Here is a 57,671-nt window from a genome sequence, read left to right as displayed (position 1 = left end):
CTATCTATGACAGAATTTCGGCAGATCGAAGAGGAGATCTTATATGCAATCAAAGGAAACATGGTTGATTCGGGTGCCAGCAAAGAGCTGAAGCGGATTAGAAATCACATAGCGAAAACAGAAGAAAAAATCGAAGAGCGTTTGAATAAGTTTCTGAGGAGTGGAGCAAATAAGGAGTATATTCAGGAATTCTATATCAGCAAAAAGGATGACCGTTTTACCATTCCCATAAAGGCTTCCTATAAAAACCAGGTAGCCGGAACCGTAGTCGAAACATCCTCCAAGGGGGCGACTGTTTTTATGGAGCCTGATTCCGTTTCAAAGCTAAATGTGGAATTGGCGATGCTGAAATCGGAGGAGTCGGTAGAGGAATATCAAATATTAGCCACCCTTTCCGGTGCCATTCTTGAATCCATTCACGAGATCCGCATTAATATTGAATGCATCAGCCAGTACGACATGATTTTTGCGAAAGCCAAGTACAGCAAAAGTACCGACGCCATTGAACCGGAGATTAATAATCATGGGTATATCAAATTAGCCGGAAGCAGGCATCCTTTGTTGGAAGGGAACGTTGTCCCGCTTGATTTTGAAATCGGCAAGAGCTATAGAAGTCTGGTCATAACAGGCCCAAATGCCGGCGGAAAAACCATTGTTTTAAAGACAATCGGCATCCTTACACTGGCTGTCATGTCCGGGTTTCATATTATGGCGAAAACGGGGAGTGAAATCGCCGTCTTTGATCAAGTTTTTGTTGATATTGGCGATAATCAGAGCATTGAAAATGCTTTGAGTACGTTCTCCTCCCATATGAAGAACATTTCCGAGATTATGAGTGCGTCAACTAATAATTCACTGCTTCTATTTGATGAGATTGGAAGCGGGACTGAGCCGAATGAAGGGGCTTCATTGGCAATTGCGATACTTGAGGAGTTTTATCATATGGGATGCATTACGATAGCCACTACCCACTACGGAGAGATTAAACGTTATTCTGAAATGCATGATGATTTTATGAACGCCGCCATGTTATTTGACAGTGCGGAATTAAAGCCTATGTATAAGCTGTTAATAGGTGAATCTGGAGAGAGCAATGCACTTTGGATTTCCAGAAAGGTGAATATCCGCGAACATGTCCTGAAGCGTGCGCAAAGGTATATTGAAAACAAGGAATATAATCTGGAAGCAGTAAGAGAGAATAAAATAAAGAAACCAGTGATTGAAGTGAATCCGAACACAGTCGAATACCACTATGAAATTGGTGACAGAGTTAAATGGATCAGCCAGAATGATTACGCTATTGTATTTGAGCCAATCGATAAATTTAATAATATCAAGCTGTTCTATAAAGATGAAATAGTGGAAGTGAACAGTAAGCGGATTGAATTGGACATTAAAGCAAGCGAGCTGTATCCGGAAGGGTATGATATGAATACCTTATTTACCAGCTACCATGAGCGGAAGCTGCAGCATGATCTGGAGAGAGGATCGAAAAAGGCGCTGCGAAAGGTTCAAAAGGAGATAAGGAATAGGAAGGAGAAATAGTGGCAAAAGGTATGAAGGCGATCTTCCATTTTTGGACAGATCGCTTTTTTACTTACTTAATTTTCATCATATTATGGAATTGAAACTTACTTTGACAAATCATTAGCCTCATATGCAACTCGTATTCCGGATTCGATCGCCCCTTGAATCCATGTCCGTGTTTTGCTCGTATGCTCTCCTGCAAAATGAACGCGCCCCTCCGGTGAAATCGTACCGGGGAACAATTCGGTTTCCTGTCCAGGTTCAAAGAAAGAAAATCCGCCAGAGGCATAAGGGTCCAGTGCCCAGCTGTATGAAGCTCCTGCGACAAATTCCGAATAAACAATATCACCGTAAATGTCCGTCAGGTTTCTAAGCGCATAGTGAATACGCAATTCCTCCGGCTGACTATCCCATATATGAGCCTCATCCGCCCAGGTATAGCTGGCAATAAGGATGGCAGGGCCGCTTGTGCCAATTCCATGACTTGGAAGATAGGTGAATCGTATCGGCTGGTCTGTGATTGTTTTGCCGCCCATCTGGCCTGCTCTCTCCCAAAAACGGGACTTAAACTCAATCGCAATTTTGGTTGCTGCCATATAATTTAGTTCGCGGATGGCCCTCCGCTTGAAATAGGAAAATGAATGAAAAGGCTCGACCTTCACAAATCGCATAACTGAATAGGGGATGGTAACAATTGCTAGATCTCCTGTGATACTGGACTGTTCATTGGTCTGCTGATGAGTTAATTGGATGGTAACGCTATTTGTGCCCTGAATGATTCCGGTCATTTTTTGATGGAGATGAATATCATTTTTCAATTGAGGAAGGAAAGCCTTCGGTAAGCGGTCCATGCCACCTGATATTTCATAGTAAGTTCCTCCCGATGTCAAAATAATTAACTCACGTAAAACTTCAGTAAAAGACATTCCCATAAAGGCTTCCAAATCCAGCAGTACGCCGATCATATCAATTGCTCCAACTGAAAAGTAAGAGTTTAGCACAAAGCCAAAAGAATATTTTCTATAATGCCTTTCCAGAACGGCCCAATTTCTTACAGGGTCTTTGTTGATAAAGTCTATAAAAGGCTGTAACGCACCCAGCAGAAGTTCTTCAGCCGATTTTCCTCTCTCGTTGGGCTGGACAGGGAAGTTTAAAATGCCGGGATTCTGCTCATACATCTCGAGCCGGGCTTTGATGCCATTTGCGTAAAGTAGATCCATAGGATTACGGTTTATAAAGACATTTAGAGGGAGATTGAATTTTTTTATATAGGACAAGGTCAGCGCATGGATATGAGGGATCCTCATTGGGCCAGCGTTAAAAAATAATCCTTTGCTGAAGGGGGAGCGCATGGTATAGACACGGCCGCCAATTCTGTCATTTGCTTCCAAAATGGTTATATTATGCCCAGATTCCTTTAATAAAGAACCTGCCACCAGACCAGCCATACCGGCACCAACAATGACGATATGCTTTGGCCACTGAGTTTTCCGAAGGCCGTGAAGAATCACATTCAGCATTTGATCATCCGTTAATTCCGGTTTTTCGTTCCAGTTCATCATTCCGCCCCTTTGCAATAGGATTCATTGCAGTATATTCATCCGCATGAATCACTATGTGCAAAAGGGGATGCTGTAGCAGCCTGCGCGGGAAAAGATGACTAATGTCTTATGAAATGAATATCCCGCTTGCAATGAAAAGTCCTGCAGCAATCACACCGCCAATCGCTGAAACCTTCAATTTATACCGCGCATAATCCACTAGATCCATATCCAGAATCGAAGCAGTAGTTATGGTCGTATCACCAAGAGGTGAGGTTAAAGCCCCAAATGCCCCGCTTGCAAAAACGGCTCCAACTGTAAGCGGAATGGAGGCATCAGTCGAAACCGCCAGGGTAATTCCAAGCGGCATGAATAATCCCCAGGTCCCCCATGAGCTTCCAATAAAGTAGCCTACTGCAGAACCGAGGACAAAGATGGCCGCAGGGGTCAGAAAAGCTGGCAAAAAGCTGCCAAGTGAGCCCCCGATGAATTCGGAAAATCCAAGATCCTCTGCAGCCAGTGTGAGCGCCCAAATCAGAATGAGAAGGCTGATAGCCTCCATCATCTGATTGCCTCCGTCATAAAAATGATAAAGAATTTCGTTCATCTTCTCCCGCCTGATAATGTAAAAAATAAAGGTTAAAACGAGAGTGATAAAAACAGCCAGCAGCATGACAAATGTGGCATCTGCCATCGAAAAGGCCTCGAAGATTGTATTGGCGCCCTGCGACATTCCATCCTGCCATAATAGGAACAAAGAAAAGGCAAGCAATAAAACTACAGGAACAATCAAATGCCAAGGCTGGGCTTTTACAAGAGATAATTCTTTCTTGATTCCCAACCGGTGAAATTCATGCTCTTCTTCTTCTAAATCGGTGTGGGATTCCCTGTTCTGGTCTCCTGTCTTTTTTCGCCGCCAAAATGTCTGCACAATCCCGATTAGCAGCATTATGATCGCGTAAAAATTAAACAGAATGCTTAATAAAAATATCTCATATGCCGACATTTCGAGGTCCAATCCGCTGATGCCGCCTTCAACCAATGACACCATGAAGCCTACAAATGCAGTCGCAACCGGAAGCAGCACAATCACTGATTCGGTTGAGATATCAAGAGTCATGCCGACTTTTTGCTTAGAAAGGTTCATTTTTTTTATCAGGGATTTGATAATTGGTCCGATCATCATAATTCGAAACATTGGCATCATGAAGGTGAATGGGAGAGTGATCCAGATGAACACAAGTAAACCGCGTTCAGAGCGGATCCGTCTGCCGGCCCATTCGGAAAACCCCTTAATGCCGCCCGCAATATTCATCATTCCCACTAGCCCGCCGAACAGATATAAAAATCCGACTATCTTGATATTCGTTTTGTCGGAAAGTGTGGTCACAATATATGCGACCGACTGTTCCGTCCCCGCCAGCAGGTCCGCCGACACTATAATGGAGCCAACAAGGATGCCCGCCACCAATCCTGGAAGGATGTTCTTCAGCCAGATGGACATTCCGATTACGATTAAAAATGGTATGAGCGAAAGCCAGGTATTGTTCAAGTTTGTGCCCTCCAATAAAATGCCGTTACTCATTTAGTATTGCCAGGCAGAAGAGGTAAATTCCTGAAAATTGGCCCGTAAACAATGGGTTGTTCACTTTTTGGGTGAAGGGTGCTGTAGGCTATAAGCAGATAACAGCCTTTGTTGCTTTAAAACATCAACCAATTGAATATGGGTATTTGATTCAGTAACAATCCCCCATCCCGACACATATTTTGAGAAGAGAGTATCCGAAAAACTGACAGTTTCGTTATGGAATTTGGATGTTTTTCTTAATGTCCCTTAATGCTGCTGGCTCAATAAATAAATTCGGAGGTATGAACATGAATGATTTCCAAAACGAACTACAAATGCTGAATGTTGGTGATTTCCATGCGAACGAGGCGGTTCCTTGGGATCAAAACCAGGTCTATAGTGATCAGTCCCGATTATGCGTGGGGATTGGTTTCGGCTTTAGCTGCTTTTTCTTTAACTGTTTCAATTGTTTCCGATGCTTTAACTGTTTCAATTGTTTCCGATGCTCTAACTGTTTTAGATGCGGAGGCCGCTGTGGCGGGCGATGCGGTGGACGTTGCGGAGGCCGTTGAGTCGGATATTAGCCTTATCGATATGGGAAAATGGAAGCCCCTCAGTATGGAGGGGCTTTTCATCTGAGGGTCAGACATATGAGACAAATCCCAATACATAGAATGAGAGAGAAAGTATGTTTCATAAATAGGCATAGTTTACGGATAAGGAGGAACGAAATGGAAAATTTGACCCCTTCTGTGCGGTTGAAGGTGAAAAGGGACACGTTATTTATCCCTGATCCGGCTAAAGGTGTGTATTTTCGGAATAATGAAAGCTCCTTCCGCATGGAAGGAAGTATGATCGATCAATGGGTCCAAAAGCTGATGCCGATGTTTAATGGTGAGTATTCGCTGGGGGAATTGACTGCTGGCTTGCCGGGCCCGCATAGGGATCGGGTGTTTGAAATTGCGGAAGTGCTGTACCGTAACGGCTTTGTGCGGGATGTAAGTCAGGACCATCCTCATCAATTGGAAGAGCATGTTCTTAAAAAATATTCCTCCCAGATCGAATTTTTGGAAAGCTTCGGTGATTCGGGTGCATTTCGTTTCCAGACATACCGGGAGGCAAAAGTGCTGGCAGCAGGTTCAGGCCCTTTTTTTGTTTCGCTGGTTTCTTCGCTGATTGAGTCTGGATTGCCTAAGGTTCATATGGTCAATACGGACCCTGTTTCGACTAACTCAAAGCGGCTGAAGGAGATTATTGCACATGCCCGGCAAACAGACCCCGAAGTTTCAGTGGAGGAGGTAATACGTGAGAGTGAGGAAGATTGTTCCTGGGAGGAACTGATCCAGCCGTATGATTCGATTCTATATATATCGGAAGAAGGGAATGTAGAGGAACTGAAGACAATACATGCTGCCTGCCGGAAAGAGAAGAAGATATTTCTTCCTGCAATGATTTACAAACAGGCTGGTATGGCAGGTCCTCTCGTACATCCTGAATCAGAAATCTGCTGGGAGAATGCCTGGCACCGTGTACATCGGACCGCATTTTACAAAGACAAGCAATTGCACACCACTTCCTCCATAGCTGGAGCCATGCTGGCAAATTTGATTGTGTTTGAACTCTTTAAAGAGATTACTGGATTGACCAGTGCGGAACAGAGAAATCATTTTTTCCTTCTTAATCTGGCAACGCTTGAAGGGAATTGGCATTCCTTTCTTCCTCTGACTGGAGAAAAAGCTTTGGAATGGATTCAAGATGTCGATCAGAGGATCGGACAGAGTTCAGGAACAAGTAAGCCAGACAGTTTGTTTCTTTTTTTCAGTCAGCTGACTTCAGAAGAATCTGGAATATTTCATAAATGGGAGGAAGGGGATTTATGGCAGCTGCCTCTGTCACAATGTGAAGTGCAGGCAGCGGACCCGCTCTCAAAGGGACCGGCCGAGCTCCTGCCGGCTGTAATCTGTACTGATTTGCGGCATGACGAGGCACGCCGGGAAGCTGGCTTGACCGGGATTGAAGCGTATGTGTCGAAGCTGGCTGGCCGGCTTGATCTGCATCCGGATTTGGATTTATATGGAGTTGGCGCCGGTGAAACATTCGCAGAGGGCCTTTTGCGCGGACTGGATCGGTGTCTGGAAGAGAAGCTGGCGAATCAAGCAGTTCAGAGAACAGCTGCACCTTTACATTTAAGTGAAGTAGAAGATGAACGGTGCAGGTTTTATTTAGACGCATTGACAACCATGAAAGGAGCACCAATAATTTGCGAGGGTGAAGGAGTCTCCGGCTTCCCTGTGGTCTGGGTCGGCACGGACGATCGCTGGTTTGGCAGCGTCGGCTTTAATAGAACATTAGCTCTGAGAAAAGCGCTGCAGCATGTGATTGCACAGGTGCAAAACCAAAATGGAAGACATAAAGCAACCGCAGTGGAGGCGTCAGCTCTCCTGCTTGAAGAGAAGGAACCGCAAAGTCTGGTCATTCCTTATTGTAATGAGAAGGAACATTCCCGGCTATTGCAATCTGCCCGACAGGTTCTGGAAAAGAACAGCCAACGGCTTTTAGTGTGTGATTTTTCCTTCGAGCCCTTTATGAAAAAGAGTCTGGCAGGGGTATTTGGGGTGTTTGTACGAGAGGAGGAATCACAGTGAGTGCTATCGTGGTAGTTGTCGGAGAGGGCCTGCTGGCGGACAGCGTATGCAAAGAACTGCCTGCCGGATATAAGGTAGTCCGTCATACGAATTTTGAGCCTGAACTGCCGGATGGCACAAATTTGATTCTGGCTCTGCAAGATACCTGGATGCCTGCAGTTCATAAAAAGGCGGAAGAAGTGTCCCGATCTACCGGTATTCCCTGGCTGCGGGGCTTTGTAGCGTTTGGTGAGGGTGTGATCGGCCCATTCGTCCACCCGTCTTCACCGGGATGCTCACAATGTGCTGACAGCCGAAAGCTCATGGCAGGGCGTGAGCGGGAAGAGATGTGGAAATTGCAGCAGAGATTCGAAGATAACAGCGAATTAGAAAGTGACGCCTGGGCATCGCGCACGGGGCTTTTACAGCTGTCTCACCTGCTTGTGTCTGAGGTGCAAAGGGCACTTGAAGGGAGCCTGGCGGATCTGGAAGGCCGAATGTATCTGGTCAGCCTCAGAACATTGAAAACCTCCCGCCACCTTATTCTGCCAAATTCATTGTGTCCGTTCTGCAGTTCCCTCCCTGAAGATTCACAGGAAGCTGCAAGAATTACTATGAAGCCAAGTCCGAAAATAAGCGCAGACAGTTACCGCTGCCGCTCATTGGAGGATTTAGATCAAACACTCGTCAGAAATTATCTGGATCCGCGGACTGGTTTATTAAATGGCAAAATGTATGATTTCACGCCGCCTTTTGCGGATGTAATCGTTAACCTGCCGTTGCTCGGAGGGGACGAAGGCGTAGCAGGCCGCACTCATTCCTATAGGGTGAGCGCGCTCACGGCGATATTGGAGGGGCTTGAACGTTCCTGCGGCATATCGCCCCGCGGAAAAAGGACTGCAGTCTATGACAGTTACCGCAATCTGGAAGACCTGGCTCTTAATCCTCTAAAAGCAGGTGTGCATGCAGATGAACAGTATGAGCGGCCGCACTTTCCATTTAAAAAATTTAATCCTGATATCCCGATGAATTGGGTATGGGGTTATTCGTTTTTGCAGGAGCGCCCGATTTTGGTTCCAGAGCTGCTTGCCTATTACAGCCTGGGCTGCGGGAATGGATTTGTCTATGAAACATCTAACGGATGCGCACTGGGCGGCAGCCTGGAGGAAGCGATTTTCTACGGTATTTTAGAAGTGGTGGAGCGTGATTCATTCCTGATGGCCTGGTACGGTCAGCTCGCCCTTACGCGTCTTGATCCTTCTTCCTCCAATGATTCGGAACTGCAGCTGATGATTGACCGGATAAGGACTGTGGCAGGATATGATCTGCTTCTGTATAACGCGACAATGGAGCATGGCATACCAAGTGTTTGGGCGATGGCAAAAAACAGGAAGAAAAAGGGTTTGAATATCATTTGTGCAGCCGGAGCCAATCCTGATCCGGTCCGGGCTGTAAAAAGTGCAGTTCATGAGTTAGCTGGAATGATGGGGACAATGGACGATGATTTTGAAGCGAACAAAACAAAATTAAGGCAAATGCTGCTGGATTCTTCCCTCGTTGGCAAAATGGATGACCATGGGATGCTATACGGATTGCCGGAAGCAGAGGAGAGGCTATCTTTTTTGCTGAATGAAAACCGTCCGCTCCGAACGTTTTCCGAGGAATTCAAGAGGGGAAGAAAACATGCAGACCTGGCAGAGGATCTAAAGGACCTTCTTCGGGCCTTGCACAGGCAAAACCTTGATGTCATAGTGGTGGATCAGACGACATCGGAAATAAAGAGGAGCGGATTGCATTGTGTCAAAGTGCTGATTCCGGGGATGCTGCCCATGACATTTGGACACCACCTGACACGTGTAAAAGGACTCGAGAGGGTGCTGGAGGTTCCAATGAAACTCGGTTATGCAAAAGAACCCCTTACAGTTGAACAGCTGAATCAGCATCCCCACCCATTTCCATAAGCCCTCACTGGGAGGTGAAAAAGGATGAATCCAGATACATTTCTGCACAATTTGCATTTTGATATTGACGGAATAACCCCGCCAGATTGGGAAGTGGATTGGGAAGATGCGCCACTGGCCTATAAGCTTTACCGGGGCTTGCCGGCTGTCCCGCTGTCATTAGAGGTTCCCCTTTCTCTAAAAGAATGGGAAGCACCGGCAAAGCCTGATCGCAGGAGAATCGGAAATTTTCTCTGGTACACATTTGGTCTCAATCAATTTTCCCAGTCTGTCTCCCCATTCAGTTCGGAGGAGCATTGGGATATTATGCAGTCGTTACGGCGCTCTGTGCCTTCTGGCGGAGCGCTGTATCCTAATGAACTATATTTGTTTCTGAAACTGGAGGATTTACCAGAGGGGATCTATCACTATGATGTGCTGCACCACCGCCTGGTGCTGCTGAGAAAGGGTAATTTCGATTCCTATATGGCCCGTGTCCTTGGCGGACGGTGTGATGTGTCTTCCTGTTTTGGGACTGTTTTCGTGACGACCATGTTCTGGAAAAATTACTTTAAATACAATAACTTTGCTTACCGTCTGCAGGGCCTGGATGCCGGGGGAGTGATTGGACAGTTAATAGAGGTTTCAAAGAGGTTCGGTTTTGCAGCGGGAGTTTACTTCCAATTTCTTGATCGCGCCCTTAACCATCTCCTTGGACTGTCTGAAGACGAGGAGAGCGTATATGCTGCAATTCCGCTGTCTGTTGAACCGACCGGCTGGGCAAGCGCGAGAAGCAGGAGTGAAATAACAACTGCCTCTGAATTATGCGAGGAAATAACCCCGATTCGGACTAAAAACTTAGTCAGATCTAAAAAGATAAAAGATTACCAGATGTTAACCAGCATCAATAAAGCGTCCATGCAGGAATCCACTAATTCGTTTAGTCAAATCATGCCTCCAGAGTCACACAGTGAGGGACGGCCTGTGACTCTTCCTCCTGTAAACAGGATATCGTATGATTTGGCGTCGGTCTGCCGGGAGCGATTTTCACCGGATATGGATTTCGCTTCAGGGAGGGTTAGCCGGGAGCAGCTTGCTGCCCTGCTTCAGGAGGCGGCCGAATCGTACCTATATCGAAACGACTTAGATATGGCAATTGAAAAGCGCGCGTCACGCGTAACTATATATATGTGTTTGAATCATGTTGAGGGAATTCCGGATGGAGCCTATTATTATGACAGCGATGCCCATTCGCTTAGGGAGATTAGTCCCGGAGACCATCGGCTTGCGCTGCAAACCGGAATGCCTGCAGGCAATGTGAATCTGTTTCAAGTCCCGCTATGCTTTCATATAGCAGGGGATAAAGCTTACCATAAAGCAGAATTGGGCTGTAGAGGCTATCGCATTCAGCAAATGGAAGCTGGAATGCTTATGCAGCGATTACTTATTGCAGCGACAGCGCTAGGGATGGGCGGACATCCGCTCCTCGGGTTTGATGCGAAGATAAGTGATGTAATTTACAATTTGGAAACACAGGGAAAAACGAGCCTTATCCAAATCCCGATTGGCTTCTACCGGGCCCGTCCGTGGCTGAGGGGGAATTTAATTAGCTAGATTAGAAGATGATGGTGACTGAAGATTGGCGGCCATAATGAGGAGTGAAGAAGTAATATTGTTGTTAATAGAGTAAAAATGGACGTTAAAGTTTTTGATTAACGACCAATTTTTTTAGTACAGAAGGAAAATCGTCGTTAATGAAGATGATTAACGCCCGAAAATCACGGAGCATAGTAAAAAGGGTCGTAAAAGTCTCTGATTAACGACCATTTTGTGTAGAGGAGAAGGGAAATCTTCGTTAATGGAGATGAATAACTCCAAAAATCATAGAGCATTGTTAAAATGGTCGTTAAATCCCCTGATTAACGACCATTTTGTGTAGAGGAGAAGAAAAATCGTCGCTATTGTAGTTGATTAACTTCTAAAAAGCACAAAGCGAAGAAAATGGTCGTTAAAGAGAATTGGCATAGAGAAACGTCACACTATATCAAATGGTATAAAAAAGGAACAATATTTCCGCCAAGTCAAAACTGTATGAAAAAATCCCCCTCTTTATTAGCACTTTGGACAATTGAATTTTCTGAAATATCGAACTACTATTAGAACCAAGCAATTCTTTTATGGAGGGGAACAAAATGATCTCAAGTTCAGTAAAGGGAAGAACAGATATTTCCATTCGTGATATTTGGGAAGCAAAGAAACGGATTTCTTCGCTGGTCTATAAGACTCCACTGATTCAATCGGCTATCCTGTCTGAGAAATTGGGCCGCAGGGTATTTTTGAAGCTGGAGAATGTGCATGAAATTGGCGCCTTTAAGGTCAGAGGGGCGGCGAATAAAATTTTGAGTTTGAGTCCTGAAGCGAGAGAACGGGGAGTTGCTACCTATTCGACAGGGAACCATGGTATGGCTGTTGCATATGTAGCGAAAAAACTTGGTATTGAGGCCGTTGTATGTATATCTAACCGTGTTCCAAAAGCGAAGGTTGATTCTTTAAAAAGGCTGGGAGCCAAAATCGAAATCTACGGTGACAGCCAGGATGCCGCCGGGGAACGATGCTTTGAATTGGAGAGGACGGAAGGGCTGACGGTGATTCAGCCGTTCGATGATCCCCATGTGATTGCCGGACAGGGAACGATTGGGCTGGAAATACTGGAGGAGCTTCCGAATGTAACGGATGTGATTGTTCCCCTTTCAGGCGGCGGGCTTCTTTCAGGGGTTGGACTCGCAGTAAAATCAAATGATAGTGAGATAAGGGTTTCCGGCGTTTGCATGGAAAAATCGGCTGTCATGTATGAGAGTTTAAAAGCAGGAAAACCGGTAGTGCTTGAGGAGAGTGAGACTCTTGCTGACAGCTTGCTGGGCGGAATCGGTCTTGATAACAGCTACACCTTCCGAATGGTGCAAGAATACATGGATAATGTTTATCTGATTCCTGAAGAAGAGATTGCCTACAGCATGGCTTTTATGATGGATAAGCACAGAATGATTATGGAGGGAGCGGCAGCAACCGGAGTAGCAGCGGTTTTAGGCGGGAAAATTCCCCGGCAGGAGGGGGATGTTGCTGTCATCATTAGCGGGCATAATGTGGATCTTTCTGTCATTCAGCAGATCATTCAAGATTATTCATCGTGAGTGAATCATCTTGAAGGTCAGATTTTCCTTTAACTGTCAATATGGAAATATACTTAAAATATTATAGTAATAAAGTAATAATTAGAAAAGTGTGAAATTTTTAGTGGACGTCTCTTTCTGAATATGGTTACCTATAATTAAAGTCTTCTATCATTTTAATCTTAAGGTGTTCAGAGGGGAGCCAACATGAGATTAACAGTTAGTGATGTACTTCAAAACCAGATACTTAATGGTGCTAAGATTATTACCGGTAAAGAATATGCTGAAAAACGGCATATCCAATGGGTTTCAGCGATCGAAATGCCCGTGGAAAACTTTGTCCGGAAAAATGAAGCGGTATTGACGACAGGGATCGGCTGCGGTACCGATATTGAAACGTTCAAAAGGTTTGTACAGGATGTTATTGATTCTGATGCTTCGGCCCTGATGGTTGCGCTGGGAAGATACATTTTCGATATTCCCAGTGAAGTGGTTGAGCTCGCTGAAAAGAATAATTTTATTATTATTGAACTTCCGTGGGAAATCCGTTTTTCCAGTATTATCGAATTGGTCATGAAAGAGATCAATGACATCGAATATAAAGAGCGAAAAAAATCAGAAAAGGTACAGCAGGAGCTTCTCCAGCTTATCTTAAAAGATACCAATCTGAAAGAAATCTCAAAATTCGTGGAAAAACATATCGGGTATCCTATCGTCATTACAGACCGATCCGGAACCCTTCATGAAAAAAGCATCCACACACAATCCTTTATAAAGGAGTGGAAAAAGTATGTCCTGCAAGGAATCTTGCCAACAAGGGCAGAAAACACTTTCCTAAAAGGGGACCCTATGTTTCAGAAGTTCCAAATGATTCAGGTGGAAAACCGCATTGTATATCAAATTCCGGTTCTCCAGGTAGCCGGCAATCCACAAGGTTATATTTTTGTGTTAGTTCCGAGTTCCGAATCAATCGAATCCTTTCTCACTCTCTTTCGGGTTAACGTGTTAGAGCATACGGCCACGACGATTGCTCTTTGGCTTTCAAGGAGAAATGCCATTGAAGAGACAAAAATGCGCCTGCGCAGCGATTTTGTCCATGAGCTGTCTAAAGGCGAATTCCTATCACTTGAACAAGCTGATACAAGGGCAAAGTTGCTGGGGTATAATCTTAAACTCCCATATGTGTGTATTGTCGGGTATCCGGAAAATATGGAACTATTATTTCAAAAACGCAAGCAGGACTATGATTCCTATGAACATTGGCTTGTAAGCATGATTCAATATATCGAAGAAGAAATCTACTATGCTGCACAGTCTCTTAAAAAGGACATATTGATGACCTATCAGGGGGACCAGCTTGTCATATTTCTGGAAATACCTGGGGTGAAGGAAAATGAAAACGCTACAAATTTCCTTGATCTGGTGGAACGGCGCCTCGGAAATCTGCTTCCTGAAGTAGTCATATCCTGGGGCATCGGCAATGCGTTTGAAGGCATTTCAGGATTTGGGGAAAGCTTTCGCCATGCCGGCACTGCTTTAAGCATCGGGCGGAGGAAAAAGGGCGCCGGCCATCGGATGCTGTATGAGCAGACAAGAGTGGACAGGGTTCTATTAAATTTGGCCGGCAATAAAGAAATGGAAGAAATTATTATGTCAACGATTGAACCTCTTGTACAATATGACGAGCAGCGGCATATGGATCTGATTGGCACGTTCATCGCCTATAATCAATTTCATGGGAATGTAAGCCAGACAGCAAGATCATTGAATCTTCACCGGCAGTCTCTGCTGTACCGGTTAAGGAAGATAGAATCTTTAACGGGCTTATCCCTTATTGATCCGGATGATTTATTTCTTTTAGATCTGAGCATAAAGATTTGGAAAATAGGAGAGCATGCCGAAATGGCAGGACAATATTAATGAATATGAAAAAACTGCGGCAAATCAATAGGGGTTTTCCGCAGTTTTTTGTTTTGCGTTGTATTCGGAAAATTTATAACCTTTCAATAATTTGACTGAAATAAAAATTGAATTTTCATACAATATTGCAGATGATAGTTTTCCGGTACTGACCCTATAATGAACCTACAAACGAAATATCTGAATTTTACCCGGTTTGGTAGGAGGGAGAGCCACCATGTCATTTGGAACAGCAGAGTATAAAACAAGAATCTTGAAAACGAAAGAAAAAATGGCAGCAGAAGGGATCGAGGTATTGCTTATTACCGACCCCGCTAATATGAATTATTTATCCGGCTACGACGGATGGTCCTTCTACGTTCATCAAATGCTTGTCATCATTATTGATGAGGATCAGCCGATCTGGATTGGCAGGGGCCAGGACGCAAACGGAGCTAAGGTAACGACCTGGCTCTATCATGAGAATATCATCCCGTACCCTGACGATTATGTACAATCTGAAACGAAGCATCCAATGGATTTTGTGGCCGAAATTTTAAAGCAAATCGGACAGCAAAATCGTTCCATTGGTGTTGAGATGGATAACTATTATTTCACGGCAAAGTGCTATGAGCAGCTGAAAAACGGGCTTCCCAATGCCCGTTTCCGGGATGCATCTCTCTTGGTCAACTGGGTCCGCATTATAAAATCCGATACAGAGATCGAGTATATGAAGAAAGCAGCCAAAATTGTGGAGAGCACAATGGCAGCGGGAATTGAGCTGGTGAATGAAGGTGTAAGGGAATGTGATGTGGCAGCAAAAATCTTTCATACTCAAATAACAGGCACAGAAGAATTCGGAGGGGATTACCCGGCCATCATGCCTCTTCTTCCATCCGGAGAGAGAACTTCCACACCGCACTTAACCTGGACGGACCGGCGTTATAAATCAGGCGAGCTTGTGATCCTGGAACTGGCCGGGTGCTATAAGCGCTACCATTCCCCGCTTGCCAGAACCGTTCATATCGGCCAGCCATCAGACGAAATCAAGGCACTTTCAGAAGTGGTTGTCGAAGGATTGAATGCTTGTCTGGATATGATCAAGCCAGGGATTGCCTGCGAGGAAATTGAGGACGCATGGAAAAAAACGATTGAAAAAAGCGGCATTATCAAGGAATCGCGTCTTGGCTATTCGATGGGTCTGAATTATCCACCTGATTGGGGCGAGCATACAGCGAGCATCCGCAAAGGGGATAAAACGATCCTTCAGCCGAATATGACATTCCATTTAATCCCGGGTATCTGGCTAGATCAATACGGATTCGAAGCAAGTGAATCGTTCAGGGTAACCGAAACGGGATGCGAAACATTCGCAACGCTCCCAAGGGATTTATTTATTAAAGAAGCATCACTTTCAAAAATTTAGGGGGTGAAGCCGAGAGATGCTTATTTTTTCAGAACAGGAATTAAAACAGTATGTGCAGCTGAACAAAGAAGCAATCAGCATTGTAGAAGCAGGATTTACGAAGCTTGCAGAAGATGAAGTTGTCATGCCCCCGATTATGCGGGTGGATGTGCACGACCAAAATGGTGAAGTGGATGTCAAAACCGCTTATGTTAAAGGGGAAGACATGTTTGCGATCAAAGTATCTTCCGGATTTTTCAATAACTATAAACTGGGACTTCCAAGCGGAAATGGACTGATGCTTTTGGTCAGCACTCAAACAGGCATTCCGCAGGCAATCCTTTTGGATAATGGCTATTTGACCGAGGTGCGGACCGCTGCAGCGGGAGCGATTGCTGCAAAGTATCTAACCAGAAAGAACATTGAAACGGTTGGCGTGATAGGAGCAGGAAGTCAGGCGAGGTTTCAGGTAAGGGCGCTCAATCTGGTGCGTGATTTTAAAAAGATTCTGGTCTATTCCAGGTCAGATGATCGTTCCAGAAAGTATGCAAGTGACATGTCCGCTGAATTAGGGGTTGAGGTCCAAGTCGCCGAGAGTCCCGAATATTTAGTCCGAAATAGTGATACGGTCATTACGACGACGCCGGCAGCAGAACCGGTGATCAAAGCGGAATGGCTTCATCCCGGACTTCATATTACGGCTATGGGATCAGATGCTGAACATAAACAGGAGCTGGAAGCAGAAGTCCTAGCTCGTGCGAATAAGCTTGTCTGCGATGCAAAAAAGCAATGTGCCAGACTTGGAGAATTGCATCATGCCCTGGACAAAGGAGTATTAACGAATGAATCGCAGGTTATTGAACTGGGTCAATTAACATCCGGAAAGGTAAACGGCCGGATCAATGACGAGGAGATTACGGTTTGTGATTTAACCGGTACTGGAGTCCAGGATACTGTTATTGCCCTGTTTGCCTATAGTGAGCTGGTCAAGCGGGACATCGGCTTGAAGATTGAGAACAAAGAATTGGCATTAAAAAATAGATAAGGAGTGATCGTATGGTAAAAGAAAACGTTCAGGCAGGTACAAAAGCGGTATGGGCTGGGGAAAAGGAATATTTGGTGCATGGAGCTACCCAGGTGCCGGTCGTACTCAGTGTGGCATATGGCTATGATGACATGGATGAGTGGTATGATGTAGCGATTGGAAAGAAAAAAGGCCATATTTACGGAAGAAATACAAATCCAACGGTCCAGTCATTTGAAGATAAAGTAAAAATCCTCGAAGGTGCCGAAGCAGCAACAAGCTTCTCGACAGGCATGGCTGCCATCAGCAATACATTATCGACATTTTTGGTGCCGGGAGACCGCATTGTATCCATGAAGGACACTTATGGCGGAACGAACAAGATTTTCACAGAATTCCTGCCGCGCCAGCAAATCGATGTGGTACTTTGCGAAACGGGGAATCACGAGCAGATTGAGGAAGAAGTGGCAAAAGGCTGTAAAATTCTTTACTTGGAAACACCGACGAATCCAACGGTTAAAATCACGGATATCGAACGGATGGCAAAAGCAGGACACGAAGCCGGTGCGATCGTCATTGTCGATAATACGTTTGCAACGCCAATGAATCAGAACCCTATTAAACTTGGTGTCGATCTGGTTATCCACAGTGCTACAAAATTCCTTGGCGGGCATGCCGATGCACTTGGCGGAGTCGTTTGCGGGCCTCATGATTTAGTAGAAAAAATCTATCATTATCGCGAAATCAACGGCGCCACAATGGATCCGATGGCAGCTTATTTGATGATCCGCGGAATGAAAACGCTTCACCTCCGCGTCCGCCAGCAATGTAAAAATGCGATGGCGCTCGCCAAATACCTGCAGACAAAAGATATGGTGGAATCGGTTTATTACCCGGGACTGGAAACACATCCAAACCATCATATTGCCAAAAAGCAAATGAAGGATTTTGGCGGGATGCTCAGCTTTGCTGTTAAAGGCGGAGTCGATACTGTCCGTGACCTGCTGCCAAAATTGCAATTCGCTAACCGCGCTGCAAACTTAGGTGCTGTTGAAACAACAGTAGGGCCGGCCCGAACAACAAGCCATGTGGAATGTACCCCTGAGGAGCGTGCTGCTGTCGGCATTCCGGAAGGATTAATCCGCGTCTCCTGCGGGATTGAAGAAATTGAGGATATCATTGCAGACTTTGAGCAGGCATTCAGCCATGCAGAAAGTGTTTTGCAAGTAAAGTAGATTACTAGTTCCAATTGAGGTGAGAGAGGATGTCAGATCATCATCCTACGTTTGAGCAAGCGAATAAACTGGCTGGCCGTCTCGCAGAATGGCGCCGTCATCTTCATCAGCATCCCGAACTCAGCTTTCAGGAGTTCGGGACCTCCCGCTTTGTTGCGGATGTGCTAAAGGAAATAGGCGGAATCGAAGTAGAAACAGGAGTTGGCCTTGAAACAGGAGTGGCAGGCACTTTGACCTCGGGGGATGGTCCAGTCATTGCCTTAAGGGCAGATATGGATGCCTTGCCGATTACGGAGGAAAATAGAACAGGCTATGCATCCAAAACAGAGGGTGTGATGCATGCATGCGGACACGATGCACACACCTCCATTCTACTCGGAGCAGCTTCCATCCTTTCTGACCAATTTAAAAAGGGTGAATTGAAAGGGACGGTTAAATTCATTTTCCAGCCGGCTGAGGAAAGTACGGACGATCATGGACTTTCCGGTTCACCATATATGATCGCTGCAGGGGCTTATGACCAGGCTGATGCGGCCCTTGCCCTTCATGTCTGCCCGTGGCTTCCAGTCGGGGAAGTCCAAATCAGCGATGGCTACAGCATGGCTAATGTGGACGTTTTTGAAGTGAAAATTCATGGCACAGGAGGCCATGGAGCTTATCCGGAGCTTGGCACAGATCCTATTTGGATGCTTGGGCCGGTTATGCAGGCGCTGTATGGAATTACGGCAAGGAGAGTCTCAGCGCTGGATGCTGCCGTTATCAGCATAGGCCAAATCCATGCAGGTACAGCAAGCAATATCATCCCAACTGAGGCAGTTATTCAAGGCACCATTCGGAGCTATACACCGGAAGTCCGTGATTTATTGGCATCTGAAATAAAGAAAGCGCTTTCTATTGTGGGGCATCTGGGAGGTACCTTTTCCCTGAGCATCCAAAGAGGGGAGCCGGCTTTAAAAAATCATCCTGCCGTCAATGAATGGATAACCGACGCCATTAAACAGACGTATCCAGGCATGGGAATTACAAGGCGCCCATTTGGACTTGGCGGAGAAGATTTTGGCTATGTGACTGAAAAAATACCGGGATCGATGTTTTTCCTTGGTTGTGCATCAAGAGAGGGAGGACAGCGCGATCTTCATACTCCGATTTTTGATTTGGATGAAGCCTGTTTGCCGATTGGGACAGCCATTTTGGCACAAACAGCAGGCCTATTTTTAAAAAAGAAACCGAAAATACGAGGAGACCAGAATGTGGAGGTGGAAATGCTTGGCACATAAATTGGCGTTTATAGGATTTGGGGTTGTTGGCCAGGGCTTGGCGGAAATTCTCCGTGATAAAAAGCAGAACCTGAAACAGAACGAAGGATTTGAAGCTGAAATCGTGGCTATTTCCGATTTGATGAAAGGGTCGATCTACCATCCGGGCGGCCTGGATATCGATACCGTTTTGCAAGTAGTGCAGGAAACCGGAAGTTTGGAAAATTATCCGGAAACACCGGGGCTGATCAGGGGATGGGACAGCATCCGAACAATCCGGGAAACGAATGCAGATACGGTTGTCGAGGTTTCCTATACAGATGTCAAAACCGGACAGCCGGCCATAGACCATTGCAAGGCTGCTTTTGAAAAAGGAAAAAATGTGGTGATGACCAATAAAGGTCCTGTTGCCCTTGCGTACCAGGAGCTGTCCCAGCTGGCAGAAAAACATCATGTCCAATGGGGATTTGAGGGCACGGTCATGAGCGGCACACCAGCATTACGAATGCCGGCAGCTACTCTCGCCGGGAATGACATTACGGAAATCCGCGGCATATTGAACGGGACAACCAACTACATTCTGACCAAAATGGAACAGGAGGGCGTTTCGTATGAAGCGGCTTTAAAAGAGGCACAAGAGCTCGGCTATGCGGAGGCAGACCCTGTCAGCGATGTAGAGGGCTATGATGCCAGATATAAAATTGTCATTCTCGCAAACCATGTCATGAACGCGCCTTTATCAGTCGGGGAAGTGGAGTGCCAGGGCATTACAGGCATAACGCTGAACGATATTGAAAAGGCGAAAGCAGAAGGGAAGTCCTGGAAGCTCATTGCAAAAGCCAAAAAGGAAAACGGAAAGGTGATTGCCTCCATCGCTCCTGAGAAGCTGGATGCTGCAGATCCTTTGGCTTCCATTGGAGGAGCTGTCAATGCCATTACGTATCAATGTGATCTATTGGGCACAGTCACCTTAAGTGGTGCAGGAGCTGGGAAAATAGAGACAGGATTCTCCTTATTGATTGACTTAATTTCCATTCATCGGCAAAGGCAGCTTGTTTCAATCTAATACGGAAAGGCGGTAATAAGCATGACCACTCAATTAACCGGACAAAGAATGTTTCTCGCAGGCGAATGGACGGCAGGCAAAAGATTAATTGAAGTTCGTGATCCTCAGGATAACAGCATTATTGATACGGTACCTGCAGCTTCGAAGGAAGATATGCTGAATTGTATTGAAGAAGCGAAAAAGGGAGCGAAAATTGCGGCTTCCCTGCCGGTTCACCAGCGCATGGCGATTATTAATCGGGCTGCAGACTACATTGAAGCCAAAAAAGAAAAATACGCCCGAACGATTGCAAGGGAAGGAAGCAAAACCATTCGGGAAGCTTCAAAAGAAGTGGATAGAGCCATCCAGACCTTCCGGATCAGTGCAGAAGAAGCAAGAAGAATTCATGGAGAAACCATTCCGTTTGACCAGATGCCCGGGAGTGAAAACCGCCTGGGATACTACCGCCGTTTCCCGATTGGTATTATAGGCGCCATTACACCTTTTAACGATCCATTAAATTTGGTAGCGCATAAAGTGGGTCCTGCCATTGCTTCCGGGAATGCCATTATCGTAAAGCCCGCTACTGTGACACCACTCAGCGCCCTTTTAATCGCTGAAGCCTTTGAAAGTGCCGGATTGCCTCCTAAAGTGTTATCCGTCATCACGGGGCATGGAAGCGAAGTTGGGGATGCGCTTGTGACCCATCCTGCCGTGCGCATGATTACCTTTACGGGAGGACTGGATGCCGGGGAACAAATTACCCGGAAAGCGGGATTGAAAAAAATCAGCATGGAGCTGGGGTCCAATTCGCCTGTTATTGTCCTTGAGGATGCTGACTTGGAGGATGCTGTGGAATCAACGGTTTCGGGAGCATTTTGGGCAGCCGGGCAAAATTGCCTCGGTGTCCAGAGAGTGTACATCCAGGATTCCGTATATGAGGCTTTTCAGCAGGCATTCGTTGCCAGGACCAATCAATATCGCGTAGGGGATAAGCAATCAGAACAGACAGATATGGGGCCGCTCATTACGGAAAAAGAGGCTGTTCGTGTGGAAAAGATGGTTAATGAAGCTGTTGAAAAAGGAGCAGTCATCTTAACAGGCGGGAAGAGAAGCGGGGCATTCTACTCACCTGCCGTTCTCGCAAATGTACCGGAGAATTGCACCATTGCAAAAGAAGAAATTTTTGGTCCGGTTGTACTTTTATACAAAGTATCGTCTCTTGACGAAGCAATCAATAAATCGAATGACATAAATTATGGCTTGCAGGCCGGAATATTTACAAAGGATATTGAAAAAGCACATAAAGCCATAGCCCAAATGGATGTAGGCGGAATCATGATCAATGACAGCAGCGATTACCGAATTGATGCGATGCCATTTGGCGGTGTGAAAAATTCCGGGTTAGGCAGGGAAGGAATCAAATTTTCCATCCAGGAGATGACAGAACCGAAAGTAGTCTGCTTTAAATTAGCAAACGCTTAACAGTTTAATAATTCATAATACAAGACAGCTGTCAGGCTGCCTGAATAGGGGTGAGGAAGAACCATCCGGATGCTCCGGGGGTCTTCCTTTCTTATTAGATAGCTGAAGTCATACTTTATGTCATTCAACACCATTCCTAAGCCTCTGAGGTGCGGACAGGCTTAAAGGAAAAACTCTATCAAACTCGCAGGCACACAGGTACCAGTGTCAAATAAAGGATAGATTAATAAGGAGGATTTTATTTTGAAGAAAAACGGGGACCGAGCTTCATATAACAATCCAGTCTTTAAAATCTCAGCGATCATCGTCGGACTTTTTACGATTTGGGGAGCTTTTTCACCTGATAGCCTTGCTAAAAATGCTTCTCTCGTTTTTAACTATACAAGTAAATCATTTGGATGGCTTTATTTATTCAGTGTAGCTCTTTTTGTTTTCTTTTGTTTATACCTTGCTTTTAGTAAATTTGGAAACATAAAACTTGGGCCGGAGGGAGAAAAAGCGGAATACTCCTTATTTGCCTGGATCAGCATGCTGTTCAGCGCAGGTTTCGGGGTAGGAATTGTCTTCTGGGGTGTAGCAGAGCCGCTTTCTCACTTTTCCACGCCGCCGCTTCCAGGAGTAGAGCCGCAATCGGCAGAAGCCGCGCGGGTAGCTATGCGCTATTCCTTTTTTAACTGGGGCATCCATCAATGGTCTGTCTTTGCCGTAGTCGGACTGGCTCTTGCTTATTACCAATACCGTCATAAAAGAAAGGTGCTTGTAGGTGAAGTATTAAGCGCCAATCAGCCCCAAAAAAGAAAAAGGCTTAAGACAGCAGTGAATATACTGGCGGTTATTGCGACAGTAACAGGGATTGCGACTTCGATGGGAATGGGCGTCCTGCAGATTAATGGCGGCTTGAACTATGTCTTCTCAATCCCGAACAATCCGCTGATGCAAATCGGCATTGTAGGCATCATGCTTGTCCTTTATCTTGTTTCAGCGACAACCGGTATTGATAAAGGCATTAAGATTCTGAGTAATACTAACATGTTTTTGGTTATTGCTTTAATGGTGATCTTCCTGTTCAGCGGCCCTACTGTATTCATATTTGAAAGCTTTGTTCTGGCCATTGGCGATTACATCCAGCATTTTGTTGAAATGAGCTTCTATTTGACCCCGTACACTGGTGATGCGTGGGTTCAGGATTGGACCATTTTTTATTGGGCATGGGTGATTGCCTGGTCTCCATTCGTCGGTTCCTTTGTTGCCAGGATTTCAAAGGGAAGAACGATCAGGGAATTTGTTATAGGCGTCATGATTGTCCCTCCAGCTATCGGTTTTGTATGGATGGCCATTTTCGGAGGAACCGGATTGTACATGGATTTATTCCAGGGTACCGCCATATCAGAAGCCGTTTCAAAAGATGTGACAACTGCCATTTTCGTTCTGCTGAAAGAATTTCCATTATATTCACTAATGTCAGTGATTATGCTTGTCCTTATTGTTATTTTCCTTGTTACTTCAGCGGACTCGGCTGTTTTCGTTCTGGGGATGATGACCTCAGATGGAGATTTGAATCCATCTAACATGGTTAAAGTGATTTGGGGAGTCTTAATGGCTGGCATTACCGCCGTATTAATTGCGAGCAGCGGATTAAAAGGGCTGCAAACGGCCTCCCTGGTCACCGCTCTACCTTTTACCATCATACTGGGCATTATTAGCGTTTCACTGTATAAATCATTGTCCAGGGAGACGAAAGAGATACAAAAACAAGCTGAATCGGTTCCTCTGAAGAAAGCACAGTAATAATTTCTCAAGAGGGACTGAACAATAAAATCGCTATTCTTTTTGTCATGTTATGGAAAGGATAGCATTTTTTTTAGATTCAAAAACTTTAAATGGAAAAGAGGAAAGGGATATTCATAATATACGGTGAAATATAAATATAGATTGTGCGGAGTTGCAAAAAATAGTTTTGCTCTAAACTGTATAAAATGGGGGGCTAAAAATGAAAAGAATGTGCAATCAGTGTCAAACTGAAATGATAGCAGATTGCAGAGCAACTGTTGAATCTGACATGGCTGGAATTAAAATTAGTCAAAAGCGTAAAGGGCTTTTTAAAAATGTCTCCGCAAAGACGAAAGCTGCTGTCTGCCCGAATTGCGGCAATGTTTCTTTCTATGTTGAGGATTATCAAATATTTATTAACTAATTTTAAAACACTCAGAGTCTATAACTCTGAGTGTTTTAATTTCAGCGGGCGGTTACTGACCAAACTTCCTCTGATAATGAGCCAAAGCAATCAGCGGAAAGATATATCGGTAGCTATGATAATGAATGTAAAAACTTCCGGCCATAGCCTGCCCTTTTGGATAGTCTGTCGTCCAATCTTTTTTTTCAATATTGCTAAGCAAATACTGAATTCCCCTTTGAATCTGTTCAGTTGGCTGATTTTCAGCTGCAATGAGGGCATCCACCGCCCATGCCGTGTCGGTGAGGGTACTTTTATTCAAAGGTACGTATGACTTCTGGCTGTCGCTCAGGCACGATTCCCCCCAGCCGCCATCCTCGTTTTGTATTTTTTTCAGCCAGTCTATAGCCTTCCTGACAGAAGGATGGCTGGAGTAGCCTGTTGCTGAAAGCCCTGTTACTGAGGCCCATGTGCCATAAATATAGCAAATGCCCCATCTGCCATACCAGGAGCCATCTTGTTCCTGATGATCAAACAGCCAGTTAACTGCATTTTTCATCAGCGGGTCGTCAGCTGGGAGATTCGTATAATTCCCCAAAAATTCAAGTGTCCTCCCGGTCAAATCTGCTGAGGTTGGGTCGCCAAACATGTATTCACCCTTTTCAATTGGAAGGAAATCGAGCCATGGATTTTCGGTATTTCGCTCAAACGAAGGCCATCCGCCATCATCATTCTGCATGGATAAGAGCCACTGAATGCCGCGGTCCCAGGCACTCTGGTATTCGGAACTTTTCTCGGCACCTCCGGCGATTGCCCGTAATGAAGCAGTGGTATCATCGACATCAGGATTAAGCGTGTTGACATCGGAAAATCCCCATCCGCCAGGCTGTCCATGGGGGTTATGAATGGCCCAGTCCCCATACTTAGTATGCTGGCGCTTCAGCAAATAAGAGTTTGCCCTCTTTACTGCCGGGTCATCTGGCGTGACACCTGCTAATTGAAGAGCAGTGCTGATTAGAGATGTGTTCCAAACACTGGCGTCTGTGTACTGCATATGAGGGTGGGCGTCTATATCTGCCTGAAACGATTTCAGCCCCTCAACTGCATTCCTGATAACAGGCTCATCCTTGGAATAACCAATAGAAAGAAGCGCAAAAATCATTAAAAAGGTAGAGCTGAAATAACTATAGAAGGTCCCATCCGGCTCTATGCGCTGGAGCATATATTCCTTTGCCCGGTCCATTGCCAATGAGTGAAGATGTTCAGGAAGCCCTAAAAGCCCTTCAATGCCTTCTTTGATGAGGGATAAAAACGATCGGTATTCCGGCAGAATGTCCCACTGGGCTCTTGTTAACAGCAGGTCTGAAAGGTCAGGGCTGTTTTTTGCTCTGATGCTGAATTTCTTTTCAGAAAGAATCAGAATGGGGGCCAGATTCACACGCCCATACACCGAAAATTGATAAAAGTTGAAAGGGAAGGACAGGGGCAAAAGCATAATTTCAACGGGAAGCGGAAAGTCATCAGGCCATGGGTACTGCCCCGTAATGGATAGCATGATTTTGGTAAAAATATTGGCTTTCTCCATTCCGCCATGCTCCCGTATAAACTTCCTGGCTGCCTGCATTCTTTTATCTTCCTTCCCGATATAACCTGAAGACAGCAGTCCATAATAAGCCTCCAGCGTAGCATTTGCATTTCCAGCCGGCTCATCATGGAAAAGCTTCCAGGAGCCATTATCTTCCTGCATGCTCAGAATTCTTGAAGCCAGCCCCCGAATTAATTTTTCATCATGTATCTCCAATGTCCTTAATAAAATGATCATATAAGCGTCTGTCACAATGCCGGTCTCAAAGGGATATTTCCATGAACCATCGGGGGACTGCTTTTTTCTTAATGCGGCGATAAGTCGTTTCATGCCAGCAGCGGTATTGGTCATTTCATGCACATTCCTCTCCGGTTAATCTATTCCTATAAATACATATTCATATCACGGTGAGAGAATTCATGGAGGAGGGATGCCTATCTTTTTTAAAAAGAAACACACAATGGGCTGGTTAAAGGAAGAATTAAAGAAAAAGGCAGCAGTAAAAAAACATATCAACCTTTCAGATGAAGAAAAGGAGATCCTGGACCAGGTAAAAAGGGAGACCATAAAATGGAACGTGAATAACGTCACCCGGACAAAAGCCTATCTTGATTTTTACCGGCAGCATCCTGAAATCCATTGGGCCTTTTTGGGCCATATGGTTTCACGCAATGGCGGCTGGAATATGACTGATTTAAAAGGGGAGCTCTTATCCCGTTTATTATCACATCGTGAAAAGGAAACCTTTTTTGCTTTTTTGGAAAGAGGGAACTGGCTCATTTTTCAAGATGCCTATCCGCAATTTTTGATATACAGGGAAAGCCTGAAGCGAAACAAGCCCTTGTTTCACCTGTTTTCATCCATTAATATCTCCGTTTTTATGGAAACAGTCTGGAGCTGTTTTTGGAGGAATCCTGATCCCTATGTACTCACCATTGCCCTTATCATCAATGAACAGAGCTATTTAGAAAAAAGGGTCATTCAAAACCCTCAATATAAACTTCAGGTATTTCAAAAACTTGAATTTAAGCTGCAGGAGCTCCTGTCCTTCAATCACATCCTTTTTCCTTATGAAAAAAAGGGGGTCATCCAGTTGAAAGGACAGACCTTAAATCATTTTGAATCGCTGCACGAACGAATTACATTAGGAAAAAGACTGTACGATGTTCTGTTTAAGGACAAAGAGGGGCTTGCATTAACGGAACAGTGGGCAAATGCCCATCCGCATACCGGCTCAAGGAAGGATTATTGGCCGCATATTTTCAATGATGTCCATGAAGGGCTGCCAGGCGAGCAATATCAGTTTCAGCTGAAGTCGTGCCAGCTCCGGCCAGGGGGAAGAAGGATTTTCAGCCCAAGCCTTGAAATTGCCTGGAAAAACGTCAGCCAGCCTGAAGCAGAGCCAGGCGACTGGTATGTAAGTGATCATGTATTGGATTATTTTGTGGAATTAGATGATTTAATAAATGGGGAGATCCGCAATGCATACTGTAAAACACTTGAAAGGCTTGAGCTCGCAGCCCTTGCCAAAAAGGCGGTCTGGAATTAAAAGCTATATGCCGGCCATGCTGCTGGCATCACTGTTAGGAACATATTTAGATTTATATTTTACCGGGAAAGGGATGTACGCTTTCCCAACGCGGCCATTCTCAGACATATTTACGATCAATATTGTATTTACCCTGGCCGTCCTGCCAATCTTTATGATTCCTTTATTAAAGATAATGGAAATCGTGAAGGGCTGGTTTCGGGGAATGTTTGTTTTGATCATAAGTCTAGCGATGGCAGCCGGAGAAAAAATGGCAGAGAGTTTCGGAATGTTCGTTCATGCTGAAAACTGGGATCATCTTTATACCTTTATAGGCTATTGCCTGTTTATTGGATTGGTCGCTTCCTTTCATGGATGGATGAATAGGAAGGGATAAAGGGTTCCGGTTATTGGTGATAGATTAATGCTTGGACACGAAGGGGTAAACATAGGGGGCTGCTCTAGCAGCTCCCTTTCTTATTGTGCGAGAGCTGCTTCACCGTATAATGTGAGTAAATTGTGGGAAGCTATCTTAAATTAATCATCATACAGGATGCTGGGCAATGGATAATTTTGAAAATGATAACACCGCAAGGTATTACAAAGCTCATGTGAGCGTTTGGGGCACCTCTCAAATTCATTTGAGAAATCCTTATATCATCGGCTGGTGGTCAGCTGCGTTCCCTGGATTTGGACATTTGCTTTTGTCAAAATTTCTTAGGGGTTATGTCTTATTTATTTGGGAAGTCCTCATTAATATTAAAGCGAATGTCAACTTAGCTATGGTTTACTCATTTCAAGGCCATATTGATATGGCGAAGGAAATTTTGGATACCAGATGGCTGCTTATGTATATTCCTGTCTACTTTTTTGCTATATGGGACAGCTATCGAACCACTGTAGATATGAACAAAGTATATATATTAGCCAAAAATGAAGGACATAGAATCAATACATTTAGTTTAGGACCAGTGGAAATTAATTATCTTGATAAAAGAAGCCCACTTATGCCCATTATGTGGTCATTATTTGTACCAGGACTTGGACAGCTCTATATACATAGAATTTTGAGAGCATTTTTTCTTATATTCTGGGTTGTGGTCTTCTTTTATCTTTCGCATGCACAGCAGGCAGTGTCTCTCTTGTTTCTTGGGAAAATCCAGGAGGCGACCTCTGTTTTAAATCCGGAATGGCTCCTATTTCTTCCATCCCACTATGGCTTTGCAACGTATGACTCCTACATAAATACAGTCGAAAATAATAAACTTTACGAAGAGGAACTAAGAAGGTATTTAACAGAACATTATCAGTCAAAGGGTCTCCAAATATTGAAAAGACAAAAAGGTGGCGTGAATAAAATGCAGTTATTTTCAACTTTTGAAAGTAACTCCTTTTTAGAATTGGCGATTTCTACACTTGAGAAAAACGGGATACGAAAGGAAGATATTTATGCTCTTCCTCTTTGTAATCGTATAGAGGCACGCAGGGTTTTTGACTCACTTCATCGCTCAGATGGCACGTCTCTCATTGATATAGGCATAGCGCTTGCAACAGCCTTTGGTGTCATTGGGGCCAGCATTGGATTCAAATTAGCATGGGGACCAATATATTGGGGACTTATCGCTGCGTTCATCGGTTTTGCAGTAGGTTTTACTATTAGAATATATACTGAAGTCATTTTGAAGAAAAAGAAGAGGCTATTAAAAGGGAAGCATTCAGAAATAATTCTTATCGTTAATTGCGAAGAACAACAATCTGAGTTAGTAAAGGACATACTGTTCAAACATTATGCAATAGGTATTGCGGCAGTCCAATGAGTTTGTGGATTGAAGTAAAAAGATTTCTTTCATTGTTTTCTGTTAAGTCTCAGACTGCAGGAATACCAAAGATATTATTATCGAAAAAAGGTGAGTGTTTTGAGACATAGGAAAGAAAAATTTATTGAAACGGCTTCCTGGGTTATTATGGTGCTGGTACTGATTAAATACGTACCAAGGAATCGCCTTAGGGAAGCAAATATAGCCTTTTTATTTAAACAAGTTATTACTTGGCTATTTGGATTAATGGTTACAGAATATAGACTTATTAGGTATCCTTACAGAATGTTCTTTAGAAGATCCACCAAATCAAGCTTTACCTTTGAGTATTTTGTCTATCCTGCTTTATGCGTTTTATTCAATCTGTATTATCCTGATAAAAAAAATTATTTGTATAAAGCTTTTCATTACTTTTGGCACACAGGCATTATTACTCTTTTAGAGCTTTACGCTTTAAAGTATACACGGTTGATTGTGTATAAAAGATGGACTTGGTATTGGACTTTTGCTACTGTATGGATTACTTATTATATTTCAAGAGTATATTACAGGTGGTTCACAAGAGAAAGCTAGGTTACGATTAGGGTAAATTTGTACTTTACCGCATTTAAATTAAGAAGGAATGTTACCTTTACCTCTGCTGACTCACAGTCCCATTCGTGTGGATAGTATCCTAATGGGGTGCAGATGATTTCCATTCCTTTTTCCTGTTCATGATCTCGTGTATGAATATGGCCAAATATATATTTTTTCACACCAAATTTCATTGCTAATTCACCGAAGTATGAACTGCTCATCGTAGCATTGAAAAAATCCCGGCTATGGTCGTCCTTTCATTTAACAAATCTAGGAAAAGGAACGAAATGTGTAACCATAATAATATTTTTCCCGTTATACGCACTTAACCATGCCTCTGACTTTTCACAATACCGCTCCGTTTCTTCATGATCCAGCCCAGGCCAATTTGCATATAGTTTGTCTGGCCAAGTGATATTGAACCATTTCTTCAGGACTTAGTAATATCCCTCCCAGGTTTTGATTTAGTTATTACCTTTCGGCAGCAAATCCTCTTCTTTAGTGGAAGACTAGCTTTTTCCCAGTAGATATAATAGAGGAAGAGGTATTTATAAAAGTTTACTATTTTTCCTGCAGTAAACATATAAAAAAGAAAGGAATGTGTGATGATGACAAAATTATCTTTTAGTGGTTTAAAATATGGAAAAAATGATGTGGAGGTAAAATTAGTGGCTGATATACAAAATGATTGGCTTGAGATCACACATACCAAAGAAGTGTCCCAAGTAATGAATAAAACTACAGGAGAATATATTCAGGTGAAACGGCATACCTTAAAATCTGAAGCTGCCTCGTAACATGAAATATCCTGCATTTTTTTACTACAAGATAACCTTACTGCCAAGGGGAAGGTGCACCACTATGTTAAATATACAGAAAATTCATAATTAAAATACAGTCTATCATATTGTGGTTTAATCTGTTTGAGATTAATACTTCAATCTTATTTTTAACAGATTCGTCTGCAGCAGTGGCTGGGCTGTATATCATTAGATGTTCTAAAATCAACTTCCTTAGATCCTCATTGATTGATTTAAAGCGTACATGAACTCAGGCTAATTCATTTTAATTGTTCCTTATATTCTCTAATTGATCCGGTCTTTTCCAAGAAAAAGCAAGTTCTTTATAATTTATATGTTTGGTGATTTTGCACCCCGAAGGCTGCATTTATAATAAATGCAGCCTATTAACTATGAAGAAATCATCCAGGGACCCCAATTTATAACAAATCCTCAGTTAAAATCAAAAAGCTATTTTTCGTAAAGTCTACAATTTAAAGTTCAATATTCCCAGGAATTCTTCTATATTTCCTTCAAATGTAAAAAAATACGGTCTGTTTTCATCATCAAAAACCATTAAATATGGATTTTCTTGACCAGAAAGTATAATAGTAACTTCATCTACAAGGCCATCAAACCATTTGTTTCTTACCTTTCTATTAGGCTCTAAAGGAATTCTTATCATAAATCCTTTATTAGGAATAGGATTGTATTTAACATAGACACCTGTTATGCCCTCAAGAAATTTCTCTGTTTCTTGTTGTACTTCAGGGTTCATTTGTAAAACTTTTATTACCTTCCCTTTATTTATATTGAATATTTGTATTTGCTGCTCTGTTTGGGCAATACCAGTTGTTGAAATTAGTTGAAAAACGAAAATACATATTAAAACCTTTTTAATCACATCAGCCACCTCAAAAGTATTGTCCCAAAAAAATAAGGTAATATCAGTAACGTATTTAGTTAAAAACAACCATCAGAAAACGCCAAAAACGGACCCCGGGCTTTATTGAATGGGGATTGGCATTTTCCTGATGAGAAATTCATTCATCATTTTGCATTTATAAAACAAAAAAGTCCCTTTATTAAAGAAAGATAACACTCTATTTACAAATTGATAAAGCTCTGATTGTTCGACATTTTTTTAATTATGGCTTGTTATAATGACATTATTTTAGAAGGAGGGGAGATGAAAACTGGTCAATTCTTAGCAGCGAGAATAAAATCCACCTATAAGAAATAAGTCCAATCATTGGGGGAGGAACCATGACAGAGATATTGCTGTATGTCGGTACATATATTTCTCTAACGATAGCCCTTGGATGGCTGATCACGGTTGCTTTTAATTTGTTTTTAAAATAAAAACCTTTATTAAAAAGCTATTAAACTCCTTTTTCTCTGCATGCACTCAGGACGATGCGGCTCATGCACATCTTTAACGAATCATATCTCCAGGGAGGAATTCGATATGTGGATATTAACACTATTTTTACAGGACCGGATCCAAATGTTTGAGTATGACAACAGGGAAGAAGCAAGAGCTGAGCTTAAGAAAGCAAGCGGATGCAAAATTCTATCTGAGATCATACATTATAGGGACTTTGAAAATAAATAACATACAACTAAATATTGGGAATTCTAAAATATGAAAAGATCTTCTCCGTTGAAGGTCTTTTTATTTGACCTTTTTTAATAAACAGATGCCTAGTTTGTTTAAGATTAATAAAACAAAATAATAATTTGTTTATAGTTCATTGACTATAATCAAACGATAGTATATTATGTTTAACATGAAGCAAACAAATATTAAATTTGTTTATATAGATTAGGTTGTGGTTTAATTAATGGAATTATCAAATCAATTTTGGGAGGCTTCCTTGGAGGAGCTAAAGCAGGGCTTCACCGAAGAAAAAGAGGCATACACTTGCCTGTTATGCGGGGAAAAGACGGAAAAAGGAATCGTCTACCCATACAAGGATCGATTTTACGAAGCGGAACGCTATATGCGCATTCATATTGAAACGGAGCATATTTCAGTATTTGACTATCTGCTTTCTATGGATAAGAAGCTTACAGGGCTTACGGATCATCAAAAGAGTCTTTTGCAGCTTTTTTACCAGGGGAAAAGCGATAAGGATATCCAAAAGGAACTGGACATGGGGAGCACTTCGACCATTCGCCATCACCGTTTTGCCTTAAAGGAAAAGGAGCGTCAGGCGAAGTCTTTTCTCGCGATCATGGAATTGCTGAAAGAAAAGGATGAGCACGCACCAGCTTTCCTGCCTGTCCATAAAAGTGCCACGATGGTGGATGACCGCTATAACATTACAGAGGAAGAACAGTTGAAGGTTCTCAAGAAATACTTCGCTGAGGGTCCTGGTATGCCTCTTGCAAAGTTTCCGCCAAGAGAGAAGCAAAGGCTGATAGTATTGCGGGAAATTGCCGGCAGGCTGAAGCCTGATCAAACTTATGGCGAGAAAGAGTTAAATCAGGCACTAATGGCCATTTATGAGGATTATGCTTTGATCAGAAGGTATTTAATTGATTATGGATTCTTAGACAGAAAGCCCGATGGCAGCGAGTATTGGCTTAAAAAATAGAAAAACGGGGGATTACCATGGAACGCAAAAGAGAATTAAAGCAGCAGTTTAAAGAAACGCCCATTGAAGCTGGGGTTTATCAAATAAAGAATACAGTGAACAACAAGATCTTCATCGGCAGCACAAACAATTTAAAAAGCTTGAACGGTGTTAGATTTTCCCTTGAATCAAACGTCTATATGCCGAATCGGGAGCTGCAGGAGGATTGGAATCAGTATGGGAAAGGTGCTTTTGAAATCAGCATTCTTGAGAAGCTGAAAAAGAAAGACGATCCGTATTTTAACGAGAAGGAAGCCCTGGGGAAATTGGAGGAAAAGTGGCTGGCGGAGCTCCAGCCATATGGAGATAAGGGATATAACAAAAAATAAAGTTAAATTAGGTAAAAAATGACGTGTGCTTAACTACACGTCATTTTTTTGTGCGCAAGGGAGAATATGGACTGAACAATTTCATTTAACTTTTTTGTAAATTAGGTAAACCCATTTTTAATAATAATGGCTGATACTGAGGAAAAGCCCCACAACAAAATATGTATTCTAACTATAATATATTAAGTTTCTTGAAGGGAGTGAATCACATGCGTGATAAAAGGCTTAATAGAAAAAAGGACAAGGTACAGGAGCTGCTTGAAGATTTAAACACAATTGAGGCCACAGAAGAAAATGAAAAAATCAGAGGCAAACTGCAGTCAAAAGTAGAAAAGCTACAAGCTCAAATTGCAGAAATTGAGTCTGAGCCTTCGACTGAAGAAGAATAGATCATTACAAACTGTTATGAAACTATTTGAGAAATCGAAGTTAAGTAGAAAAAAGCAAGAAATTAATCAGACGAGTGTAAAATGCCGACAAGTCAAAGGTAAGAAAACCAACAAAAAAAGACTGATTATTTATCGCGTTCCTGCGCATGAGTCATAGATTATTTTCCTAGAAATTAACGGTTCAGGAGCATTTTATATAATCAGAAAGGAGGAAAAGATGGGTTGGCAGAAGAAAAAAAGCAAATTGAAAAAAATCCAAAGATTGCTTGAGAAACTACAGGCACTTGAGAACAATAGTGGAATTTCAGAATCGGATTATCAAAGCATAAGAGATGAATATCTTGAGAGATTATCTGACCTAGGCTTTGACATTGGAGATATAGATGTAAATACCGGATTGGCATCAGATTCTGATTCTAATGCAATAGCCGACGCTGATGCCAATGCGATAGCTGCTGCAGAAGCAAATGCTGAGGCAGAAGCAGAAGCAGAAGCTGATTCAGAGGCTGAAGCGGAGGCGGAAGCAGATTCGGATTCGGATTCAGATTCTGAGGCAGAAGCAGAAGTTGATGTAGAAGCAGAGGCAGAAGCGGAAGCAGAGGCGGAAGCGGAAGCGGAAGCAGAAGCAGATGCAGGAGCAGAAGCTGATTCTGAGGCAGAAGCAGAGGTTGAAACAGAAACGGAAGCAGATGCAGACTCAGATGCAGAAGCAAGCGCTGGGGTTGGAGTAGGAGTTGGAGTATCAGTCTCAGAAGCAGAAGCAGAAGCAGAGGCAGAGGCAGAGGCGGAAGCAGAGGCGGAAGCTGATTCAGATTCAGAGGCAGAAGCAGAGGCAGAGGCAGAAGCAGAAGCAGAGGCAGAAGCTGATTCAGATTCAGAGGCGGAAGCAGAAGCAGAAGCAGAGGCAGAGGCGGAAGCTGATTCAGATTCAGATTCAGAGGCAGAAGCAGAGGCAGAGGCAGAAGCAGAGGCGGAAGCTGATTCAGATTCAGAGGCAGAGGCAGAAGCAGAAGCAGAGGCGGAAGCTGATTCAGATTCAGATTCTGAGGCAGAAGCGGAAGCAGAAGCAGAGGCAGAAGCGGAAGCAGAAGCAGAGGCAGAAGCGGAAGCGGAAGCAGAGGCAGAAGCGGAAGCAGAGGCAGAAGCGGAAGCGGAAGCAGAGGCGGAAGCGGAAGCAGAGGCAGAAGCAGAAGCAGAAGCGGAAGCAGAGGCAGAAGCGGAAGCGGAAGCAGAGGCAGAAGCGGAAGCGGAAGCAGAGGCAGAAGCGGAAGCAGAGGCGGAAGCAGAAGCAGAGGCAGAGGCAGAAGCGGAAGCGGAAGCAGAGGCGGAAGCAGAAGCGGAGGCAGAGGCGGAAGCAGAGGCGGAAGCAGAGGCGGAAGCAGAAGCAGAGGCAGAGGCAGAGGCAGAAGCAGAAGCAGAGGCAGAGGCAGAAGCGGAAGCAGAGGCAGAAGCGGAAGCAGAGGCGGAAGCGGAAGCAGAGGCAGAAGCGGAGGCGGAAGCGGAGGCAGAGGCAGAGGCAGAAGCAGAAGCAGAGGCAGAAGCAGAAGCAGAGGCGGAAGCAGAAGCAGAAGCGGAGGCAGAGGCAGAGGCAGAAGCGGAAGCAGAGGCAGAAGCAGAGGCGGAAGCAGAAGCAGAGGCGGAAGCAGAAGCAGAGGCAGAAGCAGAAGCAGAAGCAGAGGCAGAGGCAGAAGCGGAGGCAGAAGCGGAGGCAGAAGCAGAGGCAGAAGCGGAAGCAGAAGCAGAAGCGGAGGCAGAAGCGGAGGCAGAAGCGGAAGCAGAGGCAGAGGCAGAAGCAGAGGCGGAAGCAGAGGCAGAAGCGGAAGCGGAAGCAGAAGCGGAGGCAGAAGCAGAGGCAGAAGCGGAAGCGGAAGCAGAAGCAGAGGCAGAGGCGGAAGCAGAGGCGGAAGCAGAAGCAGAGGCAGAGGCGGAAGCAGAAGCAGAGGCGGAAGCAGAAGCAGAGGCGGAAGCAGAAGCAGAGGCGGAAGCAGAAGCAGAGGCGGAAGCAGAAGCAGAGGCGGAAGCAGAAGCAGAGGCGGAAGCAGAAGCAGAGGCAGAAGCAGAGGCGGAAGCAGAAGCAGAGGCGGAAGCAGAGGCAGAGGCGGAAGCAGAGGCAGAGGCGGAAGCGGAAGCAGAGGCAGAAGCGGAAGCGGAGGCAGAAGCAGAGGCAGAAGCAGAAGCAGAGGCAGAGGCAGAAGCGGAGGCAGAGGCGGAAGCAGAGGCGGAAGCGGAAGCAGAGGCAGAAGCAGAAGCAGAGGCAGAGGCGGAAGCGGAAGCAGAGGCAGAGGCGGAAGCAGAGGCAGAAGCAGAGGCGGAAGCGGAAGCAGAGGCAGAAGCAGAAGCGGAAGCGGAGGCAGAAGCGGAGGCAGAGGCAGAGGCAGAGGCAGAAGCAGAGGCGGAAGCAGAAGCAGAAGCAGAGGCGGAAGCAGAAGCAGAGGCAGAAGCAGAAGCAGAGGCAGAGGCGGAAGCAGAGGCGGAAGCAGAAGCAGAAGCGGAGGCAGAGGCGGAAGCAGAAGCGGAGGCAGAAGCGGAAGCGGAAGCAGAAGCAGAAGCAGAGGCGGAAGCAGAAGCAGAGGCAGAAGCAGAAGCAGAAGCATGGGCAGAAGCAGAAGCAGAAGCAGAAGCAGAGGCAGAAGCAGAAGCAGAAGCAGAGGCAGAAGCAGAAGCAGAGGCAGAGGCAGAGGCAGAGGCAGAGGCAGAAGCAGAAGCAGAAGCAGAAGCAGAAGCAGAAGCAAATAATAGCTTTGATAATAACAGAATTATCGCAAATACAGGGCATAACGTAATGATCGGCTATTGTGATAATAATGCTTCGTTCATGGCTATCGCACTATCACAAATCGCATTACTTGAAGCTTTAAGAGGAAATCAAGGCTCTTCTAATGATGATGCATTAATTGCAAGCTTGAAAAATACAATAATGCAAATGGGCCAAGATGGAAACAACAATCGTCAGGCAATCCTGGATGCTCTTAAAAACCTCAAAAAAGAAGATTAATACTAGAAAAGGAGGAGATTAGATGGCAAAAAGGAATGTATCTCGCTGCAGTATTCCAGCAAAAGGAAAAGAAAAGCTACTGGTAAAAATAAAGAATAGCAGCGAAGAAAACAGCCGGACATTTAAACTAAATGCGTATGATAAAGACTCTGAAACAAAAGAATCGCTTTCAATTAATGATAAGCCTGCTTGCCAAGATACCCTTGGACCTGGATCCGAAAAAGTATATACAATTGATGCAGCAAAGGTTAAATCAAAGGTAGTTATGGAAATTATTCAGGAAAAGGGCGGTTCTGGAATTTCTGTTTCCAGCAAAAATAGAGGGTTATATAATGCGCTAATTACTTTGAAATAATAAAAGGGGCCGGATTAAAGGATGCTTTTTTTCCTGATAATCCGGCTCTTCTATTTAACTTTCCTTTACTTTTTTGGGGTGAGCATCATATTAAATTAGTCTCTGACTATTACCTTTACTGTTCTAATTTTTTACATAATAAACAGCTGTTTCATAGAGAAACGGCTGAATTTGCTATCCCACAGGAATTGTGATTATCACATTATATTAGACTTGAAAGATCATCGCCATTAAGGCTGTGCCATCTCAATAATTTCACCAGAACGAGGATGCACTAAAAAGGATCTTCCGCCTCCTTCAAAGTGGTAATTCCGATCGTGAATAAAGTACCGCGAATCTTCCGGGTATAGTGGAACGGTATCTCCGTGTGAGACACGTCATAAGCACTTTCGTAAATCAATTGTTTAGCCTGTTCGAAAGTGTAGGCCGGCTTGAGAAAAATAAAGATTAATAGAGGAATAAAAAAGAATATCATAGTGGCTGGCTTTGCCCATTTAGTAGACATTCCCCGTTTGTAATAATAGTAAGAAAGAGAGACGGCAAATATCATAAACGGCAGTAACAAACCTAAATCGAAAACACCTCTATAAAGGATTGTATATATATAATAAGGTGCAGAATTCAATACCTGTTGCACTTAAATTGAATAGAAAAAAATTTCTTTGCTTCATTATTACCTCCTCATAAAGGATCATGCATTTATATTACCATAAAAAGTAAAGTATGCCCTTGTGTTTCCGGATTAGGAACGAATAGAGCTTTCGAGAACCAAAATAAATTTTGTGAAAATAAAGAAAAAATTGAATATTCTTGTGTAACACCATAAAATATAAACATGAACACCTACTAATAACTTTGGGGGCTCTCTGTTATGATTAAAATAAAATTTTAGTATTATGCAGATTGAAATGAAGTTAAATTTTACAAGGGAGGATTTTACATGTATGTACTAGGAATTGACGGCGGTGGGACAAAGACTAAAGGTGTTATCTGTGACGAAAAAGGAAGGGTTTATGCAGAAGCAGCTGTCGGACCCACTAATCCGAATAGCCTTGGGTATGAATTTGTAGAAAAAGAGCTTAGCAGATTACTAGGGGATCTGCAGCAGCGTGCACCTGAGAAGTATGCTGAAATAAAGAGTTCTTTTGCAGGGATGTCTGGAGTTGACCGTGAAGAGGTTAAGAGCAAAATGGGGCAGTTATACAAAAAATACCTTCCGGGTGATTGCCTTTTAAAAGTCGATAATGATGCTGTTAATGCCCTGTATTCGGGAACACTGGGACAGCCGGGTGTTGTCAATATTAGCGGTACAGGTTCGATTACATTCGGAATCAACGATGAAGGTGAGCGGACAAGAGTCGGTGGATGGGGGTTTTTGCTTGACGATTCGGGAAGCGGCTTCTCAATTGGAAAACATGCGCTAAAAGCCATTTTTGACGAGTATGATGGCTTTGGAGAAAAAACGGTTTTAACATCTGCTATTATCAATACCTTAAAAGTGAAGAGAGTGCCAGAGCTGATTCCAGTTATCTATGACTTCACAAAAGCGAGAGAGACGATAGCGTCGTTAAGCCGATTGGTTGTTGAAGCTGCAGAAGGCGGGGATCTCATTTCGCAAGAGATTCTAAAGCAGGCTGGCATAGAGATGGGGAAAAACATTCGCAGACTTATCCTCAAATTGTTTAAGGATAAAGCTGTAAATAAAGAGCTCCCCATCGTATTAGCAGGGGGAAACTATAACAGTGCAGAATGGTTTATTCCTAATATAAAAGAAAGCCTTCAATTTCAAAACATAAAGCCGGCCATTATTTTGCCTGATTTACCACCTGTCGCTGGTTCAGCTATTGCAAGTTTGATAAATGCTGGTGCAGAACTTGATAAAAGTTTTATAGATAACTTTAAAAATAGTTAGGGGGCAAATCTGTGCAAATCATTCCGTTCAGTAAAGAGAATGCAAATGGAATTTTGCTGCTTTGGAATAGGGAACTGGGAAAGGACTTCCCGATGAGAGGGGAATTACTGCGCCAAAACAGTTTTGAAGATAAAAGTGTTTTACACAGTGCTTCCTCCGTAGCTCTGGACGAAAACGGCAATGTAATAGGCTTTATTGTGGCTAAAGCTTGGCTAGAGAATATGAATGTAATGATGAATAAAGAGACAGGCTGGATTCACGTCCTTTTGGTAGATTCAGATTTTCGTGGCCAAGGTATTGGAACAGCCTTATTAAAAAACGCAGAGGGCGTATTTAAAGGACAGAATATAAGAACGATAAAGCTTGGCTCTGATCCTTGGCACTATTTTCCGGGAATACCCGATCAATACATAGACGCAATCCAATGGTTTGAAAAGCATGGGTATCACCATGATGGTAATGAGTATGACTTGATCTGCAGATATGACCATCAAAGGTTTGACCCTCCTAAAAAAGATAATGTGGATTTCTCCTTGTTAAAACCCGGTGAGAAGGATGAGCTGTTATCGTTTTTAAACCGGTGTTTTCCTGGCAGGTGGGAATATGAGGCACTCCACTATTTTAAAAAAGGCGGAATGGGCCGTGAGTTTGTGGTGTTAAAAAAAGATAATAGAATTATTGGATTCTGCCGGATTAATGATGATCAATCACCGCTTATTGCCCAAAATGTTTATTGGTCACCGTTGTTTAAGGAGCGCCTCGGAGGGGTGGGGCCATTAGGTGTGGACCCAGCGGAGCGGAATAAAGGATATGGATTAGCGGTTGTTGAAGCTGGCATCACTTTTTTAAGAGAGCGTAACATCGATACCATCGTCATTGATTGGACTGGGCTGGTCGATTTTTATGGGAAGCTGGGTTACAAGGTGTGGAAATCATATTCAAAATTTTCAAAGGAAATTTGAGGTGCTGTCAGGATGAAAGGTAAGGTGCTTAATTTTTTACAAAAGGAGATTGAAAGTGAACATATTCCGGGTGCTGTGATCCATGTGTCTTATCAAAATGATGTGATTATGCAGGAAGCTATCGGAAACAGAGCCGTATTCCCAAATAAAGCCCCAATGGAGATTAATACAGTTTTTGATCTTGCTTCGCTAACAAAGGTGGTAGCTGCACTGCCCGTTACATTAAAACTATTAGAAAGCGGACGTTTCCATTTAGATGATGCTGTCTCTCATTTTGTTCCTGAGTTCGCCAAGCATGGGAAGGAGTCTATTAAAATCAGGCATTTGCTGACACATACTTCGGGCCTTCCGTCTCACAGGAGATATTATCTGGATAAGCTGAACATGGAAGAAATCTTTACTAGAATTTGTGACCAGGAGCTGGAGGCGGAAATAGGCAGTAAGGTCATATACAGTGATCTGGGCATCATCACCCTCTTTATACTGATTGAGATTGTGTTAAATGAAAAATTTGAGGATTTTGTACAAAGGGAACTTTTTGACCCGCTTGAAATGAAAGAAACGGTCTTTAATCCGGCTTATGATACAGCCAGATATGCTGCAACGGAATATAGTGAGAGTTTAAAGGGGTATAAAAAAGGTGTGGTTCATGACGAAAACGCAACGACCATGGGCGGAATCAGCGGGCATGCCGGACTTTTTTCCACAGTTCATGATCTCGCAAACTATGCTTCTATGATTGAAAATAATGGGCTGTTTCGAGGGAAAAGAATCCTTTCAGAGCCGGCACTTACTTTAGCAAGGCAAAACTTCACATCCTTTGATGCAGAATATCGAGGGTTAGGGTGGATTTTGAAGAGCGAAGAAATGTCGTCCTGTGGTGATTTCTTTTCATCATCATCTTATGGACATACAGGATTTACAGGAACAAGCATATGGTTTGATCCCGAGCTCAAACTTCATGTCATTTTATTAACGAATCGGGTTCATTTTGGGCGCAGTGACCATATTCTTCGTATTCGTCCGCGCTTACATAATATTATTAGAACTAGTTTGTGAAAAATAGAAGGCTGCCCAAGATGGTACTCAGGCAGCCTTTTTTTGCTTAATAGTTATTTATCATTTTTTCCAGGAAAATCTTTAGGTCCTGTCTGGATGTAGAATCGATTTGCTTATCAGAGATTCGCTTTACAAAAATAATGGCATTTTGCAGCTTCTGCTGCCGGCTGTCATCAGTTTTAGCTCTTTCAGCCTGCTGGATCTTTGCTTTAAGTGCTGTCTTTTGGCCATGGTGCATGTCTGCATATTGAATCAAGCCGTAAAGATTATTAAATGTGATGGCAGTAACATGAACCTCCAGTGATGAGATTTCCTCTGTATTGCCCTCCTTGTCAATGGAGCGATAGCTAATAGTCGTTTTTCCATCAGCCTCGATTACAACTGGTTCACTGTAGGTTTCCCACTGTCCGTCATTCAGACGATACTCGGTTTTTTCCACACCTGAATGGTGATCAGCTGCAGATAATGTGATGGTCACGCTCCCTAAGAAGGAGTGGTCAGTCCATTTTTCTCCTGAAGCCTCCGAGACCGTCACTGGCGGCGACTTATCCTCAATCGGATCTTTTAACACATTATAAAGGGAGGCCAGCAGGTCGTTGCCAAAATCCTGGCTAATTTCCCAAATCATCGCTCCGCCAAGTTCATTATCCCGGATGTATTCAGCTTTTAGCTCCATGGATTCTTTATCATCATAGCTGATGAATATGGATTCTTCTGCGTTATAAAGATAAGGCACCTTCGATCCTTCATCCCAGAAACGATTATAGCCGTTTTCCAGCACCATCCTTCATGACCCGGTCGTAGGTAATGGAGCCGCTGCCTTCAAAGGGCTGGCGCAGACCATTATTTTCACCAGAAGTAACATTGTATTTATAACCGTAGAATGGGACGCCCATTACAAGCTTTTCCGGCGGGACACCGGCATCCAGATAGGCTTGTACCCCTTTATCAACACTGTAGGTTTTTCCATTGTCGTCCAATAAAGGTGCATTAAAATCCGCTTTTTGTTCCCATGTTCCATGAATGTCATAGGTCATGATTTGAACGTAGTCTAAATATTGCTGGGATAATCCAAGCTGTGTATTGTTGGCAAAGCCTGCAGTTGCTCCACCTGCGATGGATAGGATATAATGCTTGTCATCCTTTTCACCCTGTTCATCAAGCTTTTCACGTAATTCTTTTAATAACAGCGGATAATTTTCCCGATCATCGGGGTTTGGATATGTACCGGGACCGCCGCCTGTTACAGGATATTCCCAATCCAGATCAACACCATCAAATCCATTTTCCAGCATAAATTCCACAGCACTGTCTGCAAAAATTTCTCTGGATTCCTCAGTCGATGCTGCCTCGATAAAGTTTGCTGAACCTCCCCATCCGCCAATGGCAATAACGGATTTTAAGTGAGGATATTTTGCCTTCAGCTTCGATAATTCCGCAAAATTCTTCGGGTCTTGCTCAGGGTCACTCATTTTGACTTTCAGGTCGGTACCGATTAGAGCAAAGGCATAATTGATATGTGTTAACCGGCTGGCATCTAAATCATTCATAATCTCAAAACCATTGTAAGTTGACCAGCCGGCTAAATAACCGATTATCCGGTTTGCCGGCGGTGTTTCTGCAGGTTCCCAGGCAGGCTCTTCTGGACCGCCATCATCTTCATTGTCAACTAGAAGAACTTTTGTAATGGTTCTTGCTTGTCCGGCTGAATCATAAGCTGCGGCTTTTATGATGACATTTCCATCAGGCGCAGAAGTTGTTTGCCAGTTTACAGAATAATTGTCCCCGTTCTTTTGCACGGCAGGAAATTTCCAATAAGCCGATTCATCCGCGCTGTATGTTTTTACGAAGAATTCTACTTTGGCTATTTGGTCATTATCTGTGGCTGAAACTGATAAGTTGACATTACCTGAGTACCCGCTTCCTCCAGGGGTTGCACCTGCAGGTCCTTCGGCTTGTATAGAGCTTAAATCCGGAAGGGGATCTGAACTTTCTGAAGGAATTAATACATTGATCGAGTTATCGTCAATGGAAACATTATTGTAAATATCTCTTGTTTTGACCCGGAAGCTATAAGTTGATCCTGGTGATAACTGCTCGATGGTAAATGTATTCTCTGCAGTTGTTCCAATTTTAGTTCCATCCTGATAAATGACATAATCGAATTTCTTCTGTGAGGCTGAAGGTTCCCATGTGAGAGTTACACTGTTGTTTGTTCTTGCTGAGGCATTCAATGCTGAAGGGGAATCTGGAGAATTCGGCTCACGATCATTCTTCGTGAAAATATTTCTTGTGATGGTTTCTGTTTCACCAGAGGTATAGTCAATAACCATTTTTAACACGTATTCACCATCCGGTACCCATGGTGCACCGGTTGACCAGCTCCAGGTATACGGCGCTTCACTGTCGGGAGCATATGGATAATAGTTCTCATCCGGTTCGTTTACAGCCTTGGCATAAAAGGTTACTTTTTCAACAGCTTTGCCAGAGGCTGGTACAGCTGATACCATGGCATTGCCTTTCACCGTATCTCCGCCTTCTGTTGTCGTGGTCACTTCAATATAAGAATTTTCATCAGCGGAAGCTTCCAGCGGCATATTTCCAAGCACACCTCCAAGAAAAATCACCGTAAAAGCTAATAAAATAGACAGCTTTTTCAATATTATTTTCATCTCCTTTATAAAATATTGGTTTTTACCTCTTGCTTACTTCAACTTAAGGACAATGTTTTCACTTCCTTCTTTATAGATTCTGAAATTATATTTCAAATAAATTATAAAACAATTAAAATATTTTCACATGAATATTACGAAAATTCTGTAAAAAATAGTTCTCGAATCCTATCCTTATTGAATTATTTCTTCAAAAAAAGTAATAAATTTTTAAATTTTTATTTTACAAAATTCAGATTTTTTGTATAATTGGCACAGCAACAGATTAATGCTTGATTTCTTACAGAAAATAGGCAGAAATTTAACTATTTTAGAAAGGCGGGCAATAAATGAACCTCTCCAGTCTTACAACTGAGCAATTAAACGGTCGATCTGCCAATATCGATCAGTTATCCACTAAGGAAATTATCGAGCTTATGAATGATGAGGATCGATCGATCGCTGATGCAGTTCGCAGGGAGCTGCCAGACATTGAAAAAGCAATCGAAGCAATCTATCAGACTTTAATAAAGGGAGGAAGGCTATTTTATATTGGTGCAGGCACAAGTGGAAGAATCGGGGTAATTGATGCAGCCGAGTGTCCCCCGACTTTTTGTACACCGCATGAAATGGTACAGGCCATTATTGCGGGAGGAGAGAGTGCAGTTTTTACGGCTGTTGAAGGTGCAGAAGATAGCAGGGAACAAGGGTCCGAGGACCTTCGTCATCGTAATGTAAATCAAGCGGATATTGTCGTAGGGATTGCTGCAAGCGGGCGGACTCCTTACGTAATCGGCGCTCTTGAATATGCGAAAAAAGCGGGTGCCGCAACAATTGGGCTATCCTGTAACTCCGATGCGGAAATCAGTCAGATCGCTGATTATAAAATCGAAGTGGTTGTCGGACCTGAAATATTAACAGGATCTACTAGACTTAAAGCAGCAACAGCTCAAAAAATGGTTTTAAACATGCTGACAACGACAACGATGATCAAGCTTGGAAAGGTTTATGGAAATTTAATGGTGGATCTTCATGCAAGCAATAAGAAGCTGGTCGAGCGTGCAAGAAACATGGTAATGAAAATTACAGGTGTTTCTTATGATGAAGCAGCGCACGTTTTAGAGGAAACAAACCAAAAGGTAAAACCGGCTATATTGATGATAAAGGGCGAGGTTTCCCGCGACAAAGCAGCACAGCTGCTAATTGAAACTGATGGTTTCCTTCGAGAGGCGATAAATAAGGCGAATCAAGGTCAGCTTATTTAATTCCAGTCTATTAGGTTAATAATCTAAAAAAATTAGGAGGTAGCAGTATGCATTTAGTCGTTTTAGGAGCACATTGTGGAGATGCTGAGATTCAAGCGGGTGCGATAGCCCATAAATATGCAAAAGCGGGACATGAGGTAACATTTGTACATTTAACAGCAGGCGAGAAAGGGAACCCGCCAGATGTATCAGTGGAAGAGTATCGGAAACAGAAAATCCGGGAATCAGAAAAAGTGGCTGAAATCTTGGGAGCGAAAACGATTACGCTTGATTATAAAGATGCCGAGCTTGCGTTTAATGATGAAATTATTACCCGGGTTGCCACATTAATGCGTAAATTAAAGCCGAATGTCGTTATCACACATTGGGAGAACAGCATTCATCCTGATCACGCCTTATGTCCTAGAATCGTACAGGCAGCACAATTAAAAGCCGGATTGCCTGGATTTGATTTAGACGGCTTGCCAGCACATTATTATGGGTTCTATCACAGTGAAAACTGGGAGGATATGGAGGGATATGTGCCGGATTTGTATGTAGATGTATCGGATGAGTTTGACACGTATTTGGAAGCGTTATCAAACTACTGGTTCATTATGAAATCAAAGTCCTTCCGTTATTATGACTATTATAAAGCACTGGGAACAGTCAGAGGATGCGTGAATCGCACGAAATATGCACAGACATTAAAGTTTCCAACAGGCACAAATGTGAGAAAAGGCGGATTTATCCCTGGGTATGAAATTTAATTGGGGGTGTTAATTTGATAAGGATGGAACTGAAAAAGAAGATTGGCCAGATGATGGTTATTGGATTCGATGGGAAAACGGTACCTGAGAATGTAAGGGAATTAATTCATGAATATCATATTGGTTCAATCATATTGTTTGGCAGAAATATCGGAAGCCCCAAGGAAGTGCTGGCATTAACGAGTGATCTGCAAAATGAAGCAAAGAAAGCAGGCTATTCACACCCATTATTGATATGCACAGACCAGGAAAACGGGGTTGTCCGCCGTCTTGGAGAGGGAGCAACAATGTTTCCAGGTGCCATGTCCTTAGGAGCAGCAGGAAAAGAAGAAAATGCCTATCAAATTGGCTATGCTTCTGCTCTGGAGCTGAAATCATTGGGAATCAATTGGAACCTGGCGCCTGTTCTGGATGTCAATAATAATCCGGAGAATCCCGTCATTGGTGTCCGCTCCTTTGGAGAATCGTCTGAAATGGTATCAGCATTTGGCCGTGCCTCGATGAAAGGAATGCAGGCTGCCGGAATTGCCACGACATTAAAGCACTTTCCCGGGCATGGAGATACAAATATTGATTCACATAAAGATTTACCAACGATAGCTCATGATATGGAAAGGTTAAATCAAGTTGAATTAAAGCCATTTAAAGATAGTATTCAAGATGGGGCTGACACGATCATGACTGCTCATGTCTATTTTCCGGCAATTGAAAATGAAGCCGGGCGGCCTGCTACTATTTCCAAAAAGGTCATTACCGGTTTATTGCGGGGAGAATTAGGCTTTAATGGAGTCGTCACAACAGACTGTCTTGAAATGAACGCCATTTCTCAAACACTTGGAGTGGAGAGAGGCGGTGTCGAAGCCGTTAAAGCTGGTGTTGACTTGATTATGGTTTCTCACCGCTATAATTGGCAGGTTAGTACCTTAAAGGAAATCATCCGGTCCGTTGAAACAGGGGAAATCGATGAATTAATCATCGATGAGGCTTTATCACGCATTCACGAATTGAAGAAAAAGTATCTTAGCAGCTGGAATGATATCCCTTCTGATCTTAAAGTTCCAGATACAGTAGGCTGTAAGGAGCATGAAGCTCTTGCGTATAACGTTTATAAACAGTCCGTCACACTTGTAAAAAACAAGGGGATTCTGCCGCTGTCCACAGAAAAAAATCATCGAATTGCCGTATTCTATCCGGAAAAAAATAACACAATGGAAGTCGAGGATAAACGCTATTCATCGTTTGACTTAGGGGGCGTAATTCAAGAATTCAACCCAGCTGCTGATGTTTACCCTTTTAAAAACGATTTATTAGCTGAAGAGCTGGATGAGCTTGTTCAGAAGGAAAGTCAATATGACACCATAATAGTCGGAACCCTTTCTGCTTTCCCAGGCAGCAGCCAAGTCGCCTTAATTGAAAAATTGTATGAAAATGGATGTTCTATTGTTGTCATTGGGATGCGAAGTCCTTACGATTTAGCCTATTTGCCGGATGTTGATGCCTATCTCAATACGTATGAATTTACCTGCCAGGCTTTAAAAGCAGCTGTAGGTGCAGTGTTTGGCAAAGGAACCGTTAGTGGAAAACTTCCTGTCACCCTTCCATCAAAGGTCAGCAGATCAACATAAAGAATGAAGGGTTTGGCCAGTGTGGTTGAAATAAATAATCGGATAAATTTATAAAATTTTGATTTATTATTTTAAAATTTGTTATATAATAAATTTTAAGAATATTCAAAATAGAATATCCCATTCAAGGGAGATGATCCTGCTTAGGATGCTCCCTTAAAAAAGAAAGGGGGTTGGCAAAACAGGATGGAGAGCCAACAAGTAACGGAAAGCAATTTACAAAAAAACATCAGCCCAACAGGGAAAGCCGAATCACAAATCAATAAACAAATTAAAAGGACAAAGCTGAAAAAAATAAAAAAGCATTGGCAGCTGTATGTACTTTTAGCGCCTGCGCTTTTATATTTCCTAGTCTTCAAATACTACCCGATGTATGGGGTGCAAATTGCATTCAAGAATTTCGTTGCAACGAAAGGGATATGGGGAAGCGAGTGGGTGGGCTTTGACCACTTTATCCGATTTTTTAATTCCTATTATTTCTGGGATTTAATGTGGAATACGTTATCGATTAATTTATTCCAGCTGGCGCTATTTCCAATATCCATTATTGTAGCCCTTTCATTAAATGAGCTGCGTGACAGTAAATTCAAGAAGGCTGCTCAAACGATTACATATGCACCCCATTTCATCTCAGTTGTTGTATTTGTAGGGATGCTGGTTGCTTTCCTGGATCCTTTGACAGGGATTGTTAACCATTTTATTCAGCTATTAGGGTTTGAACCGATTGATTTCATGACGAATCCTGCATGGTTTAAGGCTATTTATGTATTTTCCGGTGAATGGCAGAACCTTGGGTGGGGAGCAATTATTTACTTAGCAGCATTGGCAGGGATTGATCCGCAGCTTCATGAAGCTGCGAAAGTAGACGGAGCAACCCGGTTGCAGAGAATTCTCCATATTAATTTACCAGGAATTATGCCTACAATTATCATTCTATTAATCTTAAATATGGGAAATTTCATGACAGTTGGATTTGAAAAGATCTTACTTATGCAAAACCCGCTCAACTTAGAGGCGTCTCAGGTCATACAAACATATGTCTACGATATTGGGATTTTAACAGGGCAATTCAGTTATTCTACTGCAGTTGGGTTATTCAACTCGGTTATTAATCTAATCATCCTTGTCTTTTTTAATCGACTGGCTAGAAAAACAGGTACAAGCCTGTGGTAAAGGAGGGGCCTAAATGAGAGAAACCAGAGCTGACAGGATTTTTGACATCTGCAATAAGCTTTTAATTGGATTTTTCCTCATCATCATTTTGTATCCGCTGATCTATATCATTAGTGCCTCCATCAGTGACCCTAGCTATGTGAACTCCGGGAAGATGTGGCTATTTCCAAAGGATATTACCTTTGAAGGATTTAAGAGAGTTTTCCAAAGTAAGGAGATTTGGATTGGATACAGAAACACGATTTTTTACACGTTGCTTGGGACCTTTATCAACCTTGCTGTCACATTGCCGTGTGCCTATGCGCTGGCCAAACAGGAACTGGTAGGCAGAGGCTTTATAATGGGTCTGTTAATTTTTACGATGTTTTTTGATGGAGGGTTAATTCCTACTTATCTATTAGTAAGAGACTTAGGCATGATCAATACAATCTGGGCGATGGTTATACCGAGTGCAGCTTCTGTTTGGAATATCATTGTCACGATGACATTCTTCCGGGTTACCATCCCAAAAGGTTTAGAAGAAGCGGCAGAAGTGGATGGGGCCTCCGTATTCAGAACCTTTTTCCAAATTGTATTGCCATTATCGGCTCCTATCATTGCCGTAATGGCCTTGTTTTACGGGGTGGGCCACTGGAATTCCTATTTTAGCGGTCTCATCTACTTATCCGACCGGGAATTATTTCCGTTACAGCTCATTTTAAGGGATATATTGATTCAGCAGGAAATGACAACCGAGCTCATGATGCAGGGTACGGATATTAAGGCCATTGGAGAGCAGGCACGAGTGGCAAGTATTGTGAAATACGCCGTAATGATTGTATCTGCCGCACCGCTGCTCATTGTGTACCCATTCCTGCAGCGCTTTTTCCTTAAAGGTGTCATGATTGGCTCCATTAAAGAATAATGCGGATATTCTCCTGAAAGGGTGTGGTGGTAAAGCAGTATTTATAAAGAGGCTGGTTAGCTTGAAATTAAAAAGGGGGAAAATAAAAATGAAAAAGGCTTCAGGTGTTGTATTAACGTCAGTACTGGCAATGTCTTTACTTGCGGGATGTACGAAAAATGAGGAAACATCCGGTCCGAAAGAGCCGCCTAAGAATTTTAATGAAAGCAATTATCCAATCGTGGACGAGCCGATTAAGCTGGAAATGATGGGGCAATCTTCTCCTCTTCAGCCTGCATGGGGCGAAATGGCGTTCTTCAAAGAAATGAATGAACTCACAAACATTGATTTTAAATTTACGACAGCCACCTCCGATCAGTTTAAACAAAAAAAGCAATTAGCGTTTTCAAGCTTAGAGCTTCCAGATGTATTTTTTGGCGGCCAATTTACGGCCAGTGAAGAGGTGGATTACGGTTCACAGGGATTATTAATTCCGCTGGAGGATTTAATTGACAAATACGCTCCTAATTTAAAAAAGGTAATGGAAAAATATCCTGATTTAAAAGCTTCCATTACAGCGCCCGATGGCCATATTTATACGCTGCCAGGGATTGATAATTTAAGCCACTCCCAAGCGCCATTAACCTGGATGAACGGCTATTGGCTCGAAAATGTAGGAGCTGAACGGCCGGAATCAACGGAGGAATTGTATGAGCTATTTAAAAAGTTTAAAGAAGAGGATGCCAATAAAAATGGGAAGGATGATGAAATCCCATTATCTGCACCTACCCTTGCCGATCTAAGATTTAACATCCTGCCTGCTTTTGGTGTTAATCAGACGGATGGCATAACTGAAGTCGATGGCAAAGTGAAATATGCATTTACACAAGACGGGTACAAGGAGTATTTAAAATTCCTGAATCGTTTATATGAGGAAAAATTACTGGACCAGCAAGTCTTCTCTCATACCTGGGAGCAGTATGTTGCAAAAGGCGCTGAAAATAAAGTAGGTGTCTTCCCGACATGGCCAATCGTTATGATTGGATTCGCTGATGTAACAGAAGCAGCAAAGTATCCATTACTGCCGCCATTAACCAGCCCGGAATTTGATAAAAAAGTTGTGACGAAAATTCCTGAAGTTAAACGCGGACGATTTGCCATAACGAGTGAAAACAAGAATCCTGAGGCTACAATGCGCTGGATCGACCATTTATACTCTGAAGAAGGCTCCATTCTTGCCCGTTTAGGAGTAGAAGGGGAAAACTGGGAGTGGACAGATGATTCAAAAACGGCCTGGAGACTGCTTGCGCCGGAAGGGATGAATACAACCCAGGCGAATGCACAAGATGCTCCTGGTGCAGGAACTCCAGTACCGATGGTAATTGAAAACGATTTCTTCCTAAAAGAAGATAATCCAACCATTCATAAAATCGCCGGTTGGGTTGAGGATGAATATCTGCCTCATGCGGAAGTGCCATTTCCTCAGGTGTATTTAACAATGGATGAGCAAAGTGAAGTGAATACGTTAAAACCGGATATTGATAGCTATATAGAGCAAATGGAGGCAAAATTTGTATCTGGCGAAGTATCCTTTGATCAGTGGGATAAGTATGTTTCAACACTTAAGAGTTTAGGAGTTGAAAAGCTGGAAAAAATTCACCAGGCTGCCTATGACCGATTTAAAGAAGCAAAATAGTAATCTTAATGCGTGAATTTAGACAGCCCCAGCTCTTCGATTAGGGTTGGGGCTGCTAAATGAATTAGAAAAAATGGAACATAGAGGGGAACTTACAATGGGATTCGATGGACTGATACGAAAATTGTATGACATATCAGAATGGATAACGAGATTAATGTATGTCAATTTGCTGTGGATTCTTTTTACACTGGCAGGATTAGGAGCAGCAGGATTTTTTCCTTCAACAGCAGCCATGTTTACCGTTACAAGGAAATGGGTGGTTGGAGAACGGGAAGTGCCTGTCGTGAAAACCTTTTGGGCGGCATATAAGCAAAATTTTATTCAATCTAACCTGATTGGCTACTTATTCATCATCATTGGTTTGATTTTATATGTGGACCTTCGTTTTTTTCAGACATCAGAACAATTTATCTTTCAATCTTTTTCGTTTATCATTTTGTTCCTCTTAATCATCTATTTTATATGTATTCTCTATATGTTCCCGGTGTTTGTTCATTTTAAGTTCAAAACATTGGCCTATGTAAAATACTCATTCATTATAGCGGCTGGACGTCCGCTATTGACGATTTTTATGGTTGCAGGAACTGTCCTTTTACTAATCCTTCTAAAATACCTGCCTATTCTAGTCCTCTTTATTGGCGGTGGATTAATGAGCTACGTAATGATGTGGATTGCAGTAAGGGCATTTCCTAAAGAACAAATTCAAATGGGAAGTCAAAACTCGCAGAAGGTTTAAGCGGGTTTTCTTTTTCAGTAAATTTAAAAGGCGGTGCAGGAATGAAAATTGGACTGGATCTTTTTTTAGAAAATGAATTCCGTCATTTCAAAAAGATGAGAATCGGACTGGTGACCAATATGACAGGGGTGAATGAAAGGCTTGTACCGGCCATTGACCTTTTTCATGAACACCCTGAAATTAACTTAACGGCATTATACGGGCCAGAGCATGGTATTCGCGGTGATGCAAAAGAAGGTGAAAGTGTCGAATCCTCGATTGATCCGTATACAGGGGTTCCCGTATTTAGTCTGTATGGTTCATCCAAAAAACCATCAAAGGAAATGCTCGACCATGTGGATGTGATCGTGTTTGATCTTCAGGATATTGGGGCCCGATACTATACATTCATCTATACGATGGCCTACATGATGGAAGCATGCGCTGAGTATGGAAAGCAATTTGTAGTGCTGGACCGGCCCAATCCGATTTCAGGCACAGAGGTGGAAGGAAACTTAGTTGAAGATGGGTTCAGATCCTTTGTGGGTCTTTATCCAATCCCGAATAGGCACGGAATGACTGTTGGGGAGATCGCTTTGCTTTATAAGCATGAGTTCGGCATTAATTGCGATTTAACCGTTGTTAAAATGGACGGCTGGGAACGGCATATGTACTATGATCAAACGGGTATGTTTTGGGTGCCGCCATCTCCTAACACGACTGGATTAGATATGGGCTTGCTTTATCCAGGAACCTGCTTAGTGGAGGGGACGAATTTGTCAGAAGGGAGAGGAACAACCCGCCCTTTTGAATATATCGGGGCACCATTTATTGATGGGTACCGTTTAGCCAGGAATATAAATGAACGAAACATCCCGGGTGTGCTGGTCCGTCCTACATCATTTAAACCTTTTTATCAAAAATTTAAAGACCAGGTTTGTGAAGGGATTCAATTACATATAGCAGACCGTTCAGCCGTTCATTCTTTAAAAACGGGGCTGACTGTGCTGGAGACCATTGCTGAGATGTATCCGAAACAATTTCAATTTATTCAGCACAGAGAAAAGTATTTCTTCGATTTGCTAGCAGGGACCAATAGGCTGAGAACGATCATTTTAGAGGGCAAGATAAACGAATTCTTACAGGCTTGTGAGGAGCAGCTTGAAAGATTCAATGAGCAGGCAAAGCCTTATTTATTATATAAGTAGAATAGTAAAGTTAATGGAAGGGGAGAAATACATGGCAACGTACCGCTATTATCAATCAGGTGACGAAACAAAAATTGTGAGTTTGTGGAATCAATGTTTAGCAAAAGATCCTATTACTTCAAAAAGATTCAGAAATTTAGTATTATTAGATGGGAATTTTGACCCGCAAGGATTGCGATTAGCATTCGAGAAGGATGCATTAGTAGGCTGTGTTTATGCTGTTAGAAGGTTATTGCCTATGTTTGGAACAGATTTGGAACCGGAAAATGGCTGGATTCCCTTCTTTTTTGTTCATCCAGACTACCGGCGCTCAGGTGTGGGAAAGGAGCTGATGGAGGCCGCCGTTCGTTTTTTAAAAGAAAACGGCAGGACGAACGTATTTTTTGCTTCCTATGCACCGAATTATATTTTGCCGGGAATTGACGAGGAAAATTACCCGGAGGCTTTTGAATTTTTACAAAAACAAGGATTTCAAAAGCTGTATTCACCTGTTGCCATGGACCGCAATTTAGTTGGATTCCAGGTGCCTCAGGCCGTGAATGCACTAAAGAATCAAAGGGAAGAAGAAGGATATACTTTCAATGAAGCAAAAGATAAAGACCTTTATGAAGTCATTCAATTTGCCAATATAAAGTTCAACCCGGACTGGGGAAGAGCCATACGCGAAGGGGTCTTGCAGGGCCTTCCATTAGAGCGGATATTAGTTGCGCGTGAAGGAAATAAGGTGGTTGGTTTCTGTATTTATGGAGGCTATGAAGGTATTCCTGACCGCTTCGGACCTTTTGGAGTGGATCCAGAGCAGCAGGGGAAAGGGCTAGGGAAAATTCTGCTAAACGAATGCCTGCACAAAATGCGTTCAGAAGGCCTTCATGGCGCCTGGTTTTTATGGACAGGCGAGAAGACTTCTGCAGGGTATTTGTATAAAAAGACTGGCTTTGAAATTACGCGTACATTCCATGTAATGAAAAAAACGATTTAGTTTTGCGTTTAACTGAAGGGATGAGTAAAGATCCCCCAGTTTATTCCACCATAAAACAATTTATAGAGAGAAAGATGTGGTGTTCATGTCATTTATGACCGGTGGACTTGTGATGCTGTCCGAAATGCTTCCAAAGCTCCCGCCTTCAGAAAGCAAAATTGCTGCGTATATATTAAAAAACCCTAAGGAATCCATTTCCTTAACAGCAAGTGAATTAGGGAAGCAGAGCAATACAAGCAGTGCAGCTGTCATAAGACTTTGTAAATCTTTGGACTTGAAGGGGTTTCAAGACTTAAAGCTGAGGATTGCGGGAGACCTTCAAAAAACAAAAGAACAAGGTTTTAGGGATATTGAACCAAACGAGTCCCTCAGTTCGATTATTCAAAAAATGACGAATAATAGTATTCAAACCTTACGTGAAACAGCAGAGCTTCTTAGTACAGACGAATTGTCCAAAGCTGTAGATGCCATACAAAATGCGAAAACGATTCATTTTTTTGGGGTAGGGGCTTCTAATATTATCGCACAGGATGCACAGCAAAAGTTTTTAAGGATCAACCACATGTCGAATGCTTTTTCCGACCTGCATCTTGCAGCAACAGTGATTGCGAATGCAAGCGAAGAAGATGTTGTTGTAGGCATTTCTTTCTCCGGCCAAACAATTGAAGTCGCCAAGCTTATTGAGCTTGCTAATCAAAAAGGGGCCACAACCATAAGCTTAACCAAATATGGATCGTCCATGGTATCCGATCGGGCTGATATCCGCCTTTATACGTCTACAACAAAAGAGGCAACCTTCCGAAGCGGTGCGACTTCCTCACGGATGGCTCAGCTGCACGTGATTGATATTCTTTTTATGCGGGCAGCATCCCAACAGTATGAAGAGACTGTGAAGCATCTGGATAAAACGAGGGAAGCCGTTGATTTTATTAAAGGAAAACATAAATCGAAGATAAAATAGCCATTTGTTGAAAAAGGGTATAACAAGAAAAAAGGACGTGTGGAAATTTCCACACGTCCTTTCTTTAGGCTTGTTTAATTAGCAATGATTCCTTCAGCCAATTCTTCCCTTCAACAATCCGGCTGACCATCATGGCCGAAACCGTGTTGCCGGCTGAATTCAGGAGGGTAGCCGGTGCATCAATGACCGTAGATATAACAGCGATAACCGGCAGCACCTCAGGAGGGAAGCCGAACACACTCAGGATCAGCATTTCGCCTATCATCCCGCCGCCTGGAATGGCACCCATAACAGCTCCAACCAGGAACGAAATAACAAGGATCGTAATGATGCTTGTCATGCTCGACATGTCTTTTCCGAACAAGCTGAACAGGAAGACGATCTTAAAGACTCCGCCAATAACAGAACCATCCTTATGTGTGTTCGCTCCAAGCGGGATCATCGTCTCCGCAATGTCCTGGGGTACACCCATTTTTCGGACAGCGGCCAGGTTAATTGGGATACATGCTGCACTCGAGCATGTGGCAATCGCACTGACAGAAGGAGTGATCGCATTTTTCCAGAACACCTTGACGCCATCTTTACCGCCAGCCGCAAAGGCGTATAGCGTAAAGAAAACAAAGAAGTAAATAAGAGTCAATACCAGATAAAGCACAAACACACGGACATATCCGCCCAAAATCTGCGGGCCAAGCTCACCAATGATGGTAGCGAAGTAACAGCCAAGACCGATTGGCGCATAGTACATGACAAATCCAACAAACTTCATCATCACGGCTGAACCGGATGAAAGGAGATTGGCAATCGGTCTGCCTTTTTCACCTGACATCGCTGTTGCCAATCCAAATAAAATCGAGAATACAATCAGCTGCAGCATGTTGCTCTTTGAGAACAGCATTTGGAAATCAGGAACCGTGAACGCCTGAACCAGCTGACCCAGGAATGTGATTTCTTCCGCTTCAGGATCGATAGTAGCTTCCGCCATAATGCTCTTAATTGCAGAGACATCTGTATTCTTCAGCGGATCCACAATCGAAATCCCGATGAAGCCCAGGATGGCAGAAATGACAGCCGTAATAAAAAACACGGTGAAAATCCCGGCCATAATCTTCCCAAGTCTTTTCATACCGCCCATATTTGCAAGGCTGGAAGCGATGCTAAAAAAGACGAGCGGCACTATGATCATAAACAATAAATTCAAGAATAAATCCCCAAACGGCTTCACAACCGCAGTCTTGGGGCCAAAAACCACTCCGGCAACTCCGCCGATGAGGATGGAGAGGAGCAGGAAGATGGTTAGCTTGTAATTTGCAAAAACCTTTTTCATGTTGTCTCAACCTTTCTGTAATATCCAACACTCTATTATATATTAAAATGGTTCATTAAAAGAAGACCGCTGCCATATTTCTTACTATTCTGTCAACTTAAGTTCTATCAGTCAAGCATCATTTGACATCCTCCAGTAAATGTCATACAGTGAGATTATTCAATGCTGAAAGGGTGAAGAAAAGCACATGATCCTTTAATCCTGCACTTAGTGAAAACCGATAGTACAGGCTCCCGTTCAAGTTCCACACCGTGTGGGAATGGGCTTTATTTATCGATGATTTTTCTGAGACAGGATTGAATGTGTGTGCTTTTTGACTTGAAGAACGGCTTTGTTTCGAAGAGCCTATTTAAGTCCAAGGTTGTGCCACACTGCCTCCTGTCTCGGAAAGTGAGATAGGAGGCTTTTGTTTTTTGGGGAAATTTTAGTGGTTCGGAGGTAAAAGGATGGAATTTAAATTACAGGAGATAAAACCTGGCCGCACAAATACAGGCCCATATGGAATCGCTGTTTCAGAAAAGGAAGAGGTCTGGTTTACACAGCATAAAGCCAATATGATCAGCTGCATCGGATTGGATGGGGAAATAACTGAATACCCGCTGCCGACGCCGGATGCAAAAGTCATGTGTGTAATGGTGTCATCAAAAGGAGAGGTCTGGTTTACCGAGAATGGGGCAAACAACATCGGGAGAATAACGAAAGAAGGCTCTATCGAGGAATATCCCTTGCCCCAGCCAGATTCAGCACCCTATGGGATTACGGAAGGGCCGAATGGTGATATCTGGTTTACCGAAATGAATGCAAATCGTATTGGGCGGATTAAGGATGATGGTTCTATCCATGAATATGACCTTCCGGTTCCAGGTTCGTACCCTGCATTTATCACGATGGGGTCTGATAGCGCTCTGTGGTTCACAGAAAACCAAAATAACGCTATCGGAAGAATTACGGAAAATGGGGACGTGACGGAATTTGCCATTCCCACCCCTGCTTCCGGGCCGGTTGGAATAACAAAAGGGAACGATGGAGCCCTCTGGTTTGTCGAGATTATCGGCAATAAAATTGGGCGAATTACTGCTGGTGGAGAAATAACGGAATATAAAATTTCAACCCCAAACGCAAAGCCGCATGCCATCACAGCAGGGGCAGGAAACGATTTATGGTTTACAGAATGGGGCGCAAATAAGATTGGGAGACTTACAGCCGATGGGGTGATTGCGGAATATCCGATTGTAACAGCTAATGCTGAACCCCATGGCATTGCAACCTGTGATGGGAAGACTATCTGGTTTGCATTGGAAGCTGATATGATTGGGAAAATCACTAGAAACGATTAATTGATCAAGTTAATAGATTACTTACCCCCGCCACTTCAGTTTGGGCGGGGTTATTTTTGCTCGTTTTTACTAGCTTTATTTTAAGCGGGGTCTAACACACTGGGGGAGCCGGTTTTACCTTCAGTGTGCCTGGCGTATTCAAAGACCGTACTTCCTTCTATAATATTACTCTTGTGAGTTTGGGCTTGTTATTGTCGCGCTGAAGCTATTTACAGAATCGTCCACAGGCGAGCGCTAAAAGCATGTTCCGGAAGGAAGATCGTCAGAAGCCTTAGGGTATCAA

At 43.3% G+C, this 57,671-nt stretch carries 48 protein-coding genes and 1 pseudogene (1 of these 49 only partly in view); 40 read left to right on the top strand and 9 right to left on the bottom strand.

The features are described from left to right. Nucleotides 1–1,545, top strand: the 3' portion of a protein-coding gene (locus AC6CHU_RS08715) for an endonuclease MutS2 (RefSeq protein WP_159863001.1). The gene continues 360 nt to the left of window position 1, outside the view; 1,545 of the gene's 1,905 nt are visible here — the last part of the coding sequence; its start codon lies off the left edge, out of view; it ends in the stop codon at nt 1,543–1,545. 86 nt (nt 1,546–1,631) lie between these two features. Here AC6CHU_RS08715 and AC6CHU_RS08710 read toward each other — a convergent pair whose 3' ends face one another. After that, on the bottom strand, nt 1,632–3,086 hold the full coding sequence (locus AC6CHU_RS08710) for a flavin monoamine oxidase family protein (protein ID WP_498121267.1): 1,455 nt from the start codon (nt 3,084–3,086) through the stop codon (nt 1,632–1,634). 109 nt (nt 3,087–3,195) lie between these two features. Beyond that, the gene (locus AC6CHU_RS08705) at nt 3,196–4,620 is read right to left on the bottom strand and encodes a Na+/H+ antiporter NhaC family protein (RefSeq protein ID WP_498121265.1); all 1,425 of its coding nucleotides are present in this window, start codon (nt 4,618–4,620) and stop codon (nt 3,196–3,198) included. Between the two features lie 263 nt (nt 4,621–4,883). On the opposite strand from AC6CHU_RS08705, the gene AC6CHU_RS08700 reads away from it, so the two are divergent. From AC6CHU_RS08700 to AC6CHU_RS08635, 14 genes are all read left to right on the top strand, one after another. Next, a complete protein-coding gene (locus tag AC6CHU_RS08700) occupies nt 4,884–5,207 on the top strand; it encodes a heterocycloanthracin/sonorensin family bacteriocin (RefSeq protein WP_498121264.1) in 324 nt (107 codons plus the stop codon). Between the two features lie 159 nt (nt 5,208–5,366). Beyond that, a complete protein-coding gene (locus tag AC6CHU_RS08695) occupies nt 5,367–7,280 on the top strand; it encodes a putative thiazole-containing bacteriocin maturation protein (RefSeq protein ID WP_498121262.1) in 1,914 nt (637 codons plus the stop codon). Next, nucleotides 7,277–9,220 carry a TOMM precursor leader peptide-binding protein gene (locus tag AC6CHU_RS08690; protein ID WP_498121260.1) on the top strand — a complete coding sequence of 648 codons (1,944 nt, stop codon included), beginning with the start codon at nt 7,277–7,279 and terminating at the stop codon, nt 9,218–9,220. The genes AC6CHU_RS08695 and AC6CHU_RS08690 overlap by 4 nt, the downstream gene beginning before the upstream one ends. Nucleotides 9,221–9,244: 24 nt before the next feature. Beyond that, nucleotides 9,245–10,813: a SagB family peptide dehydrogenase gene (locus AC6CHU_RS08685; RefSeq protein ID WP_498121258.1), complete on the top strand. Its 1,569-nt coding sequence runs from the start codon at nt 9,245–9,247 to the stop codon at nt 10,811–10,813. Nucleotides 10,814–11,391: 578 nt separating this feature from the next. Further along, nucleotides 11,392–12,390, top strand: a complete 999-nt coding sequence (gene eutB, locus AC6CHU_RS08680; protein WP_159863007.1) for a hydroxyectoine utilization dehydratase EutB — start codon at nt 11,392–11,394, stop codon at nt 12,388–12,390. Between the two features lie 186 nt (nt 12,391–12,576). After that, nucleotides 12,577–14,289 (top strand): PucR family transcriptional regulator, encoded by a 1,713-nt coding sequence (locus tag AC6CHU_RS08675; protein WP_498121254.1) that lies wholly within the window; start codon nt 12,577–12,579, stop codon nt 14,287–14,289. Nucleotides 14,290–14,506: 217 nt separating this feature from the next. Further along, entirely contained in the window at nt 14,507–15,694 is a 1,188-nt protein-coding gene (locus AC6CHU_RS08670; RefSeq protein WP_159863009.1) for a M24 family metallopeptidase, read from the top strand. Between the two features lie 16 nt (nt 15,695–15,710). Further along, on the top strand, nt 15,711–16,718 hold the full coding sequence (locus tag AC6CHU_RS08665) for a cyclodeaminase (RefSeq protein ID WP_498121251.1): 1,008 nt from the start codon (nt 15,711–15,713) through the stop codon (nt 16,716–16,718). 11 nt (nt 16,719–16,729) lie between these two features. Continuing rightward, nucleotides 16,730–17,932 carry a cystathionine gamma-synthase family protein gene (locus tag AC6CHU_RS08660; protein WP_251284206.1) on the top strand — a complete coding sequence of 401 codons (1,203 nt, stop codon included), beginning with the start codon at nt 16,730–16,732 and terminating at the stop codon, nt 17,930–17,932. 29 nt (nt 17,933–17,961) lie between these two features. After that, the gene (locus tag AC6CHU_RS08655; RefSeq protein WP_251284207.1) at nt 17,962–19,209 is read left to right on the top strand and encodes a M20 metallopeptidase family protein; all 1,248 of its coding nucleotides are present in this window, start codon (nt 17,962–17,964) and stop codon (nt 19,207–19,209) included. Beyond that, nucleotides 19,199–20,254, top strand: coding sequence for a homoserine dehydrogenase (locus AC6CHU_RS08650; protein ID WP_498121247.1), 1,056 nt, complete (start codon nt 19,199–19,201; stop codon nt 20,252–20,254). The genes AC6CHU_RS08655 and AC6CHU_RS08650 overlap by 11 nt, the downstream gene beginning before the upstream one ends. A 21-nt stretch (nt 20,255–20,275) precedes the next feature. Then, nucleotides 20,276–21,718 (top strand): aldehyde dehydrogenase family protein, encoded by a 1,443-nt coding sequence (locus AC6CHU_RS08645; protein WP_159863014.1) that lies wholly within the window; start codon nt 20,276–20,278, stop codon nt 21,716–21,718. A 243-nt stretch (nt 21,719–21,961) separates the two neighbouring features. Continuing rightward, nucleotides 21,962–23,506 (top strand): BCCT family transporter, encoded by a 1,545-nt coding sequence (locus AC6CHU_RS08640; RefSeq protein ID WP_159863015.1) that lies wholly within the window; start codon nt 21,962–21,964, stop codon nt 23,504–23,506. Between the two features lie 202 nt (nt 23,507–23,708). Next, entirely contained in the window at nt 23,709–23,912 is a 204-nt protein-coding gene (locus tag AC6CHU_RS08635) for a hypothetical protein (RefSeq protein ID WP_498121238.1), read from the top strand. Nucleotides 23,913–23,964: 52 nt separating this feature from the next. On the opposite strand, the gene shc is transcribed toward AC6CHU_RS08635, so the two are convergent. Further along, on the bottom strand, nt 23,965–25,806 hold the full coding sequence (shc, locus tag AC6CHU_RS08630; protein ID WP_498121236.1) for a squalene--hopene cyclase: 1,842 nt from the start codon (nt 25,804–25,806) through the stop codon (nt 23,965–23,967). A 130-nt stretch (nt 25,807–25,936) separates the two neighbouring features. Here shc and AC6CHU_RS08625 point away from each other — a divergent pair, with 130 nt between their 5' ends. From AC6CHU_RS08625 to AC6CHU_RS08610, 4 genes and pseudogenes are all read left to right on the top strand, one after another. Next, nucleotides 25,937–27,025, top strand: coding sequence for a DUF2515 family protein (locus tag AC6CHU_RS08625; RefSeq protein WP_498121232.1), 1,089 nt, complete (start codon nt 25,937–25,939; stop codon nt 27,023–27,025). 16 nt (nt 27,026–27,041) lie between these two features. Next, nucleotides 27,042–27,401, top strand: a complete 360-nt coding sequence (locus AC6CHU_RS08620) for a CBO0543 family protein (protein WP_498121230.1) — start codon at nt 27,042–27,044, stop codon at nt 27,399–27,401. 166 nt (nt 27,402–27,567) lie between these two features. After that, nucleotides 27,568–28,347 (top strand): annotated as a pseudogene (locus tag AC6CHU_RS08615) (hypothetical protein); the annotation flags it as partial. 621 nt (nt 28,348–28,968) lie between these two features. Next, complete coding sequence (locus AC6CHU_RS08610) at nt 28,969–29,394, top strand: CBO0543 family protein (RefSeq protein ID WP_285870378.1); 426 nt, start codon at nt 28,969–28,971, stop codon at nt 29,392–29,394. Here the strand turns inward: AC6CHU_RS08610 and AC6CHU_RS08605 are convergent. After that, nucleotides 29,391–29,618, bottom strand: a complete 228-nt coding sequence (locus tag AC6CHU_RS08605; protein ID WP_251284213.1) for a hypothetical protein — start codon at nt 29,616–29,618, stop codon at nt 29,391–29,393. The two genes, AC6CHU_RS08610 and AC6CHU_RS08605, sit on opposite strands and share 4 nt — an antisense overlap. 387 nt (nt 29,619–30,005) lie before the next feature. Between AC6CHU_RS08605 and AC6CHU_RS08600 the strand changes: the two genes are divergently transcribed. Further along, nucleotides 30,006–30,194, top strand: coding sequence for a hypothetical protein (locus AC6CHU_RS08600; protein ID WP_159863043.1), 189 nt, complete (start codon nt 30,006–30,008; stop codon nt 30,192–30,194). Between the two features lie 469 nt (nt 30,195–30,663). On the opposite strand, the gene AC6CHU_RS08595 is transcribed toward AC6CHU_RS08600, so the two are convergent. After that, nucleotides 30,664–31,149 carry a hypothetical protein gene (locus tag AC6CHU_RS08595; protein WP_498121226.1) on the bottom strand — a complete coding sequence of 162 codons (486 nt, stop codon included), beginning with the start codon at nt 31,147–31,149 and terminating at the stop codon, nt 30,664–30,666. A gap of 495 nt (nt 31,150–31,644) precedes the next feature. Here AC6CHU_RS08595 and AC6CHU_RS08590 point away from each other — a divergent pair, with 495 nt between their 5' ends. The 6 genes from AC6CHU_RS08590 (at nt 31,645) to AC6CHU_RS08565 (ending at nt 36,883) form a co-directional block, all read left to right on the top strand. After that, the gene (locus AC6CHU_RS08590) at nt 31,645–31,791 is read left to right on the top strand and encodes a hypothetical protein (protein ID WP_201306485.1); all 147 of its coding nucleotides are present in this window, start codon (nt 31,645–31,647) and stop codon (nt 31,789–31,791) included. A 229-nt stretch (nt 31,792–32,020) separates the two neighbouring features. Then, a complete protein-coding gene (locus AC6CHU_RS08585; protein WP_498121216.1) occupies nt 32,021–32,776 on the top strand; it encodes a DUF2087 domain-containing protein in 756 nt (251 codons plus the stop codon). A gap of 17 nt (nt 32,777–32,793) precedes the next feature. Next, nucleotides 32,794–33,144, top strand: a complete 351-nt coding sequence (locus AC6CHU_RS08580) for a GIY-YIG nuclease family protein (protein WP_159863023.1) — start codon at nt 32,794–32,796, stop codon at nt 33,142–33,144. A gap of 209 nt (nt 33,145–33,353) precedes the next feature. Continuing rightward, a complete protein-coding gene (locus AC6CHU_RS08575; protein WP_159863024.1) occupies nt 33,354–33,533 on the top strand; it encodes a hypothetical protein in 180 nt (59 codons plus the stop codon). A 244-nt stretch (nt 33,534–33,777) separates the two neighbouring features. After that, nucleotides 33,778–36,528: a hypothetical protein gene (locus tag AC6CHU_RS08570; protein ID WP_498121213.1), complete on the top strand. Its 2,751-nt coding sequence runs from the start codon at nt 33,778–33,780 to the stop codon at nt 36,526–36,528. Between the two features lie 22 nt (nt 36,529–36,550). Further along, nucleotides 36,551–36,883, top strand: a complete 333-nt coding sequence (locus AC6CHU_RS08565; RefSeq protein WP_159864832.1) for a hypothetical protein — start codon at nt 36,551–36,553, stop codon at nt 36,881–36,883. A gap of 274 nt (nt 36,884–37,157) precedes the next feature. On the opposite strand, the gene AC6CHU_RS08560 is transcribed toward AC6CHU_RS08565, so the two are convergent. Beyond that, nucleotides 37,158–37,520, bottom strand: a complete 363-nt coding sequence (locus AC6CHU_RS08560; RefSeq protein ID WP_498121211.1) for a hypothetical protein — start codon at nt 37,518–37,520, stop codon at nt 37,158–37,160. A gap of 303 nt (nt 37,521–37,823) precedes the next feature. Between AC6CHU_RS08560 and AC6CHU_RS08555 the strand changes: the two genes are divergently transcribed. The 3 genes from AC6CHU_RS08555 to AC6CHU_RS08545 are packed head-to-tail and all read left to right on the top strand — an operon-like array spanning nt 37,824 to nt 40,816. After that, a complete protein-coding gene (locus AC6CHU_RS08555) occupies nt 37,824–38,795 on the top strand; it encodes an N-acetylglucosamine kinase (RefSeq protein ID WP_159864826.1) in 972 nt (323 codons plus the stop codon). A gap of 11 nt (nt 38,796–38,806) precedes the next feature. Then, nucleotides 38,807–39,757 carry a GNAT family N-acetyltransferase gene (locus AC6CHU_RS08550; RefSeq protein ID WP_236566210.1) on the top strand — a complete coding sequence of 317 codons (951 nt, stop codon included), beginning with the start codon at nt 38,807–38,809 and terminating at the stop codon, nt 39,755–39,757. Nucleotides 39,758–39,781: 24 nt separating this feature from the next. After that, nucleotides 39,782–40,816: a serine hydrolase domain-containing protein gene (locus AC6CHU_RS08545; protein WP_236566209.1), complete on the top strand. Its 1,035-nt coding sequence runs from the start codon at nt 39,782–39,784 to the stop codon at nt 40,814–40,816. Between the two features lie 46 nt (nt 40,817–40,862). Here the strand turns inward: AC6CHU_RS08545 and AC6CHU_RS08540 are convergent, their stop codons facing one another. Both AC6CHU_RS08540 and AC6CHU_RS08535 read right to left on the bottom strand, forming a co-directional pair. Continuing rightward, a complete protein-coding gene (locus AC6CHU_RS08540) occupies nt 40,863–41,600 on the bottom strand; it encodes an OmpL47-type beta-barrel domain-containing protein (protein ID WP_498121208.1) in 738 nt (245 codons plus the stop codon). Then, the gene (locus AC6CHU_RS08535) at nt 41,578–43,476 is read right to left on the bottom strand and encodes a glycosyl hydrolase family 18 protein (protein ID WP_159864817.1); all 1,899 of its coding nucleotides are present in this window, start codon (nt 43,474–43,476) and stop codon (nt 41,578–41,580) included. Before AC6CHU_RS08535 ends, AC6CHU_RS08540 begins: the two co-directional genes overlap by 23 nt. Before the next feature lie 341 nt (nt 43,477–43,817). On the opposite strand from AC6CHU_RS08535, the gene murQ reads away from it, so the two are divergent. The 10 genes from murQ (at nt 43,818) to AC6CHU_RS08485 (ending at nt 54,724) form a co-directional block, all read left to right on the top strand. Further along, entirely contained in the window at nt 43,818–44,732 is a 915-nt protein-coding gene (murQ, locus tag AC6CHU_RS08530) for an N-acetylmuramic acid 6-phosphate etherase (protein ID WP_498121206.1), read from the top strand. A gap of 47 nt (nt 44,733–44,779) precedes the next feature. Next, on the top strand, nt 44,780–45,481 hold the full coding sequence (locus AC6CHU_RS08525; protein ID WP_159864811.1) for a PIG-L deacetylase family protein: 702 nt from the start codon (nt 44,780–44,782) through the stop codon (nt 45,479–45,481). A 23-nt stretch (nt 45,482–45,504) separates the two neighbouring features. After that, a complete protein-coding gene (gene nagZ, locus AC6CHU_RS08520; protein WP_498121320.1) occupies nt 45,505–47,106 on the top strand; it encodes a beta-N-acetylhexosaminidase in 1,602 nt (533 codons plus the stop codon). A gap of 186 nt (nt 47,107–47,292) precedes the next feature. Further along, a complete protein-coding gene (locus AC6CHU_RS08515; RefSeq protein WP_159864809.1) occupies nt 47,293–48,279 on the top strand; it encodes an ABC transporter permease in 987 nt (328 codons plus the stop codon). A gap of 13 nt (nt 48,280–48,292) precedes the next feature. Next, nucleotides 48,293–49,183, top strand: a complete 891-nt coding sequence (locus AC6CHU_RS08510; protein ID WP_159864806.1) for a carbohydrate ABC transporter permease — start codon at nt 48,293–48,295, stop codon at nt 49,181–49,183. 88 nt (nt 49,184–49,271) lie between these two features. Continuing rightward, nucleotides 49,272–50,858 (top strand): extracellular solute-binding protein, encoded by a 1,587-nt coding sequence (locus tag AC6CHU_RS08505; RefSeq protein ID WP_159864803.1) that lies wholly within the window; start codon nt 49,272–49,274, stop codon nt 50,856–50,858. 97 nt (nt 50,859–50,955) lie between these two features. Further along, on the top strand, nt 50,956–51,597 hold the full coding sequence (locus tag AC6CHU_RS08500; RefSeq protein ID WP_159864801.1) for a YesL family protein: 642 nt from the start codon (nt 50,956–50,958) through the stop codon (nt 51,595–51,597). A 41-nt stretch (nt 51,598–51,638) separates the two neighbouring features. Beyond that, complete coding sequence (locus AC6CHU_RS08495; RefSeq protein ID WP_159864798.1) at nt 51,639–52,784, top strand: exo-beta-N-acetylmuramidase NamZ family protein; 1,146 nt, start codon at nt 51,639–51,641, stop codon at nt 52,782–52,784. A gap of 31 nt (nt 52,785–52,815) precedes the next feature. Next, nucleotides 52,816–53,763: a GNAT family N-acetyltransferase gene (locus AC6CHU_RS08490; protein WP_159864795.1), complete on the top strand. Its 948-nt coding sequence runs from the start codon at nt 52,816–52,818 to the stop codon at nt 53,761–53,763. An 85-nt stretch (nt 53,764–53,848) separates the two neighbouring features. Then, nucleotides 53,849–54,724: a MurR/RpiR family transcriptional regulator gene (locus AC6CHU_RS08485; RefSeq protein WP_201306532.1), complete on the top strand. Its 876-nt coding sequence runs from the start codon at nt 53,849–53,851 to the stop codon at nt 54,722–54,724. A gap of 64 nt (nt 54,725–54,788) precedes the next feature. On the opposite strand, the gene AC6CHU_RS08480 is transcribed toward AC6CHU_RS08485, so the two are convergent. Beyond that, nucleotides 54,789–56,051: a dicarboxylate/amino acid:cation symporter gene (locus AC6CHU_RS08480; RefSeq protein ID WP_159864792.1), complete on the bottom strand. Its 1,263-nt coding sequence runs from the start codon at nt 56,049–56,051 to the stop codon at nt 54,789–54,791. Nucleotides 56,052–56,497: 446 nt separating this feature from the next. Between AC6CHU_RS08480 and AC6CHU_RS08475 the strand changes: the two genes are divergently transcribed. Beyond that, complete coding sequence (locus AC6CHU_RS08475; RefSeq protein WP_159864789.1) at nt 56,498–57,388, top strand: Vgb family protein; 891 nt, start codon at nt 56,498–56,500, stop codon at nt 57,386–57,388. The last annotated feature ends 283 nt before the right edge of the window (nt 57,389–57,671 follow it).

The organism is Cytobacillus sp. GQ23 (assembly GCF_059758675.1).
The sequence above is the reverse complement of the archived record's forward strand: the minus strand, read 5'-3'. Positions and strand labels throughout refer to the sequence as shown.

Excerpts from the sequence above, each read along its gene's own strand:
- AC6CHU_RS08490 (WP_159864795.1), top strand. The coding sequence starts at position 52,816 with ATGGCAACGTACCGCTATTATCAATCAGGTGACGAAACAAAAATTGTG.
- AC6CHU_RS08695 (WP_498121262.1), top strand. The coding sequence starts at position 5,367 with ATGGAAAATTTGACCCCTTCTGTGCGGTTGAAGGTGAAAAGGGACACG.
- AC6CHU_RS08620 (WP_498121230.1), top strand. The coding sequence starts at position 27,042 with ATGCTGCTGGCATCACTGTTAGGAACATATTTAGATTTATATTTTACC.
- AC6CHU_RS08655 (WP_251284207.1), top strand. The coding sequence starts at position 17,962 with ATGTCAGATCATCATCCTACGTTTGAGCAAGCGAATAAACTGGCTGGC.
- AC6CHU_RS08660 (WP_251284206.1), top strand. The coding sequence starts at position 16,730 with ATGGTAAAAGAAAACGTTCAGGCAGGTACAAAAGCGGTATGGGCTGGG.
- AC6CHU_RS08500 (WP_159864801.1), top strand. The coding sequence starts at position 50,956 with ATGGGATTCGATGGACTGATACGAAAATTGTATGACATATCAGAATGG.
- AC6CHU_RS08625 (WP_498121232.1), top strand. The coding sequence starts at position 25,937 with ATGGGCTGGTTAAAGGAAGAATTAAAGAAAAAGGCAGCAGTAAAAAAA.
- AC6CHU_RS08685 (WP_498121258.1), top strand. The coding sequence starts at position 9,245 with ATGAATCCAGATACATTTCTGCACAATTTGCATTTTGATATTGACGGA.
- AC6CHU_RS08510 (WP_159864806.1), top strand. The coding sequence starts at position 48,293 with ATGAGAGAAACCAGAGCTGACAGGATTTTTGACATCTGCAATAAGCTT.
- AC6CHU_RS08675 (WP_498121254.1), top strand. The coding sequence starts at position 12,577 with ATGAGATTAACAGTTAGTGATGTACTTCAAAACCAGATACTTAATGGT.
- AC6CHU_RS08505 (WP_159864803.1), top strand. The coding sequence starts at position 49,272 with ATGAAAAAGGCTTCAGGTGTTGTATTAACGTCAGTACTGGCAATGTCT.
- murQ (WP_498121206.1), top strand. The coding sequence starts at position 43,818 with ATGAACCTCTCCAGTCTTACAACTGAGCAATTAAACGGTCGATCTGCC.
- AC6CHU_RS08555 (WP_159864826.1), top strand. The coding sequence starts at position 37,824 with ATGTATGTACTAGGAATTGACGGCGGTGGGACAAAGACTAAAGGTGTT.
- AC6CHU_RS08635 (WP_498121238.1), top strand. The coding sequence starts at position 23,709 with ATGAAAAGAATGTGCAATCAGTGTCAAACTGAAATGATAGCAGATTGC.
- AC6CHU_RS08670 (WP_159863009.1), top strand. The coding sequence starts at position 14,507 with ATGTCATTTGGAACAGCAGAGTATAAAACAAGAATCTTGAAAACGAAA.
- AC6CHU_RS08665 (WP_498121251.1), top strand. The coding sequence starts at position 15,711 with ATGCTTATTTTTTCAGAACAGGAATTAAAACAGTATGTGCAGCTGAAC.
- AC6CHU_RS08475 (WP_159864789.1), top strand. The coding sequence starts at position 56,498 with ATGGAATTTAAATTACAGGAGATAAAACCTGGCCGCACAAATACAGGC.
- AC6CHU_RS08540 (WP_498121208.1), bottom strand. The coding sequence starts at position 41,600 with ATGGTGCTGGAAAACGGCTATAATCGTTTCTGGGATGAAGGATCGAAG.
- AC6CHU_RS08525 (WP_159864811.1), top strand. The coding sequence starts at position 44,780 with ATGCATTTAGTCGTTTTAGGAGCACATTGTGGAGATGCTGAGATTCAA.
- AC6CHU_RS08700 (WP_498121264.1), top strand. The coding sequence starts at position 4,884 with ATGTTTTTCTTAATGTCCCTTAATGCTGCTGGCTCAATAAATAAATTC.
- AC6CHU_RS08575 (WP_159863024.1), top strand. The coding sequence starts at position 33,354 with ATGCGTGATAAAAGGCTTAATAGAAAAAAGGACAAGGTACAGGAGCTG.
- AC6CHU_RS08515 (WP_159864809.1), top strand. The coding sequence starts at position 47,293 with ATGGAGAGCCAACAAGTAACGGAAAGCAATTTACAAAAAAACATCAGC.
- AC6CHU_RS08645 (WP_159863014.1), top strand. The coding sequence starts at position 20,276 with ATGACCACTCAATTAACCGGACAAAGAATGTTTCTCGCAGGCGAATGG.
- AC6CHU_RS08710 (WP_498121267.1), bottom strand. The coding sequence starts at position 3,086 with ATGAACTGGAACGAAAAACCGGAATTAACGGATGATCAAATGCTGAAT.
- AC6CHU_RS08610 (WP_285870378.1), top strand. The coding sequence starts at position 28,969 with ATGGTGCTGGTACTGATTAAATACGTACCAAGGAATCGCCTTAGGGAA.
- nagZ (WP_498121320.1), top strand. The coding sequence starts at position 45,505 with ATGGAACTGAAAAAGAAGATTGGCCAGATGATGGTTATTGGATTCGAT.
- shc (WP_498121236.1), bottom strand. The coding sequence starts at position 25,806 with ATGAAACGACTTATCGCCGCATTAAGAAAAAAGCAGTCCCCCGATGGT.
- AC6CHU_RS08585 (WP_498121216.1), top strand. The coding sequence starts at position 32,021 with ATGGAATTATCAAATCAATTTTGGGAGGCTTCCTTGGAGGAGCTAAAG.
- AC6CHU_RS08495 (WP_159864798.1), top strand. The coding sequence starts at position 51,639 with ATGAAAATTGGACTGGATCTTTTTTTAGAAAATGAATTCCGTCATTTC.
- AC6CHU_RS08590 (WP_201306485.1), top strand. The coding sequence starts at position 31,645 with ATGTGGATATTAACACTATTTTTACAGGACCGGATCCAAATGTTTGAG.
- AC6CHU_RS08485 (WP_201306532.1), top strand. The coding sequence starts at position 53,849 with ATGTCATTTATGACCGGTGGACTTGTGATGCTGTCCGAAATGCTTCCA.
- eutB (WP_159863007.1), top strand. The coding sequence starts at position 11,392 with ATGATCTCAAGTTCAGTAAAGGGAAGAACAGATATTTCCATTCGTGAT.
- AC6CHU_RS08600 (WP_159863043.1), top strand. The coding sequence starts at position 30,006 with ATGACAAAATTATCTTTTAGTGGTTTAAAATATGGAAAAAATGATGTG.
- AC6CHU_RS08565 (WP_159864832.1), top strand. The coding sequence starts at position 36,551 with ATGGCAAAAAGGAATGTATCTCGCTGCAGTATTCCAGCAAAAGGAAAA.
- AC6CHU_RS08580 (WP_159863023.1), top strand. The coding sequence starts at position 32,794 with ATGGAACGCAAAAGAGAATTAAAGCAGCAGTTTAAAGAAACGCCCATT.
- AC6CHU_RS08480 (WP_159864792.1), bottom strand. The coding sequence starts at position 56,051 with ATGAAAAAGGTTTTTGCAAATTACAAGCTAACCATCTTCCTGCTCCTC.
- AC6CHU_RS08605 (WP_251284213.1), bottom strand. The coding sequence starts at position 29,618 with ATGAGCAGTTCATACTTCGGTGAATTAGCAATGAAATTTGGTGTGAAA.